Source organism: Thermodesulfobacteriota bacterium, assembly GCA_035559815.1.
Classification (GTDB): domain Bacteria; phylum Desulfobacterota_D; class UBA1144; order Nemesobacterales; family CSP1-2; genus DATMAT01.
Map to the genome: position 1 here is coordinate 57672 of DATMAT010000023.1, position 57671 is coordinate 115342.

The 57671-nt window shown below is 44.5% G+C and carries 52 protein-coding genes, 2 tRNA genes and 1 riboswitch (1 of these 55 only partly in view); of the genes, 30 read left to right on the forward strand and 24 right to left on the reverse strand.

Annotated features, from left to right (window positions below):
* Positions 1 to 113 precede the first annotated feature (113 nt).
* Together VNN20_05855 and bamA are read right to left on the reverse strand one after the other, a co-directional pair.
* Entirely contained in the window at positions 114 to 299 is a 186-nt protein-coding gene (locus VNN20_05855) for a hypothetical protein (GenBank protein ID HWP91703.1), read from the reverse strand.
* A gap of 178 nt (positions 300 to 477) precedes the next feature.
* Positions 478 to 2202 carry an outer membrane protein assembly factor BamA gene (bamA, locus tag VNN20_05860; protein ID HWP91704.1) on the reverse strand — a complete coding sequence of 575 codons (1725 nt, stop codon included), beginning with the start codon at positions 2200 to 2202 and terminating at the stop codon, positions 478 to 480.
* A gap of 495 nt (positions 2203 to 2697) precedes the next feature.
* Between bamA and VNN20_05865 the strand changes: the two genes are divergently transcribed.
* From VNN20_05865 to VNN20_05875, 3 genes are all read left to right on the forward strand, one after another.
* Positions 2698 to 4344, forward strand: coding sequence for a LysM peptidoglycan-binding domain-containing protein (locus VNN20_05865; GenBank protein HWP91705.1), 1647 nt, complete (start codon positions 2698 to 2700; stop codon positions 4342 to 4344).
* Between the two features lie 56 nt (positions 4345 to 4400).
* A complete protein-coding gene (locus tag VNN20_05870) occupies positions 4401 to 5048 on the forward strand; it encodes an N-glycosylase/DNA lyase (GenBank protein ID HWP91706.1) in 648 nt (215 codons plus the stop codon).
* 169 nt (positions 5049 to 5217) lie between these two features.
* Positions 5218 to 5883 carry a DNA lyase gene (locus tag VNN20_05875; protein ID HWP91707.1) on the forward strand — a complete coding sequence of 222 codons (666 nt, stop codon included), beginning with the start codon at positions 5218 to 5220 and terminating at the stop codon, positions 5881 to 5883.
* An 11-nt stretch (positions 5884 to 5894) separates the two neighbouring features.
* On the opposite strand, the gene VNN20_05880 is transcribed toward VNN20_05875, so the two are convergent.
* On the reverse strand, positions 5895 to 6572 hold the full coding sequence (locus VNN20_05880; GenBank protein HWP91708.1) for a PIG-L deacetylase family protein: 678 nt from the start codon (positions 6570 to 6572) through the stop codon (positions 5895 to 5897).
* 73 nt (positions 6573 to 6645) lie between these two features.
* Here VNN20_05880 and gatB point away from each other — a divergent pair, with 73 nt between their 5' ends.
* Positions 6646 to 8082, forward strand: a complete 1437-nt coding sequence (gene gatB, locus VNN20_05885; GenBank protein HWP91709.1) for an Asp-tRNA(Asn)/Glu-tRNA(Gln) amidotransferase subunit GatB — start codon at positions 6646 to 6648, stop codon at positions 8080 to 8082.
* A 116-nt stretch (positions 8083 to 8198) separates the two neighbouring features.
* Here the strand turns inward: gatB and VNN20_05890 are convergent, their stop codons facing one another.
* Both VNN20_05890 and VNN20_05895 read right to left on the reverse strand, forming a co-directional pair.
* A complete protein-coding gene (locus VNN20_05890) occupies positions 8199 to 8945 on the reverse strand; it encodes a lysophospholipid acyltransferase family protein (protein HWP91710.1) in 747 nt (248 codons plus the stop codon).
* A 130-nt stretch (positions 8946 to 9075) separates the two neighbouring features.
* Positions 9076 to 10230: an HD domain-containing phosphohydrolase gene (locus VNN20_05895; GenBank protein ID HWP91711.1), complete on the reverse strand. Its 1155-nt coding sequence runs from the start codon at positions 10228 to 10230 to the stop codon at positions 9076 to 9078.
* Positions 10231 to 10460: 230 nt separating this feature from the next.
* Here VNN20_05895 and carA point away from each other — a divergent pair, with 230 nt between their 5' ends.
* Together carA and VNN20_05905 are read left to right on the forward strand one after the other, a co-directional pair.
* Positions 10461 to 11588 (forward strand): glutamine-hydrolyzing carbamoyl-phosphate synthase small subunit, encoded by a 1128-nt coding sequence (gene carA / locus VNN20_05900; GenBank protein HWP91712.1) that lies wholly within the window; start codon positions 10461 to 10463, stop codon positions 11586 to 11588.
* Positions 11589 to 12391: 803 nt separating this feature from the next.
* Positions 12392 to 12889, forward strand: coding sequence for a hypothetical protein (locus VNN20_05905; protein ID HWP91713.1), 498 nt, complete (start codon positions 12392 to 12394; stop codon positions 12887 to 12889).
* Between the two features lie 173 nt (positions 12890 to 13062).
* Here the strand turns inward: VNN20_05905 and VNN20_05910 are convergent, their stop codons facing one another.
* The 6 genes from VNN20_05910 to VNN20_05935 all read right to left on the reverse strand — a co-directional run bounded on the left by VNN20_05910 (position 13063) and on the right by VNN20_05935 (position 19683).
* Complete coding sequence (locus VNN20_05910; GenBank protein HWP91714.1) at positions 13063 to 13557, reverse strand: Mut7-C RNAse domain-containing protein; 495 nt, start codon at positions 13555 to 13557, stop codon at positions 13063 to 13065.
* 709 nt (positions 13558 to 14266) lie between these two features.
* Complete coding sequence (locus VNN20_05915; GenBank protein ID HWP91715.1) at positions 14267 to 15865, reverse strand: indolepyruvate oxidoreductase subunit beta family protein; 1599 nt, start codon at positions 15863 to 15865, stop codon at positions 14267 to 14269.
* An 80-nt stretch (positions 15866 to 15945) separates the two neighbouring features.
* Entirely contained in the window at positions 15946 to 18081 is a 2136-nt protein-coding gene (locus VNN20_05920) for an indolepyruvate ferredoxin oxidoreductase subunit alpha (protein HWP91716.1), read from the reverse strand.
* Between the two features lie 94 nt (positions 18082 to 18175).
* Positions 18176 to 18592, reverse strand: a complete 417-nt coding sequence (locus tag VNN20_05925; GenBank protein HWP91717.1) for a dual specificity protein phosphatase family protein — start codon at positions 18590 to 18592, stop codon at positions 18176 to 18178.
* A gap of 208 nt (positions 18593 to 18800) precedes the next feature.
* Entirely contained in the window at positions 18801 to 19511 is a 711-nt protein-coding gene (gene nfi, locus VNN20_05930; GenBank protein HWP91718.1) for a deoxyribonuclease V, read from the reverse strand.
* Positions 19489 to 19683, reverse strand: coding sequence for a hypothetical protein (locus VNN20_05935; protein HWP91719.1), 195 nt, complete (start codon positions 19681 to 19683; stop codon positions 19489 to 19491). Before VNN20_05935 ends, nfi begins: the two co-directional genes overlap by 23 nt.
* Before the next feature lie 286 nt (positions 19684 to 19969).
* On the opposite strand from VNN20_05935, the gene VNN20_05940 reads away from it, so the two are divergent.
* The 5 genes from VNN20_05940 (at position 19970) to VNN20_05960 (ending at position 23810) form a co-directional block, all read left to right on the forward strand.
* Positions 19970 to 20404 (forward strand): secondary thiamine-phosphate synthase enzyme YjbQ, encoded by a 435-nt coding sequence (locus tag VNN20_05940; protein HWP91720.1) that lies wholly within the window; start codon positions 19970 to 19972, stop codon positions 20402 to 20404.
* A gap of 167 nt (positions 20405 to 20571) precedes the next feature.
* Positions 20572 to 21549 carry a glutathione synthase gene (gshB, locus tag VNN20_05945; protein HWP91721.1) on the forward strand — a complete coding sequence of 326 codons (978 nt, stop codon included), beginning with the start codon at positions 20572 to 20574 and terminating at the stop codon, positions 21547 to 21549.
* Positions 21550 to 21641: 92 nt separating this feature from the next.
* Complete coding sequence (gene gatC, locus VNN20_05950) at positions 21642 to 21932, forward strand: Asp-tRNA(Asn)/Glu-tRNA(Gln) amidotransferase subunit GatC (GenBank protein HWP91722.1); 291 nt, start codon at positions 21642 to 21644, stop codon at positions 21930 to 21932.
* A gap of 78 nt (positions 21933 to 22010) precedes the next feature.
* Complete coding sequence (gatA, locus tag VNN20_05955; GenBank protein ID HWP91723.1) at positions 22011 to 23471, forward strand: Asp-tRNA(Asn)/Glu-tRNA(Gln) amidotransferase subunit GatA; 1461 nt, start codon at positions 22011 to 22013, stop codon at positions 23469 to 23471.
* 165 nt (positions 23472 to 23636) lie between these two features.
* Positions 23637 to 23810, forward strand: a complete 174-nt coding sequence (locus VNN20_05960) for a hypothetical protein (protein ID HWP91724.1) — start codon at positions 23637 to 23639, stop codon at positions 23808 to 23810.
* Positions 23811 to 23864: 54 nt separating this feature from the next.
* Here VNN20_05960 and rsmI read toward each other — a convergent pair whose 3' ends face one another.
* The 3 genes from rsmI to VNN20_05975 all read right to left on the reverse strand — a co-directional run bounded on the left by rsmI (position 23865) and on the right by VNN20_05975 (position 25432).
* A complete protein-coding gene (rsmI, locus tag VNN20_05965; protein ID HWP91725.1) occupies positions 23865 to 24704 on the reverse strand; it encodes a 16S rRNA (cytidine(1402)-2'-O)-methyltransferase in 840 nt (279 codons plus the stop codon).
* Between the two features lie 165 nt (positions 24705 to 24869).
* Positions 24870 to 24955: transfer RNA gene (locus VNN20_05970), tRNA-Ser, on the reverse strand.
* A gap of 303 nt (positions 24956 to 25258) precedes the next feature.
* Positions 25259 to 25432 (reverse strand): hypothetical protein, encoded by a 174-nt coding sequence (locus VNN20_05975; protein HWP91726.1) that lies wholly within the window; start codon positions 25430 to 25432, stop codon positions 25259 to 25261.
* A 195-nt stretch (positions 25433 to 25627) separates the two neighbouring features.
* Here VNN20_05975 and VNN20_05980 point away from each other — a divergent pair, with 195 nt between their 5' ends.
* The 5 genes from VNN20_05980 to frr all read left to right on the forward strand — a co-directional run bounded on the left by VNN20_05980 (position 25628) and on the right by frr (position 29091).
* On the forward strand, positions 25628 to 25840 hold the full coding sequence (locus tag VNN20_05980; protein HWP91727.1) for a hypothetical protein: 213 nt from the start codon (positions 25628 to 25630) through the stop codon (positions 25838 to 25840).
* 432 nt (positions 25841 to 26272) lie between these two features.
* The gene (gene rpsB / locus VNN20_05985; GenBank protein HWP91728.1) at positions 26273 to 27169 is read left to right on the forward strand and encodes a 30S ribosomal protein S2; all 897 of its coding nucleotides are present in this window, start codon (positions 26273 to 26275) and stop codon (positions 27167 to 27169) included.
* Positions 27169 to 27774 (forward strand): translation elongation factor Ts, encoded by a 606-nt coding sequence (gene tsf, locus VNN20_05990; GenBank protein ID HWP91729.1) that lies wholly within the window; start codon positions 27169 to 27171, stop codon positions 27772 to 27774. Before rpsB ends, tsf begins: the two co-directional genes overlap by 1 nt.
* A gap of 2 nt (positions 27775 to 27776) precedes the next feature.
* Positions 27777 to 28514: a UMP kinase gene (gene pyrH, locus VNN20_05995; GenBank protein HWP91730.1), complete on the forward strand. Its 738-nt coding sequence runs from the start codon at positions 27777 to 27779 to the stop codon at positions 28512 to 28514.
* Between the two features lie 22 nt (positions 28515 to 28536).
* Positions 28537 to 29091 carry a ribosome recycling factor gene (frr, locus tag VNN20_06000; protein ID HWP91731.1) on the forward strand — a complete coding sequence of 185 codons (555 nt, stop codon included), beginning with the start codon at positions 28537 to 28539 and terminating at the stop codon, positions 29089 to 29091.
* A 437-nt stretch (positions 29092 to 29528) separates the two neighbouring features.
* On the opposite strand, the gene ppdK is transcribed toward frr, so the two are convergent.
* The 4 genes from ppdK to trmFO form a co-directional block, all read right to left on the reverse strand.
* The gene (gene ppdK, locus VNN20_06005; protein ID HWP91732.1) at positions 29529 to 32312 is read right to left on the reverse strand and encodes a pyruvate, phosphate dikinase; all 2784 of its coding nucleotides are present in this window, start codon (positions 32310 to 32312) and stop codon (positions 29529 to 29531) included.
* Between the two features lie 24 nt (positions 32313 to 32336).
* Positions 32337 to 34451: a glycine--tRNA ligase subunit beta gene (gene glyS / locus VNN20_06010; protein ID HWP91733.1), complete on the reverse strand. Its 2115-nt coding sequence runs from the start codon at positions 34449 to 34451 to the stop codon at positions 32337 to 32339.
* Positions 34436 to 35323 carry a glycine--tRNA ligase subunit alpha gene (gene glyQ, locus VNN20_06015; GenBank protein HWP91734.1) on the reverse strand — a complete coding sequence of 296 codons (888 nt, stop codon included), beginning with the start codon at positions 35321 to 35323 and terminating at the stop codon, positions 34436 to 34438. Before glyQ ends, glyS begins: the two co-directional genes overlap by 16 nt.
* Before the next feature lie 133 nt (positions 35324 to 35456).
* Positions 35457 to 36785 (reverse strand): methylenetetrahydrofolate--tRNA-(uracil(54)-C(5))-methyltransferase (FADH(2)-oxidizing) TrmFO, encoded by a 1329-nt coding sequence (gene trmFO, locus VNN20_06020; protein ID HWP91735.1) that lies wholly within the window; start codon positions 36783 to 36785, stop codon positions 35457 to 35459.
* Between the two features lie 332 nt (positions 36786 to 37117).
* Positions 37118 to 37230: riboswitch (cyclic di-GMP riboswitch) on the forward strand.
* A gap of 147 nt (positions 37231 to 37377) precedes the next feature.
* Here trmFO and pilB point away from each other — a divergent pair.
* The 7 genes from pilB (at position 37378) to VNN20_06055 (ending at position 46191) form a co-directional block, all read left to right on the forward strand.
* Positions 37378 to 39132: a type IV-A pilus assembly ATPase PilB gene (gene pilB / locus VNN20_06025; GenBank protein HWP91736.1), complete on the forward strand. Its 1755-nt coding sequence runs from the start codon at positions 37378 to 37380 to the stop codon at positions 39130 to 39132.
* Between the two features lie 10 nt (positions 39133 to 39142).
* A complete protein-coding gene (locus VNN20_06030) occupies positions 39143 to 40237 on the forward strand; it encodes a type IV pilus twitching motility protein PilT (GenBank protein ID HWP91737.1) in 1095 nt (364 codons plus the stop codon).
* A gap of 24 nt (positions 40238 to 40261) precedes the next feature.
* Positions 40262 to 41476 (forward strand): type II secretion system F family protein, encoded by a 1215-nt coding sequence (locus VNN20_06035; GenBank protein ID HWP91738.1) that lies wholly within the window; start codon positions 40262 to 40264, stop codon positions 41474 to 41476.
* Between the two features lie 91 nt (positions 41477 to 41567).
* Complete coding sequence (locus tag VNN20_06040; GenBank protein ID HWP91739.1) at positions 41568 to 43196, forward strand: ATP-binding protein; 1629 nt, start codon at positions 41568 to 41570, stop codon at positions 43194 to 43196.
* 22 nt (positions 43197 to 43218) lie between these two features.
* Positions 43219 to 44646 (forward strand): sigma-54 dependent transcriptional regulator, encoded by a 1428-nt coding sequence (locus VNN20_06045; protein HWP91740.1) that lies wholly within the window; start codon positions 43219 to 43221, stop codon positions 44644 to 44646.
* Between the two features lie 186 nt (positions 44647 to 44832).
* Entirely contained in the window at positions 44833 to 45168 is a 336-nt protein-coding gene (locus VNN20_06050) for a hypothetical protein (protein HWP91741.1), read from the forward strand.
* A gap of 24 nt (positions 45169 to 45192) precedes the next feature.
* Positions 45193 to 46191, forward strand: coding sequence for an OmpA family protein (locus VNN20_06055; GenBank protein ID HWP91742.1), 999 nt, complete (start codon positions 45193 to 45195; stop codon positions 46189 to 46191).
* Positions 46192 to 46300: 109 nt separating this feature from the next.
* On the opposite strand, the gene dcd is transcribed toward VNN20_06055, so the two are convergent.
* From dcd to minC, 4 genes are all read right to left on the reverse strand, one after another.
* Positions 46301 to 46819: a dCTP deaminase gene (gene dcd, locus VNN20_06060; GenBank protein HWP91743.1), complete on the reverse strand. Its 519-nt coding sequence runs from the start codon at positions 46817 to 46819 to the stop codon at positions 46301 to 46303.
* A gap of 172 nt (positions 46820 to 46991) precedes the next feature.
* Positions 46992 to 47249, reverse strand: a complete 258-nt coding sequence (minE, locus tag VNN20_06065) for a cell division topological specificity factor MinE (GenBank protein HWP91744.1) — start codon at positions 47247 to 47249, stop codon at positions 46992 to 46994.
* Positions 47250 to 47251: 2 nt separating this feature from the next.
* Positions 47252 to 48034 carry a septum site-determining protein MinD gene (minD, locus tag VNN20_06070; protein ID HWP91745.1) on the reverse strand — a complete coding sequence of 261 codons (783 nt, stop codon included), beginning with the start codon at positions 48032 to 48034 and terminating at the stop codon, positions 47252 to 47254.
* Between the two features lie 13 nt (positions 48035 to 48047).
* A complete protein-coding gene (gene minC / locus VNN20_06075) occupies positions 48048 to 48659 on the reverse strand; it encodes a septum site-determining protein MinC (protein HWP91746.1) in 612 nt (203 codons plus the stop codon).
* Between the two features lie 245 nt (positions 48660 to 48904).
* Between minC and VNN20_06080 the strand changes: the two genes are divergently transcribed.
* Positions 48905 to 48979: transfer RNA gene (locus VNN20_06080), tRNA-Thr, on the forward strand.
* 27 nt (positions 48980 to 49006) lie between these two features.
* On the opposite strand, the gene VNN20_06085 is transcribed toward VNN20_06080, so the two are convergent.
* Both VNN20_06085 and VNN20_06090 read right to left on the reverse strand, forming a co-directional pair.
* Positions 49007 to 50101 (reverse strand): tyrosine-type recombinase/integrase, encoded by a 1095-nt coding sequence (locus VNN20_06085; protein ID HWP91747.1) that lies wholly within the window; start codon positions 50099 to 50101, stop codon positions 49007 to 49009.
* Between the two features lie 111 nt (positions 50102 to 50212).
* Entirely contained in the window at positions 50213 to 50956 is a 744-nt protein-coding gene (locus tag VNN20_06090; GenBank protein HWP91748.1) for a LexA family transcriptional regulator, read from the reverse strand.
* Positions 50957 to 51096: 140 nt separating this feature from the next.
* On the opposite strand from VNN20_06090, the gene VNN20_06095 reads away from it, so the two are divergent.
* The 6 genes from VNN20_06095 to VNN20_06120 all read left to right on the forward strand — a co-directional run.
* Positions 51097 to 51303, forward strand: a complete 207-nt coding sequence (locus tag VNN20_06095) for a helix-turn-helix domain-containing protein (GenBank protein ID HWP91749.1) — start codon at positions 51097 to 51099, stop codon at positions 51301 to 51303.
* 112 nt (positions 51304 to 51415) lie between these two features.
* On the forward strand, positions 51416 to 53770 hold the full coding sequence (locus tag VNN20_06100; GenBank protein ID HWP91750.1) for a ParB/RepB/Spo0J family partition protein: 2355 nt from the start codon (positions 51416 to 51418) through the stop codon (positions 53768 to 53770).
* A 21-nt stretch (positions 53771 to 53791) separates the two neighbouring features.
* Entirely contained in the window at positions 53792 to 54652 is an 861-nt protein-coding gene (locus tag VNN20_06105; GenBank protein ID HWP91751.1) for an ATP-binding protein, read from the forward strand.
* A gap of 126 nt (positions 54653 to 54778) precedes the next feature.
* Positions 54779 to 55093 (forward strand): hypothetical protein, encoded by a 315-nt coding sequence (locus VNN20_06110; protein HWP91752.1) that lies wholly within the window; start codon positions 54779 to 54781, stop codon positions 55091 to 55093.
* A 393-nt stretch (positions 55094 to 55486) separates the two neighbouring features.
* On the forward strand, positions 55487 to 56278 hold the full coding sequence (locus VNN20_06115; protein HWP91753.1) for a hypothetical protein: 792 nt from the start codon (positions 55487 to 55489) through the stop codon (positions 56276 to 56278).
* Positions 56279 to 56436: 158 nt separating this feature from the next.
* Positions 56437 to 57671, forward strand: partial view of an ATP-dependent helicase gene (locus VNN20_06120; GenBank protein HWP91754.1) — the 5' portion only. 784 nt of this gene lie beyond the right edge of the window; 1235 of the gene's 2019 nt are visible here — the first part of the coding sequence; it begins with the start codon at positions 56437 to 56439; the stop codon falls past the right edge of the window.

Consider the following 57671-nt stretch of genomic DNA (forward strand, 5'->3'; position numbering starts at 1 on the left):
GAAATAATCGTTGGGACTTTTTAGCGAGAGGCTACGCTGCCGTCTCTGAATGGATGTTATTTAGCGAGACAAGATCCGTCCCCAATTACCTTTTTTATGAATTAATCTACAATTTAGTACCGGCGGTGCCTCCTTGGTAAATACCTTTGCCAGTAGCAGGCCAGTAACGGTATCAATAGTACTAAGCTACCGTTGCCATCCTCTGGATCGTCGTTGTCGCTGGCCTCTAAAGCTAGCACGGGGTTCTCATACTTAATCAACTCCGGCTCTATGTATTCTCCCTTTTCCATCTCGTTCATGTTCTGCTCGTCTCCTTCTTTACCTGGGCTGGTGGGACTATGAAATCATTTTGCCTAGGCCGAGTCAACTGGACTTTAGGCGCATTTTGAGACGATAAAAGTTTACTAGTTTAGACCTGCTCTTACTTTGGTTCTATGCGGCAATAAAACTTTTTTCCAAGGCCTATTGATAAAAGTTTTAAAATGCCTGTCCAATGCTCAGGAAGAACTGAAATCTCCCGATACCGGGCTCTGGGTTAAGAGCATATCCAAAATCAACCCGGAGCGGGCCGATTAGTGTATTGTATCTCAATCCGGTCCCGACGGCATATTTGATTTCATCCAATTTAAAGTCGAATTCTTTGGAGTACACGTTCCCATAATCGAGGAATGCCACTCCGCCGAAGCTCCTGTAGATGGGGAACCTTATCTCAAAGCTCCCTAAGAGGAGTGAGTTGCCCCCGATGGGGTCATCATTAGCGGCAAGTGGCCCGAGTTTCTGGAATGGAAATCCTCTCATGGTTGTGCTTCCGCCGGCAAAGAACCTCTTAAAAATCGGAATTCCTAAAGTATCCGTATCACCAAATGGCTGTATAACTCCCAGTGTTAATCTTTTCGCAAAAACAACATCATGAAACAGCTCTCTGTAGCCTTTGAGTTCGATTGTTCCAAGCAGGTAGTCGACATCCGAGCCCAGTGCCTCGAAGGAGGACTCAAGGCTGGCTGTGGCTACCGTGCCGCGGGTGGGATTGAATATGCTATCGGTGGTATTGCGTTCCAGGGTAAATCTAAAGAAGGTCAAAAAAAATTCCTCTCCTTTGATGAACTCCTCTACCGCATTTGATATATTGGACAATTGAGAGTGCTGGACGTTGAAGGAACCATATGCGTTAAAGACTCCGGCGAATCTTTTTCTCATTCCTACCGTACCGATAGCATTTTTAGAGGTAAAACTGGGAAAGTCATCCCGGAAGAGACTGAATATCCCGGTAAGTTCGGAGTCGCCCCCAATTATATAGGGTTGAGTAAACTTTGCCCCTGCTATTTGGGTCAGAAACGAAAACCGACCCGCTAATTCCACTCTCCTCCCTCCTCCGAAAAAATTCCGCTGAGTCCATATTATTTGACCCCTGAACAGGTCCTCTGTGCCGTATCCCACACCAACTCTCACGCTTCCTGATTTTCTCTCTCTTACCCTGATGACTATATTGGCGATTTTTTCATCTTCATCAAAATCTACATCGGTCAAGACGGAGCTGAAAAGGTCGAGTCTAAATATTCTGGCCCTGGTGTCGTTCAGCTTTTTTGTGGAATATATTTCTCCCTCTTTGAACGTGGCTTCTCTGGTGATCACGTAGGTTTCTACTTCTTCATTACCTTCTACCTCGGTCGAGCCAAACCGGTAAAGAGAGCCTGGATTTATATGGAAATTTACCTTAGCCCATTTTTCCTTTCTGTTTACTAATGCTTCTCCCTCCACCACGGACTTAGGATAGCCTATATCCGAAAGAGTGTTTGAGATCAATCCCTTAGTTTCCTGGTATTTTATCGGTGAAAACGGCTTGTCCGTCTTGAGTGGTACGGAATCGAGTATGGTCTTTCTTTCCTCCTCGCTTAATTCCCCTTCTATGTTCATATTCAGTTCTGTCAGAATAACCGGCTTACCTTCTTCGATATTTATAGTAATCTCTACCCTATCCTTTCTTTCGTTGTACTTGAGCTTGTATTCCGCTTTAGCATCATAGTATCCATGGTTGCCATAAAGTCTTTTTATTCTTAGCATATCATCTCTCAAGATTTCCTCATCAAATTCCGGGTCTTTTACCCAAGGTTTTATGGATGGGAATTCCGTACCTATCTTTTCTTTTATTTCCTTTTTGCTTACGGACTTGGCACCGTTAATTCGAATTTTGGATATTCTCACCCTGGTTTCATTATTCTGACTGGAAACAGGGTTGACGTGACTAAAAAGGATTAGGATAACGATAATGAAACGAAAGCGGTTACTTCTTGTTCTTTCCATTCAAAGGCAATGAGGCGCAATCAAATTTTTAATCGAGAGTCTTTATTATGCATACCCACTTGTAGGATTCAAGTGTAGTTTGTCCTAATTTTCCGTTGGTTGCAATTTTATACGATTGCTCTGGTATTCTCGTGACATTCGCCTTTTGTAAATCAATAGCGGTTTATGGATTAATTATGTGTATACTTTGGGGAGCTGAGAGTGATTTCTATATATTGATGGCTATCTCAATGATTTCGTTTGTTCTCAATTATCCTAGATTCGATTTCTGGCAGGAAACTTACAGAAAAGCCTTGCTGTATAGGGACGGTCGGATCTAGCCGGATTGTGCCTAGGTTAAAAATCTACATAAATTTCGTTGACATCCAATTTGATTTGTGATAAAAAAAGAAGCCAATGAATTCACGCCACTTACTACTCCTGCTGGTCGTCCTCTTCTCCTTGATAGGATGCTCATCAAAATCACGTTCCCCCCTTTCAAAGGGCATAAGTTTTTATGATGCCGATAAAAGGGCTCAGCTAGAAAGAAGCTTTGATGAAAATGCCTCCGGGAGTAAGGTTGGCTTGGTTTCTACAAACAGCCTATTTGCCAAAGAGGAAGAATCTGGTTTTTTCCTCCTCCAGCCTAATTCGGATACCTGGACCACCTACTATTATTTTTTTGACCTGCGTAGAAGAATCCTCCAGGACTTTCCTCATATCATACCGGAGAGTGAAAACGATATTCCGGTTGTGTTAAACGATAAAGTACATCGGTTCCTGGATTACTTTCAAACATCGGGACGTGGCTTTTTCAGCGTCTGGCTCTCCCGTTCCGGGAAATACATACCGATGATGAGAGAGATCCTAGAGGCTAAAGGATTACCGATAGACTTAGTCTATCTGGCCATGATAGAGAGCGGATTCAACACCAAAGCCAAATCGCACAAAGGTGCGGTAGGCCCGTGGCAGTTTATTAGCTCCACGGCCTTGAGATACGGACTAAGGGTTGATGCCTGGGTCGATGAAAGAATGGACCCGGAAAAATCCACCATAGCCGCCGCGAATTACCTTCGCGATCTTTATGATATGTTTCAGTCATGGGAGCTTGCCGCTGCCGGTTATAATTGCGGCGAAGAAAGGGTACAAGCGGCGATAAACAGGTTTAATGTTTACGACTTTTGGGAGATCTCTGAATACACTCTGCCGCAAGAAACTAAGGATTATGTGCCCAAGCTCATGGCCGCCTTAATTATTGCTAAAAATCCAGAGAAATATGGGTTTAGCGGAATCGAGTACCAGGAACCGGAATCTTTTGAAAAGGTAGCAGTTCCTCCTCAGAGAAGCCTGGCGGATATAGGGAGAATAATCGGGGTGAGCGATAAAAGGCTTAAGGACCTGAATCCAAGTTTAATAAGAGGTTCAACCCCGTCGGGCAGCTCTTATGAAATCAGGGTTCCCTCGGGATATGGGAAAATTGTAGCCGCAAAACAAAGCGAGATCTCCGCTCTTAGAATGGTGGCTATAGCCAGTAGTCCGGTCAGATACAGGGTCAGACCGGGGGATAACCTTGGAAAAATCGCCTCACGCTATGGCGTGAGTGTTTCATCACTCAAGCGGGCTAATAGAATTAAGGGGTCAATCATCAGGATTGGCCAGATGTTGACCATACCAGGTAAATCAACCGACATATATGTAAGTTCTGGAACGAGCCACGGGAAAACCAACACAAGGACCGGCAGTCCTTCCCAATACCGGGTAAAAAATGGCGATACGCTAGGGGGCATCGCCGCCCGTTACGGTACGAGCGTATCATCAATCCAAAGGGCTAATGGAATTAAAGGGTCGACTATAAGAGCAGGGCAGGTACTGACCATACCGGGTGGAGATACAGTTTCCAGAGGTGGTGCTATGAATGTCGTTAAATACCGCGTGAAGAACGGTGATACGCTTTGGAATATTGCCAACAGGTATAAAGTGACTGTATCTGACCTAAAGAATTGGAACAACCTTAAGTCCAGCCGGCTGGCTTCGGGCGATCGACTTACGATCTATACTAACTAATTTTTTTCTTTTGTTGTCTTGCTAAGTACAATCTATCACTTAAATTTATTTGTCACATGGATAGGGCTGTTTATAGAAAGCTCTGGTCGAGTTACGAGGAAAAGCAGGGGATGATCGAAACTCGGCTGGGTGAATTCAGCGGTATATTGGAGAAGGGTGATGACTTAAAAATTTTTGAGGAGCTAGTTTTTTGTATCTTTACGGCGGGAGCAAGCGCTAAGATGGGACTTAGGTCAGTAGAAGCGGTAAGAGATATTCTTGCGCATGCAAATAGAAAACAGCTATCCAGAAGGCTCCTGCACGTGCACCGGTTCCCAAATTCTAGGTCGAGGTACGTTGTACAAACCAGGGAGTATCTCAAGAGAGAATTCGATTTTAAATTGAAGGACTTGATACTTTCTTTTGATGATCCTTTGGCGAGGAGGGATTTCTTTGCCTCCAAAGACATAATGGGTCTGGGCTACAAGGAGTCGAGTCATTTTCTCAGGAACATTGGCCTTAGGGGATATGCCATATTGGATAAACACATATTGCGGTCGCTACACGAATTTGGGGTTATAGATAACCCTAAACCCCCAACAACCAGGAATAAGTACCTGGACGTAGAGATTAAATTCAAGAGGTTCGCGGCTAAGCTGGGGATTGATTTTGATGAGATAGACCTCCTTCTCTGGAGTGAAAAAACCGGGGAGATACTGAAATAGCTATATGCTTATACTACTAGTGTTTCTGGTCTTAGCGGAACGGTTTTATCATCAGTAACGCCAACCCCACCTAAACACTTTTGTTTAAGGCAATTAGCTGAAGAAATAACCGGGTAAGTCAAAAGGATGTGGGGAAAGCCGTTAGTTCAGCTTGTTTGGGCCATGAGCTGTGCTAAAATCATTTGAAATGAAGAACGGGGATTACGAGAGGCTGAGGTCAAGTTATTTAAAGAGGAAAGACCTAATCGGTGCACGGCTCGGGGAGTTTAAAGAGGTTTTTGAAAAAGGCGATGATAACAGAATATTCGAGGAGCTCGCATTTTGTTTGTTGACTTCGGCGGTTGGTCCTAAGATGGGTCAGAAATCGATAGATGCCATAAAGGATGTTTTGATCGAAGGCAGCGAGGAAGATATATATGAGAAGCTCATGAACGTGCACAAGTATCCGGAAAAGGCTAGCTTCGTAGTGCTGGCTCGAGATTATTTAAAGAAAGAATTCGATTTCAAGCTAAAGGACCTGATACTTTCCATTGAAGATCCATTAGAGAGAAGGGATTTCTTCGCCTTGAATAAAAATATTAAGGGTATAGGCTTGGTTCAGGCAAGCCATTTCCTTAGAAATATCGGTTTTACCGAATACGCCATTCTGGATAAAAACATAGTGCTATCTCTTTACCAATTTGGGGTGATAGATAGTCCAAAGCCGCCCACCACCCGGAAAAAATATCTAGAGATAGAAGCTAAGCTAAAGGAGTTCGCCGAAGAATTAGAAATTGGAGTTGACGAGCTCGACCTCCTTCTCTGGAGCGAGAAGACCGGGCATATTCCTAGGTGATGGAGGATAGCTTAAAGGGCTCTCGAAGATAACTCTAAAAATACCTCTGCATATTTCATCTCGGTAACGCCGCTCGTATTATTGAATACGGCCCTATATCTATTCAATCCAAGGATGCCTTCACTGTAGTCTTTATACTCAAGCTGGCTTTTATGGGCATTGATGGCCGCCTTTTTCTTGTCGATATAATCGGAAATGTCTTCGACCCGGTCATATCTCTCAAATGGTGTCCAGACCTCATAGCACCACATTTTTTTCGGAATGAGGGATTGTTCCCTACCCATTTTATGCAGTACGTCTAGTAGGAGTTTCGATACGGTTTGATGGGTAGGGTGTTTGTCTATTGTCGGGTGTGTGGCGAATATCTCGGCTGGTTTGAAATAGCTAATAACCTCCTCTAGCTTTTCTCTCATCTCTTTTAGGTTGCCTGTGCTTTTTAGGTGAGGGAGGTTCCAAAAAAATAACTCGTTTATTCCAAGGATAAATGCCGCCTTCCTTGCTTCCATTCTTCTTATCGTTGCCACTTCGTCCTGGCTAAGGCCGGAGACACTGGTACTCCTCCGGCCATCCGTGACTACGCAGGAGATTATGTTAAATCCACGGGCGATTAACTTGCATACGGTACCACCCATTCCGATTTCCATATCGTCGGGATGAGGGGAAACTACCAGGATGTTTTCGTTACTCATCTATGGGCATCCTCCTTGACAACGTTACTCCGATTAATCACCATTAAATTTAACATACTGATGAGGTTAGAGAATGGAATACGAATCCGTGATTGGATTAGAGGTTCACGCTCAACTTTTGACCGAATCTAAAATATTTTGCTCTTGCTCCACAAAATTCGGGGCAAGACCAAACTCCCAGGTCTGTCCTATCTGTCTGGGGATGCCCGGGGTCCTGCCGGTATTGAACAGGAAAGCACTCGAATATGCCATTCGTGCTGCCCTGGCTACAAACTGTGAAATATCCTATAAATCCAGATTTGCCAGAAAAAATTATTTTTATCCCGATCTTCCCAAAGGGTATCAGATATCCCAATATGAGGAGCCACTTTCGACTAACGGTTGGCTGGAGATCGAATCAAACGGCTCAAAGAAAAAAGTGAGGATAAGGAGGATTCATCTGGAGGAAGATGCTGGAAAGCTCATTCATGAAAACTCAAGAGATAGGAGCTTTGTGGACTTGAATCGAGCGGGTGTACCTCTAATCGAGATTGTAAGCGAGCCGGACATTTCCAGCTCCGAAGAGGCGGTTTCATATCTCAAGAAACTCCGCTCCATCCTCATTTATATCGGGATTTGCGACGGCAATATGGAGGAGGGCAGCCTCCGGTGCGATGCCAATGTGTCCGTTCGCCCTAAAGGGACTAAGGAATTGGGCACCAAGACCGAGATTAAGAACGTCAATTCCTTCAAATTTGTCCAGAAGGCACTGGAATACGAACTGAGAAGGCAGATCTCTTTACTGGAGGGCGGAGAGAGGGTGAACCAGGAAACTAGGCTCTTCGATTCCGCACGCGGCGTCACGTTTTCCATGCGCTCAAAGGAGGAGGCCCATGACTATAGATATTTCCCCGACCCGGACCTGCTTCCGGTGCAGGTGGATGTTAAATTAACCGAGGAAATTAGAAATTCTCTTCCCGAGCTTCCCGATGCACGGCTTCGAAGATTCGTAGATGAATATAATATCCCCATTTATGATGCCGGCGTTCTCACCGCATCAAAGGATGTTGCCGATTATTTCGAGGAATGTTTGAGGTATTATAATAAACCAAAGACTGTAAGCAACTGGATAATGAATGAGGTCCTGAGAGAGCTAAAGGGCGAGGAAGAGGGAATAAAGGCCTTTCCAGTCTCGCCGGATAAACTTGCCGAGCTGCTTAAGTCGATAGACGATGGCACGGTAAGCGGAAAGATGGCAAAGGACGTTTTCGCCGAAATGGTCTCGACCAGAAAGGCTGCGGCGGAGATTATTGCAAAAAAAGGGGTCAAGCAGCTTAGCGACCATTCGGAGATCGAGAAGCTAGTCCATGACGTTATCGAGAAGAATCCGGAAGAGGTATCTAGATACCGGGCCGGGCAGGAGAAGCTGTTGGGCTTCTTTGTCGGAGAAATTATGAAGGCTACCGCGGGCAAGGCAAATCCCAAGCTGGTCAACGAGGTGCTGAGGAAGAAGCTATCTCAGTCGGAATGAAATTTAACTGCGTCAATTTTAAAATTATTTATTCTGAGATAAGAGTCGTAAGGAGAGTAAATCCATTAATAGAAATAATCGCTAACTTTTTGGATAACATCTTGCCCGTTTAAGGTTCATGCGGCTATTCTTTGTTTCCGGCAGGTGGTAATCTCTTCGTATAATTTCCTGATTTCGTTCATAATTTTGTCTCTAGCCCAGTTGATTTTCTGGTTCGAAGGGCATCTTTGATTTCCAAAGAAAAGTGGCTCGCCAAACTTAAGCCGTACTTTTGCCGGTTTTATAATCCTGCTCTTTCTGGGAAACGCTTCAAAGGTTCCCCTAATTGCCACCGGAATTACCGGATATCCGGTTGTAATTGCGATTAGTGCGACACCCGATTTCCCCTCTCCTATGCTTCCATCCCTGGACCTCTGACCCTCTGGGAATATGCCCACGAGCCTGCCCTGGTGGAGCAGCTTTATTGTCTTGAGCAGGGCTATACGGTCGTTCTCATTTCTCTTTATAGGGATGCAGTTTACGGTATCACACATCATTCTAAAAAGTCGGTTTGAATAATAGATATCCGCTGCCGCCAGAAATACCACCGGTCTTCGCCTGGTATAAGCAGAGGCAGCGTTTATGAGCGGACCGTCGAGGTGGGAGGAGTGATTGGCGGCTATGATCGCCGGGCCGGTTTCCGGAATATTGTGGGCATCTATAAATTCTGCACCAAGGTAACTCTTAAGGATAATATTAGTGAAGACACCTAGCCAATATCTTCCTTGAGTGGGCCTAACCTCTCCATGCGGATAGGCTCCCGGTCTCAGAATTTCGTTGCTTACATTAATTAACGTATCAGCAACTAAAGCCAGTCTGTTCATTCTTTGCTTTTATAGTATATGTTAGGTAATCGATTTCAACTATCCGGTAAGGGATCTTCGGAGGGAAATTATCGGGTATGAATGGCAAAAGGGGACGTAATCAAGACCTTTTGGTTTTCATACGGGGGGATTATGCCTTACTCAGTTTATATAATAATTTCTTAAGGTATTCAGACCCGGAAGTCTCGATGCGATTTCTTATGCCCATCCAATCTCGGTCTGGGAATTCAAGAAACGCCTCCACTACATACGGGTCAAACTGTGAGCCGGATGCCTCGGCTATCTTCATTATCGCCTTATTGAAAGGAATCGCCTGTCGATATATACGGTTGCTGGTCATGGCATCCAGGGCGTCTACCACTGAGAATATCCTTGCGCCAATCGGAATATTTTCTCCGGAAAGGCCATGTGGATATCCGTTTCCATCATATCGTTCATGATGATTAAGCACTATTTCCGCCGCTTCTTCGAGAAAATGAATTTTCTTGAGAAGTTTGTATCCAAATATCGGGTGTTTCTTCATTATCTCCCATTCTTCGTCGGTAAGCTCATCCGGCTTGAGAAGGATATTGTCGGGGACGCCGATCTTGCCGATATCGTGTAGAAGCGCTCCCTTTGCTATGTTGGACAAGTCTGAATCGGGTAGGCTCAGTCGTCTGGCCAGGGTGAGCGCATATTCGGTTACCCGGTACGAGTGATAACCGGTTTCGTGCTCCCTTAAATCTAGTGACAGCACCAGTGCTTCCAGGGTATCGGAGTATAGACTAACTAGCTCCTGTGTTTGCTCTATTACCTTTTTCTCTAAATTCTGTTGATAGTCTTTGTTCTCCTTTATTAATTTAGCTCTTTCAATGCCGCGCCTTATTACCGTCTCCACTTCCTGGACGTTAAATGGCTTAAATATATAATCATAAGCGCCCTCTTTGAGCGCCACCCTCACGTTTTCAATCTCCCTAGACGCTGAAACTATGATTATGGATATGTCGGGTGAGAGAGCCTTCAGTTTCTTGAGGGTCTCGATACCGTTTAACTTGGGCATTTGTACGTCTAAAAGCACTATGTCATAGTTGCTTTCCCCATTAATCCTATCGAGGCATTCCAACCCGTTCTCGGCTACCTCGCATCTGTATCCAAGTTCTTCTAAGGTTTCTCTAAACAAGTTCCTAATAGACTCATCGTCGTCTACTATTAGTATATTTCCCTTCTTCTCCACCTTGCTTACGGAAGTTCCTTCAAAACTATAGAGAGGCTTTTCTGAGTAGTTGTAGCTCTTTAGCTTATTCAATTTATTAGCCCCATCATAATACTAATTTCTCTTTATTTCAAGTAATAAATGATTTCCTACTCGCGAGTTTATCAAAGTAACAAGTTCTGTGCCATCAATTTACAAAATGTTTACGGAGGCTTACACACTTTAACACCCCTAATCGCTGCCAATTTTTGACGTTTTAGGACAATTCGTGTCAACCCGAATTTGACAACAAATGCAGTGAAGTGTATTTTCTCACTCGACCTATGAAGAAGGCCATCTTGGTTTTAGAGGACGGGACGATTTTTGAGGGTAGAGGATTTGGAGCGGAAGGTGAGGTTTTCGGTGAGGTGGTATTCAATACTTCTATTTCCGGCTATCAGGAAATACTCACCGACCCATCTTATAATGGCCAGATCGTGGTTATGACCTACCCGGAGATAGGGAATTACGGGGTTAACTCGGACGATGTAGAGTCGAAAAGGCCATTTGTCAGGGGTTTTATCGTGAAAGAATCCTGGGCTCTACCCAGTAACTGGCGCTCAGAAGAGGCTCTTTGGGAATATCTTGCCAGATACGGGATTATCGGGATGGAAGGAATCGATACGCGGGAGTTGACAAAGAGGATTCGCACGTATGGGGCACAGAGGGGTGTAATTTCCACGCTCGATTCTGACCCTCAAAGCTTACTCAGCAAGGTACGTACATCGCCGTCTATAGTGGGAATAGACCTGGTGACCGAGGTGAGTTGTGAAACGCCGTATAAATGGGAAATGGGAACCGACCAGTGGAGACCCATTTACGACCAAGAATCCACTGACCAAAGGCGGCTTAGGGTAATTGCTTACGACTTTGGTATAAAGCGCAATATTCTGAGAAGGCTAATTGATATGGGGTGCGAAGTCTGGGTTGTTCCTTCTCGAACACCTCCCCACGATGTGCTTTCTATGAACCCGGATGGAATAGTCTTATCAAACGGGCCCGGGGACCCTGCGGCGGTTTCTTACGCAATAGAGAGCACCAGGACGCTTATCGGTAAAAAACCTATTTTTGGAATATGCCTCGGACATCAAATCATCGGTTGGGCTTTGGGCGGAAAAACCTACAAGCTAAAGTTTGGCCACAGGGGCGCTAACCAGCCTGTCAAGAATCTGATTTCCGGTAAGGTCGAAATCACGTCGCAAAATCACGGGTTTGCAGTCGACCCCGATTCCCTCGGTAACGATGTAGAAATAACCCATATTAATCTCAACGACGACACCGTGGAGGGGTTAAGACACAAAAAGCATCCGCTTTTTTCTGTCCAGTATCATCCGGAAGCCTCGCCGGGACCCCACGACTCCGCTTATCTCTTTCATGATTTTATAAAGATGATGAAAGAAGCCGGGTCTTGAAATATGGCAAATCATCGGACTGAGTAACACACCACATCCCTACTGGACACCCCTCCTTCGGCCAGGCTCAGGACAGGTCTCTAGAGGGGATTGATCCGAGACAAGCCAGATCTGAAGAATGCGTCAATCCCCAAGATAATTCCAACTCAAGAGTCTGCCAAGCCTATATAAGTCCCCTCTTGAGAGGGGATTTAGGGGTGTGTAAATGGAAATTCCAAGAAAAGCTTTTGGAAAAGGGGACGTGTCCCCTTTTCTAGTCCCTAGGAAATTATCCTCTTTTCTTTCTCCAGGCAAGGAATGTAGGGAACGTAGATCTGCGTTCCCTACGAGCTAACTTAATGCCAAGGCTGGTGGTTTACTATGGGTTATTAAAGATATCAAGTCACAATTTCACACCAATGATATTCCCTTCATAGACTTAGGACTATAGTTTTAAGCTAGGTTCTCCAGCTAGACTTGTTTCGCCCGCATAATCGAGTCTTGACCTTGTGGGTCGGATGTGAGGGACTGAAAGCTCAGATGGGTGTTACTCCTATGCAAATAAAACACTACCTATCGCTTCCTTCACCAATGGCAAATCCTCCCGGAGAGGGGTTTTCTATCTTTACTCCACGGCTCTCAGAAGAATTTGGAATGAACCTTGCAACCCACCCACCTAGATAGCATAGACAACACACGATACAACCAAAGTTCACCCCCTTAGCGCATCAGGATTCTTGCGTCTCAGGGGAGTATTCAGCCCCCGCAATAAGTCCAGGCCAGACACACAAGCAGCACAAAAAAACAACTTAAGGAGGCATTCAATGAGAAGGTTTATAGCCATCACAGCTTTAGCTTTAGCAGTATCAGCGTTGGGAGGGGCAAAGGCGTGGAGCGAGCCCACCTTCTTCAAGTCGTTCGGCTCAGTGGGATTTACCGACACTCAGATAGCCAAGGTAAACGTAACTAACTTAAGCAGCATCCAAGCCCCGCCGGGCAAGACGTGTCAGGTGAGCGCGATATTCATGTACTCGGACGGCGCGATATTCTCGTCGGATGGGAGTCCGATTGGCCTCGGCGATGTATTCAATGGTTCCAGCGTGGACGTAGAGGCGGGAAAGACCGTTTCTTTTGACCTCAACTTGAACGGCATACTCAATGGCTCCACCCGCGCCCGGATAGTCCCGATGGTGCTTACGCTCGGCCCCTGCAGGAAGTCCCTGAGCCTAAGCCTTGAGGCGGTTGACAGCGCCAGCTCCAAGACCCAGTTTGTCCTTTCGCCAGGTGACCCGTATATCCCGGCTCAGCCGTTTCAACCCTAGCCCCATTTAATGAGTCTAGTATGTAACCCCCTGTCCTTTCTCCTCCCCCTTGAGGGGGAGGATTAAGGTGGGGGTGAAAACGGGGACCTGGGTTACAGAATCGAAAAAGGGGACGAAACCCTTTTTGGGTTACCAGTTATAAGTTGATGGTTTAGTGAACCGCGTCAGCAAAGCTATACGCTCTTACCATAGAAGTCTTCAATAAACTTTCTCAAGGACCTCTCAGCATTCTCTCTATGCGTGCCTGCCCAGTAGATTCTGTTACAGGTATTACAGCGCTTGAATTCGTCCTGGGTTTTCCAAACGTAAGGAGGGACTTTTTCGGTGAGTAACTCCTTTTTAACCTCTTCCAGTAAAGTATTACATCGAATACACCTGGTAAAGGCACTTTGCAGTGTCCTTAGTTCAAAGACTTGAAGGAACTCGATGAGTTGCTCGTCCAAATGGTCGCTCCAGATTAAGAGACATTCATTTACTCCTTTCCTCTTTGCTATCGACCTGTCCCTGGTAAGTATTACCCGACCTTCTATAAGGGCCCGCCGGGTCAGCCAATCGTCATCTATATCTTTATCGTATTCTACGTCTATACCGGCTAGCCTGAGCCACTTGGCCAATTTACCTAGCATCGAGTCGGCGATGAAACGGGTTTCAGTAGCCTTTCTATTCATCTAACTTTTAGTTTTTGGCTGGATGCAGAAGTAAAAACAACTAAGTTAATATATTAAATCAAACTTATCCAAAATAAGAGATTGCTTCGCAGGGATGTGAGGAGAGCAGTAATTCCTGGGGTGTCATTGCGAGGAATCCTTCGGCAGGCTCAGGATAAATTCCATGACCAAGCAAACCCTTGAAAAAAACGAGATTGCTTTGCTATCGCTCGCAATGACATGGAAGGTAGGCAGGGGTAAATTCCACGACCGAAGCAATCTGACTCAAAGGTCATTCTGGAGAGCGGAATCTAAAGAAAGATTTCTCATTTTACTCGGAATGACACCCGAAGGAAAAGCCTGTTTATTGTAGGGGTGAACCTTGTGTTCACCCGTTAAAGAACCAGGACAAATACAGGATTTGTCCCTATACGATTGCGTGATCAAAAGCATGGTATCGTAGAGACGCATAGTAATGCGTCTCTACATTAGCTATATTATCCGGGGAATAGAAAGGTTATGTGAACTTAGGACAGAACTTGCATGGCAGACATAAAGCAGACATAAAAAAGAGGGGAGCCTGATTTTAAAAGGCGTTCTTATCTATAAAGGCATTGTTTTACTAGTTTTAACCTCTGGTTTCTTATTATTTTGGCCAGCAGCGACCGGAAGTTAGAATTTAAAAACTGAGGGTACATTGGCATTGGTGACTTGAAGTTATTACTCATAATCAAGCAGCCTTTCCCGGTAAAACGTCGGCCGCCAGTTTTTCCGCCTTATCTATTCCATCAGTTGATGTTGAGATTAGCTTAAGCGATTCTTCCCCGACCTCCAGGGATAAATCGTAACCCTTCCTGTTGGCATGCTCAAATTCCACGAGCGGTGTAATTATGTTATCCAGGAACCTTCTCAAGGTTTCCATCGTCCTTCTCCTTACGTTTCCATACCCTTTTATCATCGCCCCGCTTTTGGCCACCAGGCATCCAATCTCATAATCCCTCTCCATGAATTTTTCTACGGCCGTTTTGTATTTTCGGATTAAGGAGTGCTCCTTTTGGTAACGATAAGAATAAGGCCTGATTGGTTTTAGTTTTGCCAGGAGCCAAAGTCTTGAATAACCGGTAAAGGAGGTAGTGACCGGCTTTTGGCCAAAGGTTATTTTCTTTCTGGCTGGCCAGAGCTTCTTGAAAAGACGGCTTTCGGTGAAGCGAATTATTGGGGACACTATGATATTGGGTAAAAGACCGTAGATTTCCTCGGCATCGGGTTTTAGGTAGTCTTCAACCCTAAATATTTGGTCTTCTCTCAATCTAATCTCTTCCTTTATTCGCTTAAACCTCTCCGGTTTAATTTTTAGCTCGGCTACTCGTATTCCATCTTCGTAGCTCATCCACAGGGCTAGGTTTTTGGCAAAGTGCTCGGTGATCCTGAATCCGCCTTTCATTTGTTTATCTAATTCGTAAACACTACTTAATTCATAGAGGTACTTTTCGGCATAGCCGAGGTTCTGGTAGTCAACCAGCCGGAAAAGCGCCTCAGCCAGAATTTCTCTCAGGCGGGGAGGATAATCCCTTTCTATTATGGCTATTAGTCGGAGGTATCCTTCTCTGATTTTGGGACCAAGTTTCTGGGCCCTTTCTTTCTTATACTCCTCCCATCTTCTCTGAAAATCTGACTTTGGCAGTAAATAGTTTCCGGTCTTGACGTGGTCCCAGCCCAGTCGGAAAGCCCTTAGATTATTTTTTACGGCGACATCCGTTTGCTCTATCGATTTTAGAAAGGTAGCTTCTCCCACCGGTAGCACGTCGGAGGCGGCTAACGCTCCCAGTAAGATTGCATTTATTCCCAGCTCATCCAGGCCGTTCTCCTTAGCCAATTCCAGTGCATTAAAGCCAATGAAAAGAGAAGAGAAATTGGTGGCCAGTTTTCTTAAGTTCTCATTCGAGTATATTCCGCTAGTAAGGGGCATCTTCTCCGAAGTGGAATAAACCCGGTGGGTGCTGGAAACGATGACCGTTTTATCCGAGCCATATCCCTGCTCCAGCACCCTTCCCAACTCTAAGAACTCTTGAGCGAGTATGATATCAACCTCTCCCGGTACGGGGTATTGAGAAAAGATAACCGGTTTATGGCTTGAATCGGTCTTGGCTATGGCCTCGAGATAATAAACTGTCGAGCCAGCACGCTGAGAAAGGCCGGGAAGACTTATACCCTGAACCTCGAACCCCTCTATGAGAAAGGCCTGGACCAGCCACTCGGTGAGTACTCCACCCCCTTGCCCGCCGACGGCAGGGATTAAAATTTTAAGCAACTCACTTTTTCTTTCCATATTCGATTATTGTATCCAAAAAGATATGCCAATGCAGATTAGCGATTAATTACTCGGAGTTTACATCTCGGAGTCAAAAATTAAGTTGACCAACCATTTCCGGTGATTAGATGAAGGAAGAATCGGTTTATCTTGGCTCCTATCCTGTCAAAAAGGGAAGGATTGTTTATTATCTTCACATTGTAGAATGAAGGACATAGCACGGCGGCATGGGCAATTTCTCCACACAAACCGCAACCGACGCAGGATTGTTCGATGTGAGCGATGGGGTCGTCTCTGAGAATAGTGGGGCTTTCTTTCAAAGTGAGAGAGGGACAGCCGTTATATCTCATACAAGAATGGTCCCCGGTGCATACCTCCGGGTCCACACCCAGCCTTGCCTGTACCACTCGTCTTCCCGACTCCAATCTTTTTTTCACTATTACTTTTTCTTTTCTACCTTTTTCCAGTTGGCACTCCCCACGGGAGATTATTACCCTTAGCCCTTTGTCGATTGCATAGGCTTCGCGAAGCGCATCCATCGATTCCCCGAGGTCGTACGGATTAACCCTTTTAATCCATCTGACTCCCGCTCCTCTGAGTGCCTTTTCGATGTCCATCATGACCCCTTCTTGCCTCATGTTTTTTCCGGAAGCGGGGTTCTCGTGATGACCGGTCATGGACGTCCAGAAGTTCTCCAATATTATCAGTATGGCGTTCTGGTTGTTGTAAACCGCATTTGAAATGCTGGTGGTAAGCCCGCTGTGCCAGAAAGTGCCGTCGCCCATGAACGAGATTACTCTCTTGTTTGCCATCCTGGAAAGGGCCCCTGCCGATGCCAGCCCGATTCCCATTCCGGTAATCGAGTTGCTGAGGTCAAACGGCGGAAGCCCGCTCATGGAATAGCAGCCGATATCGGATGCGTAGTAAGATTTACCGTAGTCCTCTTCCAATATTTTAATCGCCGTAAAAATAGGTCTTTCCGGGCAGCCGGTACAAAATACCGGATTTCTCTTTATGACTGGTTCCTTCAGAAGGTTCGCCGCCTTTTCTTTGTGCTTTTCTATGTATTCGCTCTTCTCTCGTATTTTTTCTTTTTCATAACCGGGAGAGGTGTTTTTAAGGAGGAAACTGCCGATGCCCTTTATTATACTATCTGGAGTGTATTCTCCGGCGGGAGGAAGAACGTCTTTGCCAAAAATTTCCCCATCAAACTTTGCTCTCTGAGCAATTGCCCTTATCGCTTCTTCGATTAGATTAGGCATTCCCTCTTCTACAATCAGGACGGCCTTTTTCCCTTGGAGAAAGTTTGCTATTTCTTCTGGAACAAGTGGATGTGTTACATTGAGGTTAAGAATGGGAATTCCGCTTTCACCGTAGATGTTGGCTTCACCCAGTATATATAGGCATCTCATCAGAGAGTTAAATATCATCCCGTGGGTTATTATTCCCAGGTTGCGGTCATCTCCATTTATGGTTTCGTTTAGTTTTCTTTCCAAGATAAATTTTCTTGCCGCGGGTATCCTTTCCTCAAACTTTTTTCTGGATTGTTCAAGCGTAAATGGAGGAATAGGGATTTTTTCTATGTCAGTAATTAAATTCCTCAAGGGATTGTTCATGCTTATTTTTGGCTCCGCGTTATCTTTACAGGTTATCTTGCTCCGTATATGTGCAATTCTGGTAGATAAAAGGAACATAACCGGCATGTTCGAGTATTCAGAAAGCTCGAAGCCCGCTTCTACCATATTTGCTAGGTGTTGTAGGTCTCCTCTTGGGTCGATTACCCCCATAGTAGATTTGAGAGCGAAGGGAAACGCCCTCTCGGCGACTAATGTGCTGTCACAGCCGTAATCCTCACCCACCACTACCATGGCCCCGCCGGTGACTCCAGATGAGCAGATATGGGATAAAGCATCCGACGCCACATTGGTTCCTACTATCTTCCAATTAACTGCTCCACGGATCGGGTAGCTGATGGAAGCGGAGAGAAGTGCCGCCGCCGCTGCTTCATTTCCGGAGCAATCGAAGTAGACTCCTTTGTCTTTTAGTATGGAATCGTAGGCATCGGATATGACATCGATTAGGCCAGCGGTGGGAGAACCAGGATAACCACCTAGGTAGCTGACACCCGATTGAAGAAAGGCCTTTAATATTACCAGAGGAGTATCACCGTATAGTATTTTCCCTTTACCGTAGTTTAACTGTTGCAGTATTTCTCCTGAGTAACCACCACCCATATCTCCTCCGGAAAATGACGGGTTAGAAACTAATCTACCAGAAAACGACCAGGGATACTAGATAAGATTCAGGCGTGGTTTGTATCGTATATTGTTAAATTCGCTGGTCTTCTTGGGTTAGCGTGTAGAAATATTCTCTCAAGGATTCTACCTGTTCCTGATTTACCATGTAGGTAGGTCTTCTTTCTCTTACCAGTTCCAGTGCTTTATCCGGGTCCGTGCCGAGGTAATGAATTAAGTAACTGGCAATCATGAGGTTCGTCCTGCCCATGCCGGCATAGCAATGTACAGCTATGCCTTTACCTTCCCGGATCTTTGAATCGACGAATTCTACAAATTGGTCGAAGTCCTGAAGCCGGGGGGCTTTGAAATCACTTATAGGGATGTGCTTTACCTCAAATCCACTATATTCCCAGTAATCTTCTTCAAGATTTATTATCACCTCAATCTTATTTTTCTTGAGAAATTCCAAATCCTCCTCAAGCTTGCGGAATAAACCCGGTCTTTCCATTCCGGCAAGCCTCCCTTCTATGATCCACGAAAATCTCTCGGGCATGGGTATCAGTGTTTATGCCATTAACTTACCTGTTCAGTTATCTGGCAAATAAAATAAACCATGGCATCTAGGTAATTGTCTATACTCTATGTTTAAATAATAACCCTTAATTCAGTTTTTCGGTTGTTTTAGTAATGATAATGACAATGGAACCCGGCTTACATCATTTGTAAGTACTTTTTAGCAGGGCAACAAAGATGTCTGCCTGTCTAGTGGGTTCGGGAATTCTATAACCCCTGGTACAGGCTAGTGTAATCCTTACTGCGGTTCTCAAATCTATTTTATTCCCAATGGAAACGAAGACCGGCTTTGTCCCCTTTTTAGTTCTTAGCACGGCACCGATGTTGCTCCCGTCACTCGATATCAACGGAGTCCATACCCCTTGGGTCTCACCCGGTTCTTTATACCTTCCATAGAGCTTTTCTTTGGCCACTCCGATGGTCGGTATATCCAATAGGATCCCGACATGGCTGGCAATCCCCAGTCCTCGCGGATGGGCTATGCCCTGACCGTCGATCATGAGCAGGTCCGGTTTACTTCTTAGATTTTTAAAGGCCTCAATTATTGCCGGTCCTTCCCGGAAGGCCAGGAGTCCAGGGATATAGGGAAACTGTTCTTTTGCTACCGCGGAAACACGCTCGACCTCTTCAAGCCCGGGATAAGAGAAGACTATAATTCCACACACCAGCTTTTCCGCACCGGACAAGGGGGCTAAGTCTATACCGGCTATCGTTCTTATCTCTTTAAACTGATTATGAGTGATTACCCTTTTTTGAAGCTCCCTCTGTATGGCCTCGGCTTCTTGACGAGAGGGAGGGGTTTTGTAATCCAGGTAATTTGGTATTTTCCTTTCAGTGGAGTTTATAGATTTCATTTATGATTCTTTTGAACCTGGGTGCATAAATTATTTCAAAGGCTACTTCCTTACCGGGAAAAAGTCTCAAGGCAAAGTCCTTTACTTTCATAAAATGTTCCATAGCTTCTTCCCTGGTCATCTTTCCCTGAGAGATGAGAGACATAGTAAGGTCGACCATTAACCTCAGCATTCGTATCTTCTTGTTCTCTTCAGCTATTTCTTGTGGGGTCGGTTTTAAGTTTGTCATAGTTGGATAAGTATATATGGTACGGAAATAGTAGTCCAAATATAAACCATAATTCTAGCCTTGAAGACTGACCGCACTGCTTTTAGAGCAGGATCTGTGTTGAACCAATTTGCAAGCCTAGCCCTCTTTGGTAAACTTCAAAAACAGGACGATTCCGCAGTCGTTACTGAGAGAAGTTAAGAATGAGGATTTCCTTAATTATGTTATAAGGCAAGTTGATACCTAAGTAATGAATTGGCTTCAAAGAGAAATTAATATATCCCCGAAACCACGCGGGTTTCATCTCATAACCAGCGAAATCACAAGACAAATACCGGAAATTTCCGAGTTTACCGTGGGAATAGCCCACATCTTCATTTGCCATACCTCTGCTTCACTGACCATAAACGAGAATGCATCCCCGGATGTGCGTTTAGACTTTGAAAGCCATTTTAACAAAATGGTCCCGGAAAACGCACCTTATTATGAGCACAGGCTTGAAGGACCCGATGATATGCCCGCACACATTAAGTCGTCACTACTGGGAAGCTCTATTACCGTGCCTGTCTTCAGAGGAAGGTTTAAAATGGGGACATGGCAGGGAATCTATCTCTGCGAGCATCGTAACTATGGCGGGTCGCGAAAACTGATTGTGACCATACACGGAGAGAGAAGGGCCAGGTAAGTTTTGGGTTTACTACCCAACGGCTCGGGGTGAGCGGGTTAAAGAATCCTTCGGAAACCCGGTTAATCAGCTATCCCTAATAATATTTGGCCAAGGATTCATGATTGGATTATGGCCATTTTGTATTTTCCTTGAACTAAGCGACTGTTTTGGATAGATTTAGAACCATGAAGCTTAAGATGGCTTTCATCATGGACCCAATCCAGACGATTAATACAGACAAAGACACTACCTTTGTGCTTATGCTCGAGTCGCAGTTAAGAGGACATGAGGTTTGGTATACTGAACTTAAAGATTTATTTGTACAAAATGGTAAGGCCTGGGCAAGTGTTTCAGAAATTAGTTTAAAGAGGGCTCACGACTATTACTCCTTTGGCAAGACGGACACTCTTCCACTCGAAGGTTTCGATGTTGTATGGATGCGGAAAGACCCTCCATTCAATTTGGACTACATATATTCAACTTATATTCTCGGTTTAATAGACTCTACAAAAACCCTGGTTATAAACAATCCCAAGGGGATCCGGGAGTCGAATGAAAAGCTATATACCTTGAATTTTCCTCAACTGATTCCCCTGACCATGGTAACTAAGGATATGGACAGGCTTAAAAAATTCCTTGCGGAAATAGGCGGAGAAATGGTGGTGAAACCCCTGGATGGCTGCGGGGGGGAGGGGATATTCTACGTCAAAGAGGGTGATAGAAATGCCAACGTTATATTGGAAACGATAACTCAAGGTGGAAGCCGTTATGTCCTCGCTCAGAAGTTTATCGACAGGGTATCGGAGGGGGATAAAAGAATAATTCTCTTGAACGGAGAGCCGCTGGGTGCCGTGCTCAGGGTGGCCAAGCCCGGCGGAGAATTCAGGTGTAATTTCCATTCCGGGGGCAGCCCGGCTAAGACCGACCTTGAGGACAGGGATTTATATATCTGCCGGGAATTAGCGCCAAGGCTTCGGGCAGACGGGCTTTATTTCGTGGGGATAGATGTCATAGGTGGATATCTTACCGAGGTTAATACCACCAGTCCGACCGGGGTTCAGGAAATAAACCGGCTATCCGGGACCCGCATAGAATCTCAGGTTGTAGATTTTGTTGAAGAAGTGCTCAGGGATTCAAGGATGAAGATCGGCTTTCAGAATTAGTAGCGTCGGAAGCCTGTTTCCGGATGGATAACTTTCGAGAATTCGGTTATCTTCTTTCATCGAATTCTTTTTAATAATAGAGGATTGGGACAATGAAAATTTCAAGAGACGCTGTGCGCCGTGTAGCCGAGCTTGCCAGGTTGGAGTTTAAAGAAGAGGAGCTTGAGAAATTTACCGAGCAGCTAGGAAATATATTAGAGCATATAGACGAGCTGAATGAACTCGATACCTCTCATGTAGAGCCTACTTTTCATGTCCTCGATATCTCGACGCCGGTTAGGGAGGATGAGGTAAAGCCGTGGCTGAGCCCGGACGAGGCTCTGGAGAACGCCCCCCATAGAGAGGATGATTTTTTCTCGGTGCCTAAGGTTATCGAAGATTGACTTTATTTTCCTAGTTTGATTCTTGATAACCAAGTTGAAACAAGTATCTCGCATCGAGATGCAAAAAAGGAGACATAAATGGATTTACCGTTTCATACGATCAGGGAAATTTCAGACTTGATCCAGAAAAAAGAGGTATCCCCGGTCGAGCTGGCCGAAGCGGTCATAAAAAGAATAGAAGAGGTTGATATTAGGGTAAATTCCTATATAACCACACTCAAGGATGAGGCCATAAGTTCGGCGAAGGAAGCAGAGGATCTCATTTCCTCGGGTAAATATAAAGGACCGCTCCATGGAGTTCCGATTGGACTCAAGGACATCTTTTGCATGAAAGGAGTAAAAACAACGTGCGGCTCTAAAATTCTGGAGAACTTCATCTCTCCTTATGATGCCACGGTCACTCAGAAACTTAAAGAAGCGGGGGCGGTAATTCTAGGAAAAAACAACATGGATGAGTTTGCTATGGGCTCATCAACGGAAAACTCCTATTTCGGGCCCACCAGAAATCCCTGGGACCTAGAGCGGGTTCCCGGTGGTTCAAGCGGCGGTTCTGCCGCGGCGGTTTCTTCCTCTCTTTGTTTCGCATCTATCGGAACCGATACCGGCGGTTCCATAAGACAGCCGGCGGCACTCTGCGGGATCGTTGGAATCAAGCCTACCTACGGAAGAGTAAGCAGGTTTGGGATGATCGCATTTGCCTCTTCCCTAGACCAGGCTGGCCCCTTGACTAAGACCGTAGAGGATGCTGCTCTTATCCTGAACGTGATATCGGGAAAAGATTCTAGAGATTCAACTTCTGTTAATATTCCGGTCCCTGATTACACTACGCATATAAGGGATGATATCAAGGGTGTTAAGGTCGGCGTTCCCAAGGAGTATTTTATAGAGGGGATTGATGCCGAGATAGAGAAAGAGGTGCGAAAGGCAATTGCTCTCATCGAGGATTTGGGCGCGAAAGTGGAGGAAATTTCTCTTCCTCACACCCGATATGCCGTCTCTGCTTATTACATACTTGCTCCCTCTGAGGCCAGCTCAAATTTGGCCCGGTATGACGGGGTGAAGTACGGCTTTCGGGTCTCCGATGCCCGGTCTCTCATGGATATGTACGTCAGAACTAGGGCTCGGGGTTTTGGCAACGAGGTTAAAAGGAGGATAATGATCGGGACCTATGCCCTTTCTTCGGGATATTATGATGCGTATTATCTAAAAGCTCAGAGGGTGAGAACGTTGATCAGGAGGGATTTTGAGGAGGCTTTTAAGAGGGTAGATGTGATTGTGACCCCGACGTCGCCAGAAGCCGCTTTCAAAATCGGTGAGAAATCAGATGACCCGCTTAAGATGTATCTTTCAGACATTTTCACAATACCGTGCAATCTGGCTGGTCTTCCCGGTATCTCCATTCCTTGCGGGTTTACTTCCGGCGGATTGCCAATAGGCCTTCAGATTCTGGGAAAGCCATTTGATGAAGAAACAATTCTTAGAGTAGCCTATAATTATGAGCTTCATACGAATTGGAAGGAAAAAAGACCCCCGATTTAAAGCTGGATGGATGATGCAGGATACAAGATGCAAGTAACAACTTCATGAATCGTGCGTCATGTATGATGCGTCGTTTTATTCGTGTAAATTAGTGTTTACCCCATGAGATGGTATAAAACTATCTCATGGGGTGAATTCGTGGCTAAGTGTTTATTGGGAGGAAGCATGTCAGAGAAAAAGAGAGTTTGCATGATTTGTGGAAAACCTTCGGAGGTCTCGATTTGCGATTCCTGCAAGGCCCAGATCCAGGGCGAGGCGATTGAAAAGAAGCAAAAGATTGAGAGAGAAGTAAGAATCGGCCCAGAGATGGAGAAAGAGAAGAAAAAAAAGAAAGAGTAGGGGCAACCCTTGTGATTGCCCATTGAAGGGCAAATACCAAAGATTTGCCCTTACTCAAACTTTCCCCCAAACCTTAAGCGCTTCCTTGTAAACCTTGCTTTTAGAAACCTTACATTTTTGTGAGACTTCTTTGACAGAATCCTTTAAGGTGAATCCTTTATCTTTACAGGTTTTAAGCTGATCTTTTATAATGTCGGAAGAGGCTTCTTTTTCTTCATCGCTTCTACCCTCTACCACAATCGTAAATTCCCCTTTTAATTTATTCCTTTCCTCTAGTATCTTGACCACCTTACTAATACTTCCCTTCACCGATTCCTCAAACATCTTGGTAAGCTCCCGGCTTACGGAGACCTGTCTGTCTCCTAGAACTTCGAGGATACCCTTTAGAGTTTCTAGGATTCTATTAGGAGATTCATAGAATATGAGTGTCTCCGTGTGTTCCCGGATCTCTTCCAGGAATTCCCTTCTTTTTTTGCTAGATTTAGGAAGAAATCCGAAAAAGGCAAAGCTTGATGTGGGAAGCCCAGACACGCTAAGCGCGGCTATTGCTGCCGATGGGCCGGGCACCGGAATTACCTCGATGCCCTTTTCCGAGGCGAGCTTTACCAGTCTATATCCCGGGTCTGAAACCCCCGGCGTTCCGGCGTCTGAGACCAAAGCGACGTTTTTCCCGGATTCTAAGAGCGCTACAAGTTCCTCTGCCTTTTCTATCTCGTTATGCTCGTGATAGCTGGTCAGCGGCTTCAGTATTTGATGATGGAAAATGAGCTTTTTTGTAACCCTAGTATCCTCGCAAGCGATAATGTCCACTTCCCTTAAAATCCTCAGCGCTCGGAATGTTATATCCTCAAGGTTGCCTATAGGGGTAGATACGATATAAAGTTTGCCTTTCATTTGTTGAAATGATTAGCCACGAGAGTAAACAAACATAAATCAATATAGTAAGGATACAAGATGCAAAATAGTCATGCATCGTGCATCATGTATCCTGTATCGTTTTATTCACGTTCATTCGCGGCTTAAAGGTAGAAGCTTAGAAAATAGACCTATTTTAAAAGCTGGCGGAGGGCGAGGGATTCGAACCCCCAAGTCCTTTCGGACGCCGGTTTTCAAGACCGGTGCATTAGCCGTTCTGCCAGCCCTCCGTAACCAGAACTTTAGCATTTTACTCAAATAAGGGATTACGGCTACATCCGGGTAAAGATAATTCTACACCAGCCCCTATGAGGCTTCAAGGAAAGCACCATTTGAGCCAAGCTTAAAATCCAATATTTATTCTTTGTTTATGTGGGTAGCTTTACTTATTGGGTGTTACCCGGAGAGTCGGAGTTTAAACGTTTTGGCTGGAGGATAAAAATTAAAAACCTGCCCTCCCTTCTTTTATTCAATAAAAAAGCAAATAGCAATACGTTTGCTTTTGAAGATTACTTGTGCTCTGTACTCGAATCTCAGTTGCTGTGGGGATGCTTCCTGGTAACTATGCTTCTGGTTAGCAGGATTTCATTCTCTTGGAGGTCCTCATCCATTTCTTCTGAAGTACCCTTCTCGAAGGATTTGTCGTAATCGACAAAAGTAAGATAATGATCCCATAATCTGGTATCAATATCGTTATTATCTATCATTTTACTTCACCCCCTCTCCGCTGATTCCCTGCTTCTATTATATCATTTGTCGATCACCAATTCCAACTAATTTTTACAATAAGAGGGCGAAAGTGAAGATTGTGATAGTTCAATTGTCTAAGTGGTTTTAGAACTTGCTTTTTTCTTATTTTCTTATATTTTTATTGCCTTTATTAAAAATCTGAGGAGATAGAGATGGAAGAGGAAATAGTGCTATACTGCACCCGGTGCGGAAAGCTGTTCAATGTATCCCAGGTAGAGAACAAGAACTTGAGGCAGTCGATATGCGATAGTATCTGGGAAGTAACCGATTTTGCCAAGCACTTTAAGTGCTGGCATTGCTTACAAATAAGAGAACTTGACCCATATGAAAGGCCTGATCGATTTGAGGTAGATAGCAATGTCTAACTAAGGTTTTATTAAATGCTTAATACCAAAGTAGTAGAAATTCCTGAAGAATTAGCTTTTTTTCGTCCCAAAAATCAACCTTGACTTGGCGTCAGTAATTTGATTTCATTATGAATAGTATCAAGGATTCCTCATCCTCCACGACCCTTTCTCTCTGAGGGAAGATCGACAGCCGTCGATCTTCCCTCTTTATATTTTTACAGGGTTGTTTTTACTAAATAAAGTTGTTAAATCTCTAAGAAAGAAACCAGATAAATTACATTCTAGATTTTTCTTTTTCCGGGCTTGATTTAAGCGAGAACGAGCGGGATTTTTGTAATGATTGAAAGAGTACAGGCATGAGATTGCCGGGTATGGTAACTTGAAATGCGGTTTTTTTTATGTTATCTAAATCTAGTTTAACCGAATTTTAATAAGAGCCAGGAGGGATTGATGGCGGAAGAAACTCAAGTTAGTGAAGTTATAAGCATGAAACAACTGCTCGAAGCGGGCGTTCACTTTGGGCATCAGGTAAGTCACTGGAATCCCAGAATGAAACCATACATATTCGGGAGCAGGAATGGAATCCATATAATAGACCTTCAACAGACTGTGACCTTTTTTAAGAAGGCTTATAACTTCGCTAGGGACATTGTTGCCGATGGCGGGGAAGTTTTATTCGTGGGGACAAAAAAGCAAGCTCAAGGGATCATTGCCGAAGAAGCAATCAGATGCGGGATGCCCTTCGTCAATACCAGATGGTTGGGTGGTACACTCACCAATTTCAATACGATAAGAGGGAGGGTTGACTATCTCCTCGAACTGAAGAAATTGGAGGAGGAGGGGCAGATGGACCTTCTGCCGAAAAACGAAGCCAAGGGGCTAAAGAGGCAGATTCAAAAATTGGAGTATCTGTTGAATGGGATAGTCAATATGAGAAGATACCCGGAGGCAATGTTCATCGTCGATGCCAAAAAAGAATATATAGCCGTCAGGGAAGCCAGAAAACTGGGGATTCCGATCATAGCGGTGATAGACACTAATTGCGACCCGTCCAATGCCGATTTTATAATACCCAGTAATGATGATGCTATAAGGGCGATTAAGTTATTTGCTTCACGCATTGCTGACGCCTGTATAGAAGGGAAACATATATATGAACAGAGGGTGTTGGCCGGAGAGATAGCTAAGCCAGAGGCGGAACAGGCTCCATTGATCGTGGAGAGAAAGGTATTCGTGTTCAAGGAATACGGGGAGGATGAGAAGGACAAGGAGTCAACATCGGTGGCGGTATCCGAGGGCCCATCAGAAGCCGACTACCAGGAGACTTTCGAGGAGGAATCTGAATAATGGCAGATGTAAAAGCACAAATGGTAAAAGAGATAAGGGATAGAACGGGCGCTCCATTTCTTGATTGTAAGAAAGCTCTTGAGGAAACGGGCGGTGATTACGAGAAAGCTGTGGAAATTCTGAGGATAAAGGGCCTCACCAAAGCGGCAAAAAAGGTGGGAAGAGAGACACCGGAAGGAATAATAACCTCTTATATACACCCCGGAGGAAAAATCGGTGTAATGGTTGAGGTAAACTGTGAAACTGATTTTGTGGCAAGAAATGAGGAGTTCCAGGCATTCACCAAAGAGATTGCCATGCAAATCGCTGCAGCAAATCCCAGCTTTATCAAGAGGGAGGATGTACCCGAGTCAGTAATCCAAAAGGAAAAGGAAGTAATGAAAGCTCAGGTAATAGAATCGGGGAAGCCAGCAAACGTTGCGGATAAGATTGTTCAGGGGAAGATCGAGAAGTTCTATGAAGAAATTTGTCTGTTGGAACAAACCTACATCAGGGACCCTAAGATAAAGGTCCTAGATCTTTTAAACTCTCTCGTGGCAAAGATAGGGGAGAATATCGTGATAAGACGATTTACCAGATATCAACTGGGGGAGCCGATTGATTAACAATGAATTCGGTAGACCCATTGCCAAAACCTAAATATAAAAGGGTTCTTCTTAAGCTGAGTGGAGAGGCGCTCCAAGGCCCAGAAAATTACGGGATAGGTCTTGAAATACTGGAAACTATTTCTGAGGAGATAGTGGAGATACATGCCCTGGGGATTGAAACTGCGGTAGTGATTGGCGGTGGCAATATCTTTCGGGGAGTTGCTGGTGCGGCAACCGGTATGGATAGGGCTACTGCGGATTATATGGGAATGCTAGCTACAGTCATTAATGCTCTAGCCCTTCAGGATTCAATAGAAAGGAAGGGGATAATGACCAGGGTTCAGACTGCTCTGGAAATCAAGCAGGTGGCAGAGCCGTATATAAGGAGAAGAGCGATAAGACATCTAGAGAAGGGTAGGGTAGTTATACTTGCTGCCGGTACCGGAAATCCATTTTTCACGACTGACACGGCAGCCACGCTTCGAGCGCTTGAGATTGGGGCTGATGTGATCCTCAAAGCAACGAAGGTGGATGGAGTGTATGACAGAGACCCGGTTAAGCATAAGGATGCCATCAAATTCGAGGAACTCAGTTTTATGGAGGTTTTGAGGAAAGAATTAAAAATCATGGATGCGACAGCCATCTCTCTTTGCATGCAGGGAAATATTCCCATTGTGGTCTTCAACCTCTTCGAGCATGGGAACATAAAGAGGATTATAATGGGAGAGGAAATAGGGACTATAGTAAGGAGTGGGTGAGGAGATGAGCGAGGACAAAAGCATTAATGATATTCTGGAAGATGCAAAAAAAAGGATGGCTAAGTCCATAAGCGTACTCGAGTCGGAACTAGCTAAGGTGAGAACGGGTAGAGCCTCTACCGCGCTTGTCGATCATATAAAAGTTGATTACTATGGGACGCAAACACCTGTAAGTCAAATGGCCACCGTTTCTGTCCCGGAATCTAGGACTATAGTAATTCAACCTTGGGACATCAGTGCGATACCCAATATCGAAAAGGCGATCAGGCAATCTGACCTGGGTATAAATCCGTCCAACGACGGAAAAGTGATAAGAATAATCATACCGGTGCTCACCGAAGAGAGAAGAAGAGAGTTGGTAAAATACGTGGGTAAGGTAGCCGAAGAGTATAGGATAACTATAAGACAGATAAGGAAAGACACTAATAATCTAATTAAAGAATTGGAAAAGGAGAAGAAAGTCCCGGAAGACGAAGTAAAAAGAAGCCTCAACAAGATCCAAGAAACTACGGATAACTATATTAAAAAGGTAAATGAGATTCTGGAAAGAAAAGAGAAAGAAATCATGGAGTTTTAATCCCCCTATATTTCTGCATCCCTTGCTAGTATTGCTTTTGTCTTTTCTAAAATAACCAGTTTTAACTTTTTGTGCTAGAATTAATCAAAAAACCGAGGTAAAACATGAGAAGTTCCATTGCCAACTTTTTCTCTTACCTCTTTATGGCATCCGCTTTCGTTTTTTTGATTTCGGCTATTTGCCTACTGGTCATTGTGTTGAGATATTATGGAACTAGTGTGAGCCCTACAGAAATAGAAGTTGCTTATTACCTGCTTATGTTGCTCATAATAGCTATTATTCTAGGACCTATATCACTTTATATTTCCAATAAGTTAGGCCATTTCACTGGCCGTAAAGAAGAAGTCTGATTGCGGCGGTTTCGCCTTTTTCATAAATACGAATGCCCTAGCTTGTTCATTATTAGCTCAGGGCTCGAAGAGAGGGTTAAAAGTCAATCAGGGCTTCCGCTTTAGGGCTGCTCTTGCCGCGGAAAGCCTGGCGATCGGGACGCGGTAGGGCGAGCAACTCACGTAGTCCATACCTACACTTTGGCAGAATTCTATAGAGGCGGGATCGCCCCCATGTTCCCCGCAGATACCAACCTTGAGATTATGTCTGGTTTTTTTCCCCCTCTCTATGGCGATCCGGATAAACTCTCCGACTCCTTTTAAGTCTATGGTGGAGAAAGGATCTTTATCTAGAATCTCTACCTGTTTCCCATTCAGGGTGGTTTTCGTTTCTAGATAGACCTTTATGAATTTACCCGCATCGTCCCGGGAAAAGGCAAAGGTGGTTTGGGTAAGGTCATTGGTTCCAAAGGAGAAGAATTCCGCTTCGGTGGCTATCTCGTCTGCCGTTACGGTGGCTCTGGGAACCTCAATCATGGTTCCGACATAGTATTTAATCTTCTTTTTGTACCTCTTCATAACCTCCTCTGCCACATCGACGATTATGTCCTTCTGGGCTTTAATTTCGGTAAGCATCCCGACGAGAGGAACCATGACCTCCGGTATTACTTTTATTCCCTCGTCGGCGACCTCACATGCGGCCTCCATGATGGCGCACGTCTGCATACGGCTGATCTCCGGCATGAGAATGCCCAGTCTACAACCTCGGAGTCCAAGCATGGGGTTAAATTCGTGTAGCTCCTCTACCCTGGCCAGGAGCCTCCTTTTTTCTTCCACGAGATTTGCATCTCCGTTGGTGAGTTCCAGCTCTCTTATTTCTACCATTAGGTCCTCACGCCTGGGGAGGAACTCATGGAGCGGAGGGTCGAGAAGCCTTATGGTTACGGGGTATCCATTCATCTCTCGGAAAAGCCCCTTGAAGTCCTCTTTCTGCATGGGAAGGAGCTTTTCTAAAAACTCTTCTCTTTCTTTGCTTGTCTTAGCCAGTATCATTCCCTGCATGAGAGGGATTCGATCCTCTGCAAAGAACATGTGCTCGGTACGGCAAAGACCGATTCCCTGGGCGCCAAATTTTAAGGCTACCTTGGCATCACTGGGTATGTCGGCATTTGTCCTGATGCCCAGTTTTTTGGCTTTATCGGCCCAGCCAAGAATAGTAGAGAAAATGACATACTTCTCAGAATGCTCTGGCTTGATAGTTCCCTGAATAACTTGAATAACCTCGGAGGGGATTACCGGTATATCGCCGGCGTACACTTGCCCTTCGAACCCGTCTATGGATATATAATCTCCTTCCTTAACCACAATGTCGTCGACGTGAAAACTTCTATCCTCTTCATTCACGATTATTTCCTCTGCTCCTACTATGCAGACCTTGCCCATCTGCCTGCCCACTACGGCCGCATGGCTGGTGCGTCCTCCTCTTGCCGTAAGCACACCCTGGGAAACAGCCATGCCGTGAATGTCGTCGGGACTGGTTTCTTTCCTCACCAGGATGACCCGGTCACCGTTTCTGTTCATCTCCACTGCCTTCTCCGCATCCATGGCTACACGCCCGGCAGCCGCACCGGGAGAGGCGGCGAGTCCCTTTGCTATATGTCTATAGTTCTTCTTCTGGTTGGGGTCGAATATGGGGAATAGAAACTGCTCCAGGTGTTCCGGTTCTACCCGGAGGAGAGCTTCTTCTCTCGTAATCAGTTTCTCCCTTACCATGTCGTAAGCTATCTTTCCAGATGCAATGCCCGTTCTTTTTCCGGACCTGGTCTGGAGCAGGTAGAGTTTTCCGTCTTCGATAGTGAACTCAAAGTCCTGCATATCTCTAAAGTGCTTCTCCAGCATCTTAGCGGTTCGGGCCAGCTCTTTGTATGTCTTGGGCATTTCACGTTCTAGCGAGTCTATTTGTTTGGGCGTTCTGATCCCGGCAACAACGTCCTCGCCCTGAGCATTCATTAGATATTCTGCGTATAGAGTCTTTTCCCCAGTCGCCGGGTCTCTGGTAAAACCGACCCCAGTTCCGGAATTCTCGCCTTTATTACCGAATACCATAGCTTGTACGTTTACTGCTGTACCCAGGTCGTGGGAAATGCCGTACTGCTTTCTATAAAAAATCGCCCTTGGATTATTCCAAGAGAGAAAAACGGCGTTTATGGCCATGTCAAGCTGGGCCCGGGGATCTTGCGGGAAATCCCTTTTCGTTTTTTCTTTGACCAGTTGTTTGTACTTGGCTACTACCTCTTTAAGGGCTTCCACTCCCAGGTCGATATCCTGTTTAGCTCCGCGCTCTTTTTTGGTCTTGTATAAGATCTTTTCAAAATCCTCTTTCTCGACCTTTAAAACGACGTCGCTAAACATTTGAATGAATCTTCTGTAAGCATCCCAGGCGAATCTTGGGTTTCCGGTTTTATCGGCGAGTCCTTGCACGCTCGTATCGTTAAGCCCCAGGTTTAGTATGGTGTCCATCATCCCGGGCATGGAGAACCTGGCTCCGGAACGTACCGAGACTAAAAGCGGGTCACCTGTATCCCCGAATTTTTTTCCAGTTATTTTCTCGAGCTTTCTCAGATTTTCAGCGATTGATTTATTGATATGACCGGGAATTTGCTTTTTATTCTCGTAAAAAATTCGGCAAACCTCGGTCGAGATTGTAAAACCCGGAGGAACGGGAATACCGATTCTGGTCATCTCGGCGAGTCCTGCCCCTTTCCCACCAAGCACGTCTTTCATGTTACCTTTGCCGTCTGCTTTTCCACTACCGAAGAAATAGACGTACTTCCTGGATATTCCCTTTTTAGTCACAGCTTTACTATTTTCCCTTCGTATAACCTTAGCCATAACCCGAGTTTTCCTCCTTAACTGTTAGGTGACAATTTTGGAGAAGTCAGCCACTATGAAGAATAAATCTCTAATTTCCCAGAGCGTGGAGAGACGGTTTTGTCTTATTTTTTCATCTTTGTCCATAACCAGTACTTGCTCAAAGTAGTTGTCGATAGGCTCTTTGAGGTTTTTCATCAGGGAAAGCGCCATCCGGTAGTTCTTCTCCGATATACTTTTTTCGACTTCTTCCCTAACATTTGAATAATCTTGGTAAAGCTGCCGTTCCGCTGGCTCAATCAATAATCCTGTATCAACCGTACCTCTAGGCTGTGCCTTAACTATATTTACCACACGTTTAAATGCGATTGCAAGTGGCTCAAAATCAGGAGCTTGCCGGAACTCGGTCAGAGCTTCGATTTTCCTTTTGGTCTCCACCAAATCGTCGCAATTTGCAGAAATCACTGCGTCGACAACATCTTGTGGAAACCCGTCAGACACCATTAGGTTTCTGAGTCTTTCCACGACGAAGTCCATTATTTCGTCTAGCAGCGGGGATGAAGATGGGTCTTCTGATGGAGCGGGGAAATCCGGTTTAGCCTCGTGAAGTTGCCACCAAATCCGATTCAAGCCATAATTGAAAACTTCTTTTATATCTAAATGAAATTTCCTATTGAGTATGATATTTATGATTCCTATTGCCTGCCTTCTAAGAGCGTAGGGGTCCGATGTACCGGTCGGTGTAAGCCCTGAGATAAAGCAAGCACAAATATTATCGATTTTATCGGCTATGCTAAGTATGGCTCCAAATTCGGTTTCAGGTAACTTAGCCTCGCGCGATGTGGGCATATACTGTTCTTCTAGTGCTATGGCAATCTCATCTTTCTCCCCCGAAATTAATGCGTAGTATTTCCCCATGGTTCCCTGAAGCTCGGGGAACTCGAAAACCATCTGAGTGGCAAGGTCGGCCTTTGAGAGCGTTGCGGCTCGTCGGAGGTCTTTGGCTGAATTCTGCAAGCCAAGTCCAAGGCCAATAAACCCGACCAAGCTCTCCATTCTCTCAGTTTTGTCAAAGTAGGTGCCGAGGTCGGAGAGAAAGACCATGCTCCTTAGCTTGGTCAGTTTTTCGGAAAGGTGTGTCTTGGTGTCTTCCCTGTAAAAAAACTGAGCATCTCTGAATCTGGCTTTAATAACTCTTTCATTTCCCTTGATAACTATCTCCGGGTTTTCTACTGGGGTCCCGGAGACAAAGATAAAATGAGGAAGTAGTAGTCCTCCATTTTGGGAATTCGAAAATACGGGGAAATATTTTTGATGGTTCTTCATCACGCTTATCAGAACTTCCTTGGGGAGTTCGAGAAACTCTTGGTCAAAGTTCCCTTTTAACACCACCGGATATTCAACTAGATGGGTTACCGTTTCTAATAATTCTTCATCTTCGAGTGGAATTCCCTCGATTTCTTTTGCCATTTCCTGGATTTCAATTTTTATGATTTGTTTTCTTTTAGCCTGGTCCAAAATCACGTATCCCTTTTCCAGGCTGCTCGCATATTCTTCCCAGCTTGATACTGAAAAAGGTTTGGGTGATATAAAACGGTGTCCCCGTGTTTTAGAACCGCTTTTTATACCACCAAGTTTAAATTGGATTGTCTTGCCCTCGTAAATTGCGAGAATCCATCGTATGGGCCTAGCAAATGTTACGTCTTCATCTCCCCACCTCATGGATTTCCGGAACGGTATAGAGAGTATTATCCGGGGGAGAAGGTGCTTTAAAACCTTATCCGTCTTTTCTCCGGTGATTTTCCTCCTTACCGCTAGCACTTCCCCTCTTTCACCCTCTACCATTACCAGGTCTTTTACATCTACACCCTGGGCTTTGGCGAATCCAAGCGCCGCCTTGGTTGGCGCACCATTCTCATCAAACGCTATTCTACTGGGGGGACCCAGGGTCTCCACTATTCTATCTTCCTGTTTGTTGGAAAGTCCTTTGACATTTAATGTGAGTCTTCGGGGTGTACCAAAGGTGTTTATGCTTTCGTAAGATAAAGAGTTTTCCTCAAATTCCCTCTGGGCAATAAGCCCCAGGTTCTTTATTGCCTCTTCTAAAAATCCTGCCGGGATTTCTTCCGTGCCTATTTCCAGTATTAGCTCTTTTTCCATGGGCTGTTTTTAAGAAGAGGGAATCCCATTTCCTCTCGTTCTCTCAGGTAGGCTTCGGCGCACAGCTTAGCCAAATTTCTTACCTTTCCTATGTAACTTGCCCGCTCGGCTACCCCAATCGCACCGCGTGCATCCAGGAGATTAAAGGTATGTGAACACTTTAGACAATAGTCATAAGCGGGAAGGGGAAGCTTGTTATCGATAAGCTTTTCGCATTCCACTCTGAATTTCTCGAATAGGTCTCTCAACATCTCCGGGTTTGATTCTTCAAAATTGTATCTGGAGAATTCCACTTCATCTTGATGGTGAATCTCGCCGTAGGTCACGCCATTTGTCCATTCTAGGTCAAACACGCTTTCCACACCCTGAAGATACATGGCGATTCTCTCCGTACCGTAGGTGATTTCGGCAGATACCGGTTTTAAATCGAACCCTCCGGCCTGTTGAAAATATGTAAACTGGGTTATTTCCATCCCGTCGAGCCAAACTTCCCAGCCCAATCCCCAGGCTCCGAGAGTAGGAGACTCCCAGTCGTCCTCTACAAACCTTATATCGTGCCTAAGCGGGTCTATTCCGAACGTCTTGAGGCTATTCAGGTATAACTCCTGTATGTTTATTGGGGAGGGCTTTATTATCACCTGGAATTGATAGTAGTGCTGGAGTCTATTAGGATTTTCCCCGTACCTGCCATCTGTAGGCCTTCTCGAAGGCTCTACATAAGCGGTTCGCCAGGGTTCCGGACCCAAACACCTGAGAAAAGTTGCCGGGTGAAAGGTCCCTGCACCCTTTTCTATATCGTATGGTTGAACGATTATACAGCCTTGCTTTGACCAGAAGCTCTGCAGTGCAAGGATTAATTCCTGAAAGGTCATACCTATTTTTGTGTTATTGGGATATAGAATAATACCATTATTTCTAGGAAATCAAATTTTTGACCCATATGTAGTGGTTAAATATCGTTTTGTCGTCTTTTTCGTGTTACGCCTTACAATTTCTTAGTATAGCTTATTCAGGAAGCAAGGCTTTAAAATCTGCAATTAAAGCCAATGCCCTTTCTGCAATGAACTGCTTTTTCTTAGACTTCGGCACATCGTTGATTGAAGGAAATAGCCCAAAATTTATATTCATAGGCTGGAATTCCCTTATATTCTCGTCTGTGATGTATCTTATCAGCGCTCCGATCGCGGTCTGAGGGGGCGGGATTATTGGGTTTGCCTCCATTGAAACCCGGGCCGCATTTATTCCTGCCAGTACCCCCATCGCTGCAGATTCTACGTAGCCTTCAACCCCAACAATCTGTCCGGCAAAGAAAATAAGTTCTTTTCCCTTAAGTTGAAGGGTAGGATGAAGAAGCTTGGGCGAATTTATGTATGTGTTTCTGTGTATGCTACCATATCTCATGAATTCTGCCTTTTCTAGACCGGGTATCATCCGGAGAATCCTCCGTTGTTCCGGGTACTTGAGCTTCGTTTGGAATCCGACCATGTTGTACATAGTTCCGTTTTTATTTTCCATCCTTAGCTGGACCACTGCAAAAGGTGTTTTCCCGGTGCGAGGGTCAGTTATGCCCATAGGTCTCATCGGACCGAAACGAAGGGTATCTTTTCCTCTCTCTGCCATTACCTCTATGGGGAGGCATGCCTCGAAATAGTGAGCTTGCTCGAAATAGTGCGTTTCCACCTTCTCTGCGTTGAGAAGTTCTTCTATAAACCTGTAATACTCATCCTTAGTCAGTGGACAGTTTAGGTAATCACCCTCTTCTTCTTGTCCCCTACCGTATCTCGAAGCCCGAAAAGCAACGGAGTAATCTATGCTATCAGCGTCAAGGATTGGGGAGATGGCATCATAAAAATAGAGATGAGAGGAGCCAGTCTTCTTTCTAATCTCCTCTGAGAGTGATTCTGAAGTCAACGGTCCAGTTGCAATTATGACGGGGCCGTCTTTTGATTCAGGGATTTCTTTTACCTCCTCTCTGACTACTTCGATTAAAGGATGTTCTTCAATCTTTTTAGTCATATAGCTGGAAAAATTCTTCCGGTCGACTGCTAGAGCTTTTCCAGCTGGTAACCTAGTTTGGTCTGCAGCTTCAATCACAATGGAGCCCAATATCCGCATTTCCTCTTTTAGAATTCCACTAGCATTATCGAGCGCATCGGATTTAAGAGAGTTACTGCAAACCAGTTCGGCCAAGTCTCCAGTCTTGTGGGCCGGGGTAGAGTTTTTTGGTCTCATCTCAAAGACCCTGGCCCTGAGTCCAAAGCGTGCCACTTGAAAAGCTGCTTCAGAACCAGCTAGGCCTCCACCAATAACGCTAACCACTCTTTCTTTGGGCATTGTCAAAAGATATTACATGATGTTCGGTTCGGCTCCAAAATTCTGGAATTTTCGCTCGGTAAAAAAGATTCTAAGGAAAATAATTGTTTAAATCCATAAACCTAAGGTGAGCAAAGACGACAAAATTTGTAATCTTTAACGATAAAACGTCACGACGGTGCAGTTCTTTATTATTGGGGTATTGCTTTTTGGTCAGGAATTTCGTGTGTTGTCAATGAATTATACATTTCTGAATTGAATTTGTCTTCTGGCATATATATTGCAAAATTCGTGGGTTAAAATCTTAGTTGACTTTAAGAAAAAATGGAGGTATAAAGAGGTGGACAAAACTTTATGGAAAATGGCAAACTACTTGAAAAAGTAGGACCGCAAAGCTACTGGCCTAAGTTGCTTGTCGGAAAATGTAGTCATGGTATTCAAGCAATAGGGCAGCAGGGTTGCCCAACTGAGTATGGTTCCCCCTCGGAAATACTTCCTTCATTCCTAAGGTCTTTGCGGTTGGCAAATACTGATTCGGCAAGTAAACAACATAGTTCTCACGGAGAACCGCTGGCGTTGATTTTCATAGCAAAAAATCTAAAGGTGGGGAAATATGAAGGAACAGAACATAAGTAACCGTATAGGGGATATCTTAATCAAAGAAGACGTTATCAGCCTTGATCAACTTAAGAATGCTATCGAGGAGCAAAAACATTCGGGAAAGAGGTTAGGAGAGACCCTTCTTAACTTAGGTTATATAGATGAAAATCAACTGGTTGCCTACTTGAGCAAGCAATACGGCGTCCCGGCTATCGACCTTGACCAGTTTGAAGTAATGCCCGAAATCCTGAAGGTAGTTCCCAGGGAATCGGCTATTAAACATAAACTTATCCCAATTAACCGTTCTGGGTCTACCCTGGTTGTAGCTATGTCTGACCCCTCTAATATATTTGCCATTGACGACCTTAAATTTGCTACGGGTAAAAACATCGAAGTGGTAGTTACATCAGAGAGAGCCATTCAAAATGCAATCGAAAAGTACTATGGTTCTCAAAGGGACTGGGAGGAAAAAGTAAAGGCAGAACAGAGCATGGGTGCGGTGGACAAGCTTTTTGGCGAATTGGAAGATTATGCTCTGGATGTCATCGGGGAAGAAGAGATAAATGTTGGAGAGCTGGAAAGGGCCTCGGAAGAAGCTCCGGTTATAAAGCTTGTTAATCACATACTGCTAGATGCCATGAGACGAGGGGCAAGCGACATTCATATCGAACCGTATGAGAAGGATTATAGAGTTAGATACCGAATCGATGGTGTACTGTATGACACCATGCGGCCACCCTCAAAACTTAAAAATGCGGTTTCTTCGAGAGTCAAGATTATGGCTAACCTGGACATCGCCGAGAGGAGACTCCCTCAAGACGGCCGTATAAAAATCCAGGTTGGTCACGGAAGAAACATGGAATACCGCGTTTCTGTGATCCCTACTCTATTCGGAGAAAAGGTGGTAATGAGACTTCTGGATAAGGAGTCTCTGCAACTTGACCTGACTAAGCTTGGTTTCGAAGAGGACCAACTGAGAGGATTTAGAGATTCTATTTACAAGCCCTACGGAATGGTCTTGATAACCGGCCCTACCGGAAGTGGAAAAACTACCACACTATATTCCAGTTTAATGGAACTGAATCGTCAGGATGTCAATATATCCACTGCCGAAGACCCGGTTGAGTACAGTCTGCCCGGCGTGAACCAGGTGCAGATTCATGAGGAAATCGGGCTTACTTTTGCGGCAGCGCTAAGGTCATTTTTAAGACAAGACCCGGACATAATACTGGTTGGAGAAATCCGAGACTATGAGACTGCAGAAATTGCAATCAAGGCCGCTCTCACTGGTCACCTTGTGCTCTCTACCCTTCATACGAACGACGCTCCTTCCACAGTTACCCGTCTTCTTAACATGGGTGTAGAGCCTTTCCTAGTAACCGCATCGTTGAACTCTATAGTGGCCCAGAGACTTATGAGGAAGATTTGTCCTGATTGTAGAGAAGAAGTAGAAGTCTCTCCTCAAGTGTTAATCGACCTAGGAGTGTCACCAAAAGAGGTGTCCGACTATATAATATACAAAGGAAGAGGTGACGGCTGTAAAACCTGCCTGGGTACGGGGTACAAGGGAAGGGTGGCCGTATATGAGGTTATGTTACTCACCGAGGAGTTAAAGGAGTTTATCCTGAGCGGAGCGTCGGCATTGGAGCTCAAGCGCGAAGCGATAAGACAGGGAATGAAGACACTCAGGCACAGCGCTATAAATAAGCTCAAACAGGGTGTAACAACCGTCGAAGAAGTTGTGAGAACCACATCGTCGGATAGCTAGGAGGGAAAGTATGGCAGTTCCAATATATGAACTACTAAAAGTAATGGTGGATAATAACGCGTCGGATCTTCATATTACCGCCGGTGCTCCACCTATGCTTAGGATCGATGGCAAGCTAGTCCCGGTTAAGCATCCCCCACTTACTCCACCGGAAACAAAGGATTTATGCTACAGCGTGCTCACTGATACACAGAAACACAAGTTTGAGGAGAATTGGGAGCTCGACTTTTCTTTCGGGGTTGAGGGTCTGGGTAGATTTCGCGGGAATGTTTATACGCAAAGAGGTGCGGTTGGAGCGGCTTTTCGTATGATACCTTTTAAAATAAGAGGCATTCATGAGCTGGGGTTGCCCCCAGTTGTCTCCGATCTCATAAAAAAACCGAGAGGACTTATACTGGTTACAGGTCCCACCGGGTCCGGAAAGACAACGACTCTAGCCGCTATGATCGACCAGATAAACCAGGATCGCCACGAACACATCGTGACAATCGAAGACCCCATAGAATACGTTTATGGACATAAGAGTTGTATAGTGAATCAAAGAGAGGTAGGAAGCGACACGAAAAGTTTCCATAACGCTTTGAGAAGCGTGCTTCGGGAAGATCCGGATGTCATTTTGATTGGAGAAATGAGAGACCTTGAAACCATTAAGATAGCCCTTACCCTCTCTGAAACGGGTCATTTGACATTTGGCACACTTCACACGAACACCGCTGTACAGACCATAAACCGCGTCATAGACGTTTTTCCCCCGCACGAACAAGCGCAGGTGAGGGCACAGTTATCATTTGTCTTGGAGGGAATATTGTGTCAATCGCTGATGCCTAGGATTGGCGGAGGAAGGGTGCTCGCCGTGGAGGTATTAGTTCCTAATCCAGCCATAAGAAACCTTATCCGGGAGGATAAGGTGCATCAAATCTACTCCCAACAGCAGATAGGGCAAGAGAAGTGGCAAATGCAGACTCTTAATCAGTGTCTGGCTGATTTATATCTGAAGAAGCTTATAACATACGAAGACGCAATCGGAAAAAGCCAAGAACCAGAGGAATTGAAGAGACTTATCTCTGTCCCCACCGCTAAAATGGGGCAGGCAATTAGACGATAAAACAACTATTAGAAGGAGTCAGAAATGCCTGTATACGTTTGGGAGGGAAGGGTAAGAGGCAAAATCCAGAAAGGAGAGATCGAGGCTCCTAATAAATCGGCAGTGTTGGCGCGCCTCAGGCAGATGCAAGTTCAGCCGATTCCGGACAAGGTCAAGGAAAAGGGAAAACTCTTCGATTTTAAATTCCAGTTCGGCGGCGTTTCCAGTAAAGACCTGGTTGTTTTCACCAGACAGATGTCAACCATGATTGATGCGGGTCTTCCTTTAGTCCGGTCGTTGGACATTCTGGCCTCCCAGCAGGATAATGCCAAGTTCAAGGTCATTCTTACCCAGGTCAAGGAGACCGTTGAAGGGGGGTCGACTTTTGCTGATGCCTTAGCCAAGCATCCAAGCGTTTTTAATGCGTTATATGTGCAATTGGTGAGAGCCGGAGAGTCGGGCGGAGTTTTAGACGTCATTCTCCAGAGATTGGCTGTTTATCTGGAGAAAATAGAAAGCATAAAAAGAAAGATCAAAGGAGCAATGATTTATCCCGCTATTGTTATATCCGTGGCAATCATAGTTCTTTCTATAGTGATGATATTCGTCGTTCCCACCTTTGCCGAGATGTTTAAAGACATGGGGACTACCCTGCCGGCCCTTACTCAGCTTGTCGTGGATATAAGCACGTTTCTTAAAAACAACATTATCTACATACTTATTGCCATTGCTATACTTGCCTTCTCTATAGTTGTTACTTACCGGCGGTCGGAGAAAGCCAGAAGGCTTTATGATGCATTTTTACTCAAGCTCTGGCTGGTAGGGGACCTACTCCTAAAAACGGTTATTGCCAGATTTTGCCGGACCCTGGCAACCCTCACGGCAGGAGGTATTCCTATACTTGACGGACTGGAGATTACAGCAAAGGCATCTGGCAATAAAGTGACGGAGGAAGCTATCCTGGAGGCAAGAAAAGAAGTGAGTGAGGGTAAAACACTGGCTGAACCGCTTGCCGCTAAGCCCAAAATATTTCCGCCCATGGTGGTTCAAATGATAGCGGTTGGGGAACAGACCGGAGCTTTAGATGACATGCTCAATAAAATAGCCGATTTCTATGAAGATGAAGTAGATGCCGCTGTAGCGGCTTTGTTGTCGGCGCTCGAACCTTTGATGATTGCCTTTCTGGGAGCGACTGTGGGGGTGATAGTTGTGGCAATGTACCTGCCGATGTTCAAGCTTATATCGACTATGGCCGGATAATAGGTGGACGTATTTGAGATAGTGCTTGTAGCCTTTCAAATAATCTACCCTGATACTTCGGATAGATTTATACTTATAATATCTCGACAAAATGAAATGGATAAGCGGAATTGACTTAGGGCCTAGGAGTGTCGTAGTTCTCAGGACGGTGCTAGCAACGGTACTTTTAGGTTCTGGCGTATTGATTTATTTTGCAAACGGTTACGAAAAAGAAGCTTTCTTTATAGTTTTGGTATTAGCATTAACCTATTTTCTTAGTTTGCTTTATTTGTTACTAAACCCTCTTTTCCTTAATCATCTCAACTTATTCAAAGGAATGCAACTCGGTTTTGATTTGGTGCTTGCCTCCGCTGTTATTTATATAACCGGTGGAAAATCGAGTCCGTTCATTTTTCTCTATGCTCTTTTAATAATATTTGCCGGAATGATATTGAATAGAACCGCCAGTTATATTACGGCCGCGGCATCAGGATTGATATACCTTATTATGGAGCTATATCAATTTAACCTTGATTCTGGTCGGTTAGCCATCCTATCGACTAGCACTTGGGATGAAAAGGGAATTGTTTATGCCTACTTCAACCTATCTGGCTTTCTGCTGATAGCAATACTGGTTGGGTACTTGTCTGAACGAATAATCACAACTAGAAAAGAGCTTGGGGAGAGCGCCAAGAGTTTTCAGATCCTTAAAAACCTGCATGAGAAAATTCTGCAAAGTCTGACCAGTGGTGTTATTACCCTCGATCTTCGGGGGAGTATTATATCTATCAATCGGGCGGGTCTTGAAATTCTAGAAATTAGTGGGGAAGATAAACTATTGAGAAACAGCATAAACTCTATTATGCCCGATGTCAGGATCGAGGAGATCTTATCCAAAAAAAGGGAAGAGATGTCGTACACCACACCCGGGGGTAGGGGGATTACTTTAGGCTTTTCATCATCGGTTCTCAGGGATGAGGAAGGGACGATGAAAGGATATATCATAATTTTTCAGGACCTCACCGAGGTCAAGGAGCTGGAGGGCCGTTTGCAAACTTCCGAAAAAATGGCGCTTCTGGGCCAACTTTCTGCGGGTCTTGCTCACGAAATAAGAAACCCGCTCTCGGCGATAAGCGGTGCGGTTGAAGTTTTGAGCGATGAAGTTAAGCCGACTGAGAATAATCTTAGGCTAATTAAGGTAGTAGCCCAGGAGGTGGAGAGATTAAATTTGTTGGTTGAGGACTTTCTTCTCCTCACCATGCCCATTCAAGCTTTAGCCGCGCCGGTGGATGTGGGGTTAGTTATTAAAGAGACAGTTGAATCTTTTGGAAAAACCGTTCGTAGAGCCGGGCTGGAAATAGAAACGGATTTACAAAGGGGTACTTACGTACAAGCCGACTCCTACCGGCTAAAACAGGCAATTTGGAATCTTTTACATAACGCAGTGCAGGCTATGCCCAACGGGGGCAAAATTGCCATAGAGTCTTACCTGGAGGGAGATAGCGTGGGAATCAAGATATCGGATAGTGGTTGCGGCATAGATGAGAACATACTTTCTAGAATATTCGAGCCTTTCTTTACTACTAAAAACCTGGGTACAGGACTTGGTCTGGCAATTGTGCAAAAGGTGATAGAGAGTTATAATGGGAAAATAGAGGTTAAGACTGCTGAGGGTAAGGGAACAACATTTTTAATGACTTTACCCAAGGCCAAAAAGCTGGCTGAAGAGGTCAAACATTGATGGTATATAAGAGAGGTGATTGATGGGGCAGGAAAAGAGTAAGATCTTGGTCGTTGATGATGAGCCGGGAATGAGGGAATTTTTAGAGATAATGCTCCAGAAGGACAACTACGTCGTCGAGACTGCTTCGGATGGTTCAGAGGCTATACATAAAATCGAGGGCGACCTTTTTGACCTGGCTGTGGTAGATGTCCAGATGCCGGTGATGAATGGAATTGAGGTTCTAAAAAGAGTTAACGAGAAAAGCCCGGAGACAACGGTAATAATGATTACCGCATTTGCGTCTCATGAGACGGCTATCGAGGCTATGAAGCTGGGAGCCTACGATTACATAACAAAACCCTTCAAGATCGATGAAATAAAACTGGTCATAAAAAAAGCTTTAGATAAAAAGAGGCTCGAACGCGAGAATTCGAGGCTTAGAAAAGAGCTGGAGACAAAATACGGTTTTGGCAATATTATTGGAAGAAGCCCATCCATAGTGAAGGTTTTTGAGTTAATTAAAAGGGTGTCTGAACTTAAAGTAAATGTGTTGATCACCGGGGAAAGCGGAACCGGTAAAGAACTGGTGGCGCGTGCAATCCACTACAGTGGGACCAGACACGAGGGCCCTTTTGTTCCGGTAAATTGCGGGGCTATCCCGGAGACACTCATGGAGAGTGAGCTATTCGGCTACAGGAGGGGTGCCTTTACCGGAGCGATAAGGGATAAGAAGGGGCTATTTGAAGAAGCCAGCAACGGGACGATTTTTCTGGATGAGATTGCCGACCTCCCCCTCCATCTCCAGGTGAAGCTGCTGAGGGTTATAGAAGAAAAGTCGATTCGGCCGTTAGGCAGCTCGGAACCCATACCCGTGGATGTTCGTGTAATAGCCGCCACCAATAAGAAACTGGAAGAGGAGGTCTCAAAAGGTAGATTTCGTGAGGACCTTTTTTATCGTCTAAATGTGATAAAAATAGTGCTGCCACCTCTTAGAGAACGAAAGGAGGATATTTCACCACTGGCCATACATTTCATCGGCAAATACTCACGGGAGATGGGAAAGGATATTCGTGGAATTTCTCCAAAGGCACTGGAGATTCTGGAGAGTTACCATTATCCGGGAAACGTTAGAGAGCTGGAAAATATAATTGCCCGGTGTGTCGCTTTGGAAACCTTGAACGTGATTCGCCAAGAAACCCTCCCCCAACTGGTGAGTGGTAAGGATTATCTAGACTTGGAGACCAGCTTTTCCTCGACTGCCAGTTTGGATACTTTGCTCGGGAATGTGGAAAAGAAGATGATAGAGAAAGCGCTTAGGTCAACTGGGGGGAATAAAACTGAAGCGGCAAAGCTTTTGGGCATTACCCTCCGTTCACTGCGATATAGATTGGCAAAACACGGGCTTTATGAAGAAGCTGGGGATGAAGATGAGATAGGCGAGGAAGAAATCAAGGAAGAGATTAGTTGAAGTATTAGGCCAGTAAGACTAGAATTTATTAAAAGTTTGATTAATCTAATCTACCAAATGACGTTTCAAATATATCATGATTGAAGCCAAAATACCGGGCATCTTCTATTAAAAGACTAGACATTTGATGGAAAATAATGTTATAAATATTCGGTAAATTAAACTGCTGCTTAATGGAGGTGGAGGATGAGGGATCTTATTGTTTCTCTGTTTATATTTTCCGTCTTTGTTGTTTGTATAGGTGCACATGCCGAAGAATATGCCCCTACGGCGGCCCAAAGGCATTTTACAGCTATTGTAAGAGGGCTACCGGGTGTGGTCAGCACCGAATGGGAGTCTCCGATTTCACTCTGGGTAAAGGCCTCATCAAAGGCAGTCGGTTCACCGCCTAGGCCCCAGCAGGCACAGCAACTGTCGAATATACTTGCGGAAAGGGGTAGAACCGCTCTTATGCAGCCTTTCTGTGTTTATATATACCAGACAAAAGACAACCCGCTTGCCAGGACCTGCGTGTACTATTGATTCCGGTCGGAGGAGAGTGAATAAATGAGAAATTTCAGGAGAAAATTTCTATTTTCTTCACTGTTACTTTTTTTCTTGGCGAGTTGCGTAGGCGAGGTTCCTATAGAGCCGCCTAAAAGGGGTTTCTATAAAAACGAACCGGTCGTTTTCAAGTCATCTTACGACGAAGTATGGTCAGCTATTATCATGGCAGTCGGGGAACTGGGTTGGGATGTTGAAAAGGCGGATAAAGAGAAAGGGGAGATAGAACTTATCACTTCATACGTATACAACAGCTATTTTGAGAAATATGAAAGGCTATATGTAGAGCCAACAAACGTGCAACTAGAAAAATCAAGGGTTAGTCCTTATTTAAGGAAGATTTCCTACTACGAAAAGATCACCCCGCCCCCTGCCCCGCCGAATCCTAAGTTTGTGAAAGAAAATCTTGGGATTAAGGTTACCAGTCTATCCCCTATGGAGACTGAGGTTAAAGTCAATTATAAAATTGCACCCTATTACGATTATAAGATAGGATATCTCGGAACGGTGAGGTCCAACGGTCGCTTCGAGAAAGACCTTTTCAAGAGGATTAATGAGATTTTAACTGAGGAAGAGGTACCACCGCCTCCCCCACAACCAGTCGAGGTGGAGGTAAAACTTACCGACATATTTTTTGATTTTGACAGATATGATATCAGGCCCGACGCCGTGCCTGTGCTTCAGGAAAACGCCGAAGTGCTCAAGAATAATCCTGAGCTCACTATTCTGATCGAGGGCTATGCTGATATAAGAGGTACAGACGAGTATAACCTGAGGCTGGGACAGAGGAGAGCGGATTCAGCAAAAGCTTATCTTGTAAGTCTGGGCGTTGATCCGGCTAGAATACAAACCGTAAGCAAAGGCGAGACGACCAAATTTGCCGTAGGGACAACGGAAGAGGCTTACCAACTGAATAGGAGAGCTCACTTTCTCCCGGTTAGACCGGGCCTTGCCCCTGGCGCAAGAATAATGCTCAAAAAGAAGAGCCAACCCTCTTTGTAACATCGCCATATGCCAACGACGACACAGTTGTGGATATTATTCCACTTTATGTGGATGGCATCCGCGGTTTCCGGTGACTACTAATAATAAAAGCTTGTCGTCCGATTACTCAAAAGTTGTCCTCATTTTGCTCTTTGAACCGGCCTTGGTATATCGCTTCACCGAGCGTTTTCTGGAATATAAACTGGCATATCGCTGTCCCCGGGTGCAAGGCAATGGGCATTGGGCTGAAATTTATTATCTCCAAGCACTGCTTGTTGCTGATCCCTGGTTGCATAAAACTGGTAGATATGTGCACTAGAAGTCCGAGTCTGGCGAATCTGCTCCTGCCCTCTAGCCAGCCGCATATGCTAGGAGAAAGGGTTATTTTTTCTATGGTGATTCCAAGTACCATCTCCCCGGGCATCAGTATTAGGTGGTCATCGATCTTGATTTTCTCGGTAACACCCTCATAGTTAGCATTTTCTCTTATCTCGACCACCCTCCTTATGTTCTTGAAAATCCTAAACTCGTTACTCAGGTGTAGATCAACCGAGGCCGGCCCCACTAGTTCTATGGTGAACGGTTCAATCTTGATGTTACCCTGCCTTATCTCATTCAATATCTCATCTCGGGTAAGTATGCTCATAATGGACTCCCTGTTTTTTGAATAAAATAGTTTAACCTCTGATAAGAAGTGGCGGAAAAGTGGTCGGGTCAAAGAAAGGATTGCTTTTCAAAGGTGATATTGGAGGATTTTGGCAGAAAAGTGAAGAGTGGATATAAAGAGTGTTTGAAGACTAAATATTCCGCCCAATACATTATCTACGGCCCTTGACGAAGGGAATGCATATGGATAGCTCGTCTCTTGAGCTATCCGTCCTGAGGTTAATTTCTATGTTGCTTAAGTTAAATTGAGGATATTTCTGAAAAATATGTATAAGGTCTTTTTGTAGCTCTTCGGTGAAGTTATTGGGAAGATCTCTCCTCTCGTAGGAAAGCACCATCGTCAGTCTTTCTCTGGCAATGTTGGCTGATTTATTCCTTTTCAAAAATCCAAACATATCGAATATAGACATTATTATCCCCCCAAAATTCGACTTAGTAAGCTCTTTTTCTCGTCAAGCTCGGTAAAGGGTATATCGTTACCTTCTAGTCTTCTGGCGACGTTCATCAGGGCCTTTCCGGCTCGCGAATTTTCTGAGAGTACGATAGGTTCACCCTTGTTCGTGTAGTCAACCATCTTTTCTTCATCAGGCACGATTCCAATCTTCGGGATGTGGAGAATTTCCTCAACATCTTCGACCGATAACATCTCGCCTTTTTTTACTTGATGAAGCTTTATCCTGTTTATAATCAACTTTATATTTTCTTTCCCCATGGATTCCATCAGCCCGATCACTCTATCGGCATCCCTTACCGAAGATACTTCCGGGTTTACGACTACAAGCACCTCAGATGCCGGGGCAGCCGCCGTCTTGAAGCCTCCCTCTATGCCTGCCGGGGAATCAATTAGTATATAATCGAAGTTCCATTGAACTTTCTCGACAATATCAACCATTTGTTCCGGCTTGACCGAATCTTTGTTCTTTGTTTGAGCTGCGGGTAGAAGATATAGGGAAAAGCCTCTCTTATCCCTCACAAAGGCCTTCTCTGGGGCTACTGCGCCCTCAACGACGTCGACCACGTCATACACTATCCTGTTTTCTAGGCCCAAGATCATGTCCAGATTTCTAAGCCCAATATCCGCGTCTATGGTCAGGACTCTCCTTCCGATCGAGGACAGGGCCGTTCCCAAATTAGCGGTTAAAGTAGTTTTTCCAACCCCACCTTTTCCCGATGTGACAACAATAACTCTAGCCATAATCCTTTACCCCTTATGTCTGTATTTTTTCTATATATATCTGGTGTTCCCGGACAAAAGCCTTTTCCGGATATTCCGGAAGTTCGATATTATCTGGCGACCTGGTGAAAAAGCTGCCAATTCTAAGCTGCTGCGGTCTTAATTTTAACGCCATGACGATGGCCGTCTCGTCTCCGCTTGCCCCGGCGTGAACTATCCCCCTGGCTGTTCCCATTATAATTATGTTCCCGGAGGCGATTACGTATGCATCTGGGTTTACATCGCCTATTATCAACACGTCACCGTCGTACTCGACTCTCTGACCTCCCCGGAGTGTTTTATTCACTACCTGTAATGACTTCTTCTCTTTTATATCATCGAGGGTTTTTCGCTCTTCTTTTTCCTTGTTGTCAGACGACCTATATCCTAAAAACTTCGTATTACATTTTTTGAGTGTTTCCTCGAATCTTTTTTTATCCTCGTCGCTTATTTCAAAATCACTATAATCGATAACCACCATAGAGCCTTTAAAAAAGGCGGAGGATAACTTATCTTCGAGCTCGGACAAGTTTTCTTCCACGGTCTTATCTTTGTCTAGCTTGACCATTAATGCCGGGACTGTCACGCCCTTGATAATTATTCCCATCTACTTGTAGCTTATTTGTTTGTGGATTTTAGCAGTTTAAAAAAAGCGGATATAACTTATCATATATTGTGGCGCAAAACAAGCAAATAAAGCATCCGTTGATGCTATGCTCATGATTGAATAACGGTGCAAAGTTCTATTGCTTAAACCGCTCCCCTGTGGATAGATCAAATTCAGCATGATATAATCATTCTTCACTAGAATTAAACTGGATTTGTTAGGTATATATGCTTCTCTAAACATATGCCGACGTAGCTCAGCGGTAGAGCAGCGCACTCGTAATGCGCAGGTCAAGGGTTCGAGTCCCTTCGTCGGCTCCAATGATTTCATGTAGTTACGACAGTTTTTCATTTTCCAAAATTTTCATTGCTACGGAAATTGCTACGGATTTGATTGAAATTCGCCAAAATTTCTACTGCTTCTTTAACACTTTCCTCTGGATGGGAATACCTCTCGGTAACTTTCACTGTTGAATGTCCTAATAACTTTGTAATGGCATGAAGAGGAATTCTAGATTCTACTAGACGAGTTGCGGCTGTATGTCTTAGGTCGTGAAATCTTAGATTCTCTATGCTAGCTTTCTTACAAGCTGTCTTGAAAGAGTGCTTGAGCCAGTTTAAATGGCTGTCTATTCCTTTAGGGCTTGGAAACACAAATTCACTTCCTCCTGATGTCAGTTTACGTTCTATTAAAATAGTTCTCACAACTGGATTGACCGGAATCTTCCTTGTCTTTTTGCTCTTGGTGTTAGTTTGGGGCAGGGTAATAATGTTATGTTCAAAATCTATCCACTCCCATTTGAGCCCCAGTATCTCACCTTGGCGCATCCCGGTATTTAAAGCAATCCGAATAACGTCATGTAGATATGTAGGACTAGTTTTAAGCAACCGTTCTTCTTCCTCAGGGGTTAGGATTCTCTCTACTAGGTTGTGCACCTCCAACATTCCTGATAGGGTTACCGGATTCCTCCCAAAGAATTTACCTTTTCTATAGGCAAGGTTAAAAAGATTTTTCACTACCGATAACTCACGATTTACTGTAGCCGGTTTAGCATCCTGGTTTAACCGGAGCTTTTTATAAGCGTCTATATCATCAGAACTGATTTCATTTAGCTTCCTACCATTAAAAAGTTTATTAAAGTGGTCTAACGCTTGTCTAGTTCTCCTAAATGAACGGTTTTGTTTTACGTCTCTGATATGCTCAATGTACTCTTGAGTAAATTCCGATAGCGTAGGAATGCGGTTAGTTATCATATCCAATTCCCCTAACCGTACCTGACGTTTCTTTTCTTCAAGCCTAACTTGAGCGGCAGCTTTTGTTATCATCCCCACTTTGCCTACGGATTCCCATTTTTCCTTACCGTTCCCCAAAGAATAACGAATGTACCAATAAGCAGTCTTCGAACCGTCTTTGTTCTTTATCCAGCGTTTAAATACTCCCATAGTTATTCCCTCCCTTTCTTAAGATTTTTTACTTTTTCTTTTTTTCTACTTTGTTATTAGTAATTGACCCATCTTCTTGGAGACTGTTGCAGTCACTTCACTGAATTTTGGTCATACATTTTTAATCTCAATCACCTTTACTATCCGACCTACTATTCTCAATTCCTCTCTCTCAATTACTTCTAATGGATATTCCTTTTCTTTGTATACCGGGTTATCCGCCTTTAGAATAAGCTTGTTATACTCTACGAAAACTCTTTTCACTGTAGCACCGATGTATGGTATCTCGATAGCGTATAATTTCCCGTCAATAATCTTTTTTTGATTCATATCAACAAGTACAACAGAGCCATCAGAAATAGTAGGTGCCATGCTGTCTCCTATTACCTTGATTCCAAGTACATGTTCCTGAATCCAATCAACTTTGATCGGGACATAATCTATTGGTTCCAGAGACCTATGGTTTCTTTCAGCGTTCCCAGCATCCACTTCGTTGTAAACAGGAAAAAGCACGTATTCACCCTTGCTATATTGTTCGCCTGGGTCCCAAACACCTTTGAATTTCCATGGAAGTAAATCGGTTTCCTTAGGCACCGATAATTTTGTTCCTACTTGCTTTCTTGGTTCCTCAAAAAACATTTCCCCTTCACCCTTCCGCAGCCACATAGGATTGACACCATAGGTTTGCTCTATGAGCTTAAAAAGCCTTTCAGTTGGCGGCACTTTCTCATTCTCTATTTCTGAATAATAACTCTGACTAAATCCTATTTCTTGAGCGAAATCCTTTTGAGATAACCCCAAGTGTGCTCTAAGAACCTTTAATCTATCGTGTAACGATTTAGTTTCCTTTATCAATTAATTACCCCCTTGACAATTAATCTTACAGTACCATAATTCGATATTCAATGTCAATTATTGGTCAACAATAATGAATAGCATAGTAGAATTCGTCGCAGACAACCCAGACATATAACTCAAAATAGGAGTGGTAGCAAATGGAAGTTATTAAGATAGGACCAGAGAAAAAAGAACTCTTGACCCTTGGAGAACTTGCCGAGCGGTTTTCCATCCCGCTTTGGACTCTTCGTACCTATGCTTCTCAGCGTAAGTTTCCCATCGTTAAGCTGGGCAGAAGAATCTACGTAAATCCGAATGAGTTCAGGCAGTGGCTAGATCAATTCAGAGTCAAGCCAATAGGATGATAAAAGATAGATTCGCACAGAATGCCCTCGCAGTTTTCATTGATGCCCTGTGGTCGCTATTTGTCCTTAGAAAAGGTTTGATTTTAGGAGTTGCGGGTATTGGAGTGGTGATATGAAAGAAGAAATAAAGAAGATAATCCAAAGAGGTTATTTCAAATGCACTCTCAGCAAGTCTGATGTCGGTGTTAAGAGGTGCATTGAGTTTCAGGACGAAAAGTTTTGTTCATGCGAGCTTGGAGAAGCAATTAAACGGGAGCGGGAAGCAGTAGAAGAAAGATTTGACTTCGTCGGAAAAAGAAAACCAAGAACCCCAAAGAATGCAAAGCCTGTAGAGATTAACCCTAGAAGCATCGTCTTTATTCCCACTGACAAACCCAGGTCTTTACCTGAGAAGATTATCGTATACGACACTCCTTATGGCTACTTTTCATACGACAAGAGAGCGGTAGATACCAAAAAAGGAAAAATCCAGGCGGTCCTTGTGGCTGTAAGGAGCTTTGAAAAAAGCCAAAAATTCTTGAAGGAGATAAATGCTATGGAATATAGAGAAATTCCAATTAGAGAAATCCTACCCTGCCACTTTCAAAAGAGGCGAAATATTTTTAAAGACCTCGATAGCCTTGTCGACGATATAAAGCGAAACGGCGTGATTGAACCTATCATTGTCCGTCCAATGAAACTAGGAAATCAAAAGTGGGAGTTGATATGCGGAGAAAGAAGGCTGGAAGCTGCTAAGAAGGCCGGACTCAAACTAATCCCCGCTCGAATTGTAGAAGCAGACAATATCCAGGCAAGGCTTATGCATCTTAGCGAGAATCTCCACAGAAAGGACCTCACCCCGACAGAACGCACAGAGGCTATAGCGGACTTCCTGGATACCATTCTTCGAGCCGATCCTGAAGTGGGAAAAGAATACAAAGGGTTAGGGAAGGATTATGTGGAAAGGGTAAAACGGGTTTTGTCTACACTAGATAACGTGAGGAGAAGTAAAGAACGTGGATACAAAGTTAATCCAGATTTAGAGAAGACGTCCCACAAATTTGTGGGACGAGTTGAAAAGGCTTTTTCCCAACTTTCCCGTCCTATTGATTGGCGGAGCTTTTATGTACATGACCTGCCTCTTATTACCGAAGTAGACCCGGATGTGCAAGAACTGGCAATAGAATCCAAGCTCTCCGGGTCTCAAATTAAGGCTCTCGATAAAGTAAAAAAGGAAGCTCCTCAAATCTATGAAGAAATCAAAGGAAAAATTAAAGAATCTCCTAAGGAACTAAGCGCGGAACAGCTCCGTGCTGTAGTCGAAAAGGAATTGGCCAAGAAGGAATTCCCTAAACATTCTCTAACTAATCTTGAGCCTGAGGAATTTGCCCTTGTAAAACGAGAGCTGGGTGAGAAGTGGAAAGATCTGAGTAGTGAGCAGTCTGAGACACTGCTCAGATCCTCAGGTGATAAAGAGACCTTTAAAGCCTCACTCGGTTCCATAAAAGAAGGAATCGAAGAACAAGAAGAATATGGGGTTTTTGAATACGAACCGGAGAAGACCAGGCAAAGAAAACCGACCTTTGATCCTGTCGAGGACGTTAGGAAGAAACTAGATGAGATAGAAGGAGAAATGAAAAATGCTCTTTCTCTATTCAGGAAGGATGAAGATGACCTCGAAGGATTCATGAATTCCCTAGGAAAGCTAGTTCTAACCGCTACACGCATTAAAAAATCGATAGAAGAAGAGGCTTATGAGTCTCTGGCAAAGATTTCATCCAACGGACATGGGGAAAAGGTGAGGGAATACCCCTGGGCAAAAAAGATTCTTGAGGCACGGGAAAAGGGCCCGGACCCACGGGTGAAACACATTAAGGATGCTTACACAAGACTCTATATCCAAAACTTCAAGGAAAATCCTACCGAGCCGGACGGCAAGATTGGAAGCCTCTCAAAACAGCTTCTTGCTAAGACAGAAGAGGAAGAAATCATAGAGAGCCTTCAATTTTATTTATCTCATGAGAAAAAGGAAGTTCCACAAAAAGACCGAAGAATTTACGAAAAGCCCAGGACATTCGGCAAATTCTTTAGCTGCTTTGCCCAGATACGCGAGCACATGAGAACTCTAAAGAGTGAACCGCCTGAAGTAGGAGAACTCACCCGCTGGTATGTGGATGAGGTTTGGGAAGGAAATCCACCAGAAGATAGCGCTTTAGTCAGGGAATGCTGGAGGGAGTTACTGCCCAAAGCAGAAAAGAAATCCAAAAGCCCTATAGAGTTTCTCAAAGAGGTTTATATATGGTGGAAAAACGTAAATGAAACCGAAATCGAGCAAGAAAAGAGGTGGATTACTCGAGGAGATGCAACAAGAGATATCAAAGGTTTTCACCGGAAGTTCCATGAAATATTATCTACAAAGCAGGGATCAACCAAATGGAGCTTTAAGAATGCCGACTACACCTTACCCGAAGAGTGGAAAAAAGAATGAGAAGGGGAGGGAGATAAAACAATGGAGCTTAGAGAGAGCATTGAGCAGATTGTTCACAAGTTTGCAAATGAAAAAACCGAACTGCTTGGAGAAGAGCGGGTTTGTCCCGATCATGGAGCGCACGAATCATACAACCTGACCTATTTAGGAAAAACTGTTACGGTTAATTCCTGCCCCAAGTGTATTGACGGAAGAATCAGCAGTTGGAAAGAGAGGGTTCAAGGAAAATTTATAGAAACAGCAGAAAAGCTAATTCAAAAGACCGTTCCCAAAAGGTTCTGGACTGCAAGCATAGAATCATTCCAAGCAACGATACCCCATATGGAAGAGATCAAAACAAAGGTCTTGGAGTTTATATCCAATCCTGAAGGGAAAAGCCTGGTAATGATAGGAAAACCGGGTACAGGAAAGACTCACCTGGGATACGCAATATACAAGTATTTTTTGATTTGGAGTCTCGCTGAAAATTCACAAAACCCCTCACAAAAGCCTATTTTTACTACAGCTCTTGATATTATTCGGAGTTTCAAGGAGTGCTGGAGGCAGTATCCGGTGGATGAAGATCAATACCGTCCTCTTTTTATCTCGGAAAGAGAAGCCCTTATCCATTATGGCAATGCGTCCATGCTCATTATGGATGAGATCGGAGTCCAGTTCCAATCCGATACGGAACGGCTCATTCTTACAGAGATAATAAATTACCGCTACGAAAGGATGCTTCCCATAGTGGTTATATCGAATCTTAAGCCTTCGCAACTGACGGCCGTTCTGGGAGAGAGGGTTATAGACCGATTAAAGGAGGGAGAATTTCTCATATTCGACTGGGATAGCTGGAGAGGGAAAGGAAATTCGTATCACCCAAATTCTAAGGGTAAGGATTAGGGAAAAGCTGATTAAAGAATATAGAGAGAAAAGTAGAGAAAAAGGAGGCACAAGGAAAATAAGGAAAGAAAAATTGATTTTATTCTCAACTTAGAAAAAAAAATACTCTGAAAGGAGGAAAACTGCATGCCCGAGCTTAAACCACTAGAAACCTTTCGTATAAACCAAGAACAGACGGAGTTTTTGGATCAAGAGCTGCTTACAGAGCTTTATGAGATTGAAAAGGAAATAGCTGAATCAAGGAGAGAACGGGACGAAGTTGCTAGACCTGTCCACAAGTGTTGTACGCCCATATCAGAGGAAGGAGATAAACTAGATAACCTTATTCACAAGCATTGCTCTGTCATGAGAAAACTCAGAATTTTATGGACTCACAATATATTGGAAAAAACCATGTTTTACAGGCTATACGGGGGTGTAGAATTGAAAATAACGGATTAAACCACCAAAAGGAGGAGAGCAGACACCAGCTTTTTTGTGGCAAGATCAACCAAAAATGTCTCGACCTCGGTATTGCCCATTTGCAGCGGATGGCGCTTTAGATTCGACGTTAGACAGGCTCATGGCTCACAACAGGGTTGTAGAAAAAGATATATCGCTTGATTCAGTAGATGTAAGTTTCCTCAGTGCGCTTTGTAGTTTTTTCGGTGGTAGCTTCACGTACGAGGACAAGAAGCCTCGTTTTTGCATTTTTCCATGCTCTTCTTCTACGTATTGACTAGAAATTTCATTTGTCGTAGTATCAGTTACAACGGCAAATCGCAGTATAACACCCCTATTTGGGAATTATATTGCATTTTTTCCAGTCTAATTATTAGTTATGTCGGCACAGCCATGAACACGGAAAATCTCACCCAATGGACCAGCCTCAGGTTTGACTATTACCTGGCCGGGCGTACTCTACTCTTTACCAATCAGATGCAGTCAGGCGTTCTCATGCTTGGTTATGCGATAGAGGCCCACTTCAAACACCTCATTAGTTCCGATGGAAGCATAGAGAGAAAGTACAGCTTTGGGCACGACTTTTCCGGAACGTTCAATGTGCTGCGGAATGCGGGCTATCTCCAAGACGTGGATGTGAGTTCAGATTTTCTGGATTTTGTTGAGGATAACTTTGATCGAAGATATCCGAGTCAAACGAATCGAACGATCAAAAGGGCAAATTCAAGGGGGCGGGCCGTTTCGATGGCTCCCGACGTGATCATTCCCTACGACGATTTCATTCTACAGCTGGATCTGTCACTGACAAACGTATTCGGCACGCCCGAAGCGTCAGTATTGATGCTGGGAATTCAAAACATTGATTGCACCGGCGGTCACTTTTTCTTTCATTGCAACTATGCGGCAGTAGCGAGACTAGATATGGGGTTGGATCTCTGTGAGCAGCATTTGGAGTTACTGAAACAGCGAGAACCTGGGATCTATCAAATCAACCTTGACGCTCACCGGACACGCAAGAAACTCCTTGAAGACCGAGAAGAACTACTAAACTCGTCGAAGTCGAGTATACGTGTCAGGCCCCATGGTGGTTTTGATGCGGCTCTCAAAGCTGCGGCATCTTTCGTGTACCCAGGGAAAATGGTACGACTGAGCGACGGTACGGCAATTCATGTATCTAAGTACTGAATGGCATAACACGCGTTGAAGTTCGCTAGGGCGCTTCGCACCCTCCGCCCGACTACAAAAAGCGTCACGCCTTTTGCGTTCACAAAAGCTGCGCCTCTTTTTGTAGCAGCTTAGCGCGTCGTTAGGTGTCGCAATGCAGATGTAGAGCGGAGTAAGAGATGCCACTCAGCCCCCAACAAATACAGGCAGCTGAAAACCTCCAACATACTGCCGCACACGATACGAGCAATCAGATAAGGTTGATTGCCGGACCTGGAACAGGAAAATCTTTTGCAATCGAGGAGAGAGTCTACTGGTTGCTGAGAAACCAGGTGAGGCCCAGTAGAATATTCGCGGTGTCGTTTACCAGGGCATCCGCTCGCGATCTTAAGAATCGGATCGAGGGGTACTGCACGGCAAGGGGAATCCAGACAGCTTCATCTGTTAGTGTTACCACGCTCCATTCACTTGCCTTGCGTATCCTACATGCAGCAGGACTTCTTACTTACCCGAGTGATCCTATGGTTATGGATAGGTGGGAACTCAAGGAAATATTTGATGCTGAGTTCTCTCATACCAGCGGAATCAGGCCGCTAAGATGTGAAGAGATAAGGCGTGAACATGAAGCATTTTGGAGCACTGGCCAATGGGGACCACCGAACTACATTCCTCCAAATCCACCAATAAATCAAAATGAACGGAATATCTTTTCCCAATTCCATACTCCTAGGACTCAGACGTACTCTTGTGTGCTACCTGGTGAAATCGTTCGTCAATGTGTGAGTAACATAGCCAGTGGCGTGCTTGATCCTGTCAATCAGTTAAGTATTCAATATCTAATTGTTGACGAATTTCAAGATTTGAATCCTTGTGATCTGGAATTCGTCGATCATTTGATACAACGTGGTGTGGTCACTTTTGTTGCTGGTGACGATGATCAAAGCATTTACTCTTTTCGTTTTGCCTCACCGGAAGGCTTACAGCGTTTTACAACTCAATATGCCGCAGCTGGTGACTATAGAATTAGCGACTGCTTCAGATGTACTCCCTCTGTAGTACAGGCCGCCAGTTCCGTGATAGGCGGTCATCCCCTCCCAAATCGTATTCCTAAGACATTGAACTCGCTTTATTCAAATGCAGCACCGCCTGTTCAAGGTTTAGTAGAGCGCTGGAACTTCCCAAGTGGTATTGCGGAAGCTCAAGCCTTCGCAGACTCTTGCCGTGACCTTATTCAGGCGGGAATGCCACCTCGCGAGATTCTCATTTTGTTGAGTAACACACGCGTGTTGGAGCGTGACCTTACAGCCGCCTTAGATGCATTACAAGTGCCGCACGAACGGCCAAAGACCGCCAGTTACATCGAATCTCCCGAGGGAAGACTTGCTCTGACTTTACTAAGGATCGCTTGCAACCA

What these genes read in the sequence shown, in the direction of transcription:
- gshB (HWP91721.1), top strand. Translation starts at nt 20,572, where the DNA reads ATGAAGCTTAAGATGGCTTTCATCATGGACCCAATCCAGACGATTAAT.
- VNN20_05890 (HWP91710.1), bottom strand. Translation starts at nt 8,945, where the DNA reads ATGAACAGACTGGCTTTAGTTGCTGATACGTTAATTAATGTAAGCAAC.
- nfi (HWP91718.1), bottom strand. Translation starts at nt 19,511, where the DNA reads ATGAAATCTATAAACTCCACTGAAAGGAAAATACCAAATTACCTGGAT.
- minC (HWP91746.1), bottom strand. Translation starts at nt 48,659, where the DNA reads ATGGGAATAATTATCAAGGGCGTGACAGTCCCGGCATTAATGGTCAAG.
- VNN20_06100 (HWP91750.1), top strand. Translation starts at nt 51,416, where the DNA reads ATGAAAGAAGAAATAAAGAAGATAATCCAAAGAGGTTATTTCAAATGC.
- pilB (HWP91736.1), top strand. Translation starts at nt 37,378, where the DNA reads ATGAAGGAACAGAACATAAGTAACCGTATAGGGGATATCTTAATCAAA.
- minD (HWP91745.1), bottom strand. Translation starts at nt 48,034, where the DNA reads ATGGCTAGAGTTATTGTTGTCACATCGGGAAAAGGTGGGGTTGGAAAA.
- VNN20_05980 (HWP91727.1), top strand. Translation starts at nt 25,628, where the DNA reads ATGGAAGAGGAAATAGTGCTATACTGCACCCGGTGCGGAAAGCTGTTC.
- VNN20_06095 (HWP91749.1), top strand. Translation starts at nt 51,097, where the DNA reads ATGGAAGTTATTAAGATAGGACCAGAGAAAAAAGAACTCTTGACCCTT.
- VNN20_06055 (HWP91742.1), top strand. Translation starts at nt 45,193, where the DNA reads ATGAGAAATTTCAGGAGAAAATTTCTATTTTCTTCACTGTTACTTTTT.
- tsf (HWP91729.1), top strand. Translation starts at nt 27,169, where the DNA reads ATGGCAGATGTAAAAGCACAAATGGTAAAAGAGATAAGGGATAGAACG.
- VNN20_05880 (HWP91708.1), bottom strand. Translation starts at nt 6,572, where the DNA reads ATGAGTAACGAAAACATCCTGGTAGTTTCCCCTCATCCCGACGATATG.
- VNN20_05925 (HWP91717.1), bottom strand. Translation starts at nt 18,592, where the DNA reads ATGGAAAGACCGGGTTTATTCCGCAAGCTTGAGGAGGATTTGGAATTT.
- VNN20_05960 (HWP91724.1), top strand. Translation starts at nt 23,637, where the DNA reads ATGTCAGAGAAAAAGAGAGTTTGCATGATTTGTGGAAAACCTTCGGAG.
- VNN20_06050 (HWP91741.1), top strand. Translation starts at nt 44,833, where the DNA reads ATGAGGGATCTTATTGTTTCTCTGTTTATATTTTCCGTCTTTGTTGTT.
- minE (HWP91744.1), bottom strand. Translation starts at nt 47,249, where the DNA reads ATGTCTATATTCGATATGTTTGGATTTTTGAAAAGGAATAAATCAGCC.
- VNN20_05935 (HWP91719.1), bottom strand. Translation starts at nt 19,683, where the DNA reads ATGCTGAGGTTAATGGTCGACCTTACTATGTCTCTCATCTCTCAGGGA.
- VNN20_06105 (HWP91751.1), top strand. Translation starts at nt 53,792, where the DNA reads ATGGAGCTTAGAGAGAGCATTGAGCAGATTGTTCACAAGTTTGCAAAT.
- VNN20_05940 (HWP91720.1), top strand. Translation starts at nt 19,970, where the DNA reads ATGAATTGGCTTCAAAGAGAAATTAATATATCCCCGAAACCACGCGGG.
- gatA (HWP91723.1), top strand. Translation starts at nt 22,011, where the DNA reads ATGGATTTACCGTTTCATACGATCAGGGAAATTTCAGACTTGATCCAG.
- VNN20_06035 (HWP91738.1), top strand. Translation starts at nt 40,262, where the DNA reads ATGCCTGTATACGTTTGGGAGGGAAGGGTAAGAGGCAAAATCCAGAAA.
- gatC (HWP91722.1), top strand. Translation starts at nt 21,642, where the DNA reads ATGAAAATTTCAAGAGACGCTGTGCGCCGTGTAGCCGAGCTTGCCAGG.
- VNN20_05870 (HWP91706.1), top strand. Translation starts at nt 4,401, where the DNA reads ATGGATAGGGCTGTTTATAGAAAGCTCTGGTCGAGTTACGAGGAAAAG.
- VNN20_06030 (HWP91737.1), top strand. Translation starts at nt 39,143, where the DNA reads ATGGCAGTTCCAATATATGAACTACTAAAAGTAATGGTGGATAATAAC.
- VNN20_05910 (HWP91714.1), bottom strand. Translation starts at nt 13,557, where the DNA reads ATGAATAGAAAGGCTACTGAAACCCGTTTCATCGCCGACTCGATGCTA.
- glyS (HWP91733.1), bottom strand. Translation starts at nt 34,451, where the DNA reads ATGGAAAAAGAGCTAATACTGGAAATAGGCACGGAAGAAATCCCGGCA.
- VNN20_05865 (HWP91705.1), top strand. Translation starts at nt 2,698, where the DNA reads ATGAATTCACGCCACTTACTACTCCTGCTGGTCGTCCTCTTCTCCTTG.
- VNN20_05915 (HWP91715.1), bottom strand. Translation starts at nt 15,865, where the DNA reads ATGGAAAGAAAAAGTGAGTTGCTTAAAATTTTAATCCCTGCCGTCGGC.
- VNN20_05905 (HWP91713.1), top strand. Translation starts at nt 12,392, where the DNA reads ATGAGAAGGTTTATAGCCATCACAGCTTTAGCTTTAGCAGTATCAGCG.
- pyrH (HWP91730.1), top strand. Translation starts at nt 27,777, where the DNA reads ATGAATTCGGTAGACCCATTGCCAAAACCTAAATATAAAAGGGTTCTT.
- rpsB (HWP91728.1), top strand. Translation starts at nt 26,273, where the DNA reads ATGGCGGAAGAAACTCAAGTTAGTGAAGTTATAAGCATGAAACAACTG.
- ppdK (HWP91732.1), bottom strand. Translation starts at nt 32,312, where the DNA reads ATGGCTAAGGTTATACGAAGGGAAAATAGTAAAGCTGTGACTAAAAAG.
- glyQ (HWP91734.1), bottom strand. Translation starts at nt 35,323, where the DNA reads ATGACCTTTCAGGAATTAATCCTTGCACTGCAGAGCTTCTGGTCAAAG.
- VNN20_05920 (HWP91716.1), bottom strand. Translation starts at nt 18,081, where the DNA reads ATGGGTGGTGGTTACTCAGGAGAAATACTGCAACAGTTAAACTACGGT.
- gatB (HWP91709.1), top strand. Translation starts at nt 6,646, where the DNA reads ATGGAATACGAATCCGTGATTGGATTAGAGGTTCACGCTCAACTTTTG.
- VNN20_06045 (HWP91740.1), top strand. Translation starts at nt 43,219, where the DNA reads ATGGGGCAGGAAAAGAGTAAGATCTTGGTCGTTGATGATGAGCCGGGA.
- trmFO (HWP91735.1), bottom strand. Translation starts at nt 36,785, where the DNA reads ATGCCCAAAGAAAGAGTGGTTAGCGTTATTGGTGGAGGCCTAGCTGGT.
- dcd (HWP91743.1), bottom strand. Translation starts at nt 46,819, where the DNA reads ATGAGCATACTTACCCGAGATGAGATATTGAATGAGATAAGGCAGGGT.
- VNN20_05975 (HWP91726.1), bottom strand. Translation starts at nt 25,432, where the DNA reads ATGATAGATAATAACGATATTGATACCAGATTATGGGATCATTATCTT.
- VNN20_05855 (HWP91703.1), bottom strand. Translation starts at nt 299, where the DNA reads ATGAACGAGATGGAAAAGGGAGAATACATAGAGCCGGAGTTGATTAAG.
- VNN20_06040 (HWP91739.1), top strand. Translation starts at nt 41,568, where the DNA reads ATGAAATGGATAAGCGGAATTGACTTAGGGCCTAGGAGTGTCGTAGTT.
- VNN20_06115 (HWP91753.1), top strand. Translation starts at nt 55,487, where the DNA reads ATGAACACGGAAAATCTCACCCAATGGACCAGCCTCAGGTTTGACTAT.
- carA (HWP91712.1), top strand. Translation starts at nt 10,461, where the DNA reads ATGAAGAAGGCCATCTTGGTTTTAGAGGACGGGACGATTTTTGAGGGT.
- VNN20_06110 (HWP91752.1), top strand. Translation starts at nt 54,779, where the DNA reads ATGCCCGAGCTTAAACCACTAGAAACCTTTCGTATAAACCAAGAACAG.
- VNN20_06085 (HWP91747.1), bottom strand. Translation starts at nt 50,101, where the DNA reads ATGGGAGTATTTAAACGCTGGATAAAGAACAAAGACGGTTCGAAGACT.
- rsmI (HWP91725.1), bottom strand. Translation starts at nt 24,704, where the DNA reads ATGAAAGGCAAACTTTATATCGTATCTACCCCTATAGGCAACCTTGAG.